Source organism: Pseudomonas sp. FR229a (assembly GCF_030209115.1).
Lineage (GTDB): Bacteria > Pseudomonadota > Gammaproteobacteria > Pseudomonadales > Pseudomonadaceae > Aquipseudomonas > Aquipseudomonas moraviensis_A.
The window spans coordinates 1-57,671 of record NZ_JARVSP010000034.1 but is presented as its reverse complement, the minus strand read 5'-3'; the positions used below and the strand labels follow the sequence as shown (position 1 = coordinate 57,671).

Annotated in this window: 54 protein-coding genes and 1 tRNA gene (1 of these 55 running past the window's edge); 20 read left to right on the top strand and 35 right to left on the bottom strand. The window is 57.9% G+C overall.

The features are described from left to right. Both treC and treP read right to left on the bottom strand, forming a co-directional pair. On the bottom strand, window positions 1-633 hold the 5' portion of the coding sequence (gene treC / locus QRN33_RS24880; RefSeq protein WP_285410722.1) for an alpha,alpha-phosphotrehalase. Its footprint begins 1,014 nt before the window's first position; 633 of the gene's 1,647 nt are visible here — the first part of the coding sequence; the start codon lies at window positions 631-633; its stop codon lies beyond the left edge, outside the window. Window positions 634-712: 79 nt separating this feature from the next. Further along, window positions 713-2,155, bottom strand: a complete 1,443-nt coding sequence (gene treP, locus QRN33_RS24875) for a PTS system trehalose-specific EIIBC component (protein WP_252873324.1) — start codon at window positions 2,153-2,155, stop codon at window positions 713-715. Between the two features lie 235 nt (window positions 2,156-2,390). Between treP and treR the strand changes: the two genes are divergently transcribed. Further along, window positions 2,391-3,095, top strand: a complete 705-nt coding sequence (gene treR / locus QRN33_RS24870; RefSeq protein WP_064364356.1) for a trehalose operon repressor — start codon at window positions 2,391-2,393, stop codon at window positions 3,093-3,095. A 102-nt stretch (window positions 3,096-3,197) separates the two neighbouring features. Continuing rightward, window positions 3,198-6,332 (top strand): membrane-targeted effector domain-containing toxin, encoded by a 3,135-nt coding sequence (locus QRN33_RS24865; protein WP_285410718.1) that lies wholly within the window; start codon window positions 3,198-3,200, stop codon window positions 6,330-6,332. 77 nt (window positions 6,333-6,409) lie between these two features. Here QRN33_RS24865 and guaA read toward each other — a convergent pair whose 3' ends face one another. The 4 genes from guaA to QRN33_RS24845 form a co-directional block, all read right to left on the bottom strand. Further along, window positions 6,410-7,987, bottom strand: a complete 1,578-nt coding sequence (guaA, locus tag QRN33_RS24860) for a glutamine-hydrolyzing GMP synthase (protein ID WP_285410716.1) — start codon at window positions 7,985-7,987, stop codon at window positions 6,410-6,412. A gap of 125 nt (window positions 7,988-8,112) precedes the next feature. Beyond that, the gene (gene guaB, locus QRN33_RS24855) at window positions 8,113-9,582 is read right to left on the bottom strand and encodes an IMP dehydrogenase (RefSeq protein ID WP_016773343.1); all 1,470 of its coding nucleotides are present in this window, start codon (window positions 9,580-9,582) and stop codon (window positions 8,113-8,115) included. 196 nt (window positions 9,583-9,778) lie between these two features. Further along, on the bottom strand, window positions 9,779-10,327 hold the full coding sequence (locus QRN33_RS24850; protein WP_285410713.1) for a sugar ABC transporter ATPase: 549 nt from the start codon (window positions 10,325-10,327) through the stop codon (window positions 9,779-9,781). A 162-nt stretch (window positions 10,328-10,489) separates the two neighbouring features. After that, complete coding sequence (locus QRN33_RS24845; RefSeq protein WP_285410711.1) at window positions 10,490-11,257, bottom strand: sulfite exporter TauE/SafE family protein; 768 nt, start codon at window positions 11,255-11,257, stop codon at window positions 10,490-10,492. Between the two features lie 179 nt (window positions 11,258-11,436). Between QRN33_RS24845 and xseA the strand changes: the two genes are divergently transcribed. The 3 genes from xseA to leuA all read left to right on the top strand — a co-directional run bounded on the left by xseA (window position 11,437) and on the right by leuA (window position 15,786). Further along, window positions 11,437-12,816, top strand: a complete 1,380-nt coding sequence (xseA, locus tag QRN33_RS24840; RefSeq protein ID WP_285410709.1) for an exodeoxyribonuclease VII large subunit — start codon at window positions 11,437-11,439, stop codon at window positions 12,814-12,816. Window positions 12,817-12,819: 3 nt separating this feature from the next. Continuing rightward, entirely contained in the window at window positions 12,820-13,641 is an 822-nt protein-coding gene (locus QRN33_RS24835) for a peptidoglycan DD-metalloendopeptidase family protein (RefSeq protein WP_083353522.1), read from the top strand. 465 nt (window positions 13,642-14,106) lie between these two features. Continuing rightward, window positions 14,107-15,786 carry a 2-isopropylmalate synthase gene (gene leuA, locus QRN33_RS24830; RefSeq protein WP_285410707.1) on the top strand — a complete coding sequence of 560 codons (1,680 nt, stop codon included), beginning with the start codon at window positions 14,107-14,109 and terminating at the stop codon, window positions 15,784-15,786. A gap of 145 nt (window positions 15,787-15,931) precedes the next feature. On the opposite strand, the gene QRN33_RS24825 is transcribed toward leuA, so the two are convergent. The 21 genes from QRN33_RS24825 to trmJ form a co-directional block, all read right to left on the bottom strand. Further along, window positions 15,932-16,723, bottom strand: a complete 792-nt coding sequence (locus QRN33_RS24825; protein ID WP_285410706.1) for an amidohydrolase — start codon at window positions 16,721-16,723, stop codon at window positions 15,932-15,934. Then, window positions 16,711-17,859, bottom strand: a complete 1,149-nt coding sequence (locus QRN33_RS24820) for a pyridoxal phosphate-dependent aminotransferase (protein ID WP_116658669.1) — start codon at window positions 17,857-17,859, stop codon at window positions 16,711-16,713. Before QRN33_RS24820 ends, QRN33_RS24825 begins: the two co-directional genes overlap by 13 nt. A gap of 282 nt (window positions 17,860-18,141) precedes the next feature. Then, a complete protein-coding gene (gene der, locus QRN33_RS24815) occupies window positions 18,142-19,614 on the bottom strand; it encodes a ribosome biogenesis GTPase Der (RefSeq protein ID WP_024014210.1) in 1,473 nt (490 codons plus the stop codon). A gap of 136 nt (window positions 19,615-19,750) precedes the next feature. Continuing rightward, window positions 19,751-20,902 (bottom strand): outer membrane protein assembly factor BamB, encoded by a 1,152-nt coding sequence (bamB, locus tag QRN33_RS24810; protein ID WP_064364339.1) that lies wholly within the window; start codon window positions 20,900-20,902, stop codon window positions 19,751-19,753. Further along, window positions 20,895-21,536: a tetratricopeptide repeat protein gene (locus tag QRN33_RS24805; RefSeq protein ID WP_016773334.1), complete on the bottom strand. Its 642-nt coding sequence runs from the start codon at window positions 21,534-21,536 to the stop codon at window positions 20,895-20,897. Before QRN33_RS24805 ends, bamB begins: the two co-directional genes overlap by 8 nt. 41 nt (window positions 21,537-21,577) lie before the next feature. Beyond that, on the bottom strand, window positions 21,578-22,867 hold the full coding sequence (hisS, locus tag QRN33_RS24800; protein ID WP_042608336.1) for a histidine--tRNA ligase: 1,290 nt from the start codon (window positions 22,865-22,867) through the stop codon (window positions 21,578-21,580). Window positions 22,868-22,889: 22 nt separating this feature from the next. Then, on the bottom strand, window positions 22,890-23,999 hold the full coding sequence (gene ispG / locus QRN33_RS24795; RefSeq protein ID WP_042608337.1) for a flavodoxin-dependent (E)-4-hydroxy-3-methylbut-2-enyl-diphosphate synthase: 1,110 nt from the start codon (window positions 23,997-23,999) through the stop codon (window positions 22,890-22,892). Window positions 24,000-24,002: 3 nt separating this feature from the next. Further along, window positions 24,003-25,022, bottom strand: coding sequence for a RodZ domain-containing protein (locus tag QRN33_RS24790; RefSeq protein ID WP_065616635.1), 1,020 nt, complete (start codon window positions 25,020-25,022; stop codon window positions 24,003-24,005). Next, complete coding sequence (gene pilW, locus QRN33_RS24785; RefSeq protein WP_042608339.1) at window positions 25,022-25,780, bottom strand: type IV pilus biogenesis/stability protein PilW; 759 nt, start codon at window positions 25,778-25,780, stop codon at window positions 25,022-25,024. The genes QRN33_RS24790 and pilW overlap by 1 nt, the downstream gene beginning before the upstream one ends. 12 nt (window positions 25,781-25,792) lie before the next feature. Beyond that, window positions 25,793-26,941 carry a dual-specificity RNA methyltransferase RlmN gene (gene rlmN / locus QRN33_RS24780; RefSeq protein WP_024014215.1) on the bottom strand — a complete coding sequence of 383 codons (1,149 nt, stop codon included), beginning with the start codon at window positions 26,939-26,941 and terminating at the stop codon, window positions 25,793-25,795. A 28-nt stretch (window positions 26,942-26,969) separates the two neighbouring features. Continuing rightward, window positions 26,970-27,395, bottom strand: a complete 426-nt coding sequence (gene ndk, locus QRN33_RS24775; protein ID WP_024014216.1) for a nucleoside-diphosphate kinase — start codon at window positions 27,393-27,395, stop codon at window positions 26,970-26,972. Between the two features lie 87 nt (window positions 27,396-27,482). Then, the gene (iscX, locus tag QRN33_RS24770) at window positions 27,483-27,683 is read right to left on the bottom strand and encodes a Fe-S cluster assembly protein IscX (RefSeq protein WP_285410698.1); all 201 of its coding nucleotides are present in this window, start codon (window positions 27,681-27,683) and stop codon (window positions 27,483-27,485) included. Between the two features lie 14 nt (window positions 27,684-27,697). Further along, window positions 27,698-28,039, bottom strand: coding sequence for an ISC system 2Fe-2S type ferredoxin (gene fdx / locus QRN33_RS24765; RefSeq protein ID WP_016773327.1), 342 nt, complete (start codon window positions 28,037-28,039; stop codon window positions 27,698-27,700). Further along, window positions 28,039-29,904 (bottom strand): Fe-S protein assembly chaperone HscA, encoded by a 1,866-nt coding sequence (hscA, locus tag QRN33_RS24760; RefSeq protein ID WP_065616634.1) that lies wholly within the window; start codon window positions 29,902-29,904, stop codon window positions 28,039-28,041. The genes fdx and hscA overlap by 1 nt, the downstream gene beginning before the upstream one ends. Window positions 29,905-29,954: 50 nt before the next feature. Next, window positions 29,955-30,476 (bottom strand): co-chaperone HscB, encoded by a 522-nt coding sequence (hscB, locus tag QRN33_RS24755; RefSeq protein WP_016773325.1) that lies wholly within the window; start codon window positions 30,474-30,476, stop codon window positions 29,955-29,957. 8 nt (window positions 30,477-30,484) lie between these two features. Then, complete coding sequence (iscA, locus tag QRN33_RS24750) at window positions 30,485-30,808, bottom strand: iron-sulfur cluster assembly protein IscA (protein ID WP_003227904.1); 324 nt, start codon at window positions 30,806-30,808, stop codon at window positions 30,485-30,487. A 34-nt stretch (window positions 30,809-30,842) separates the two neighbouring features. After that, entirely contained in the window at window positions 30,843-31,229 is a 387-nt protein-coding gene (gene iscU / locus QRN33_RS24745) for a Fe-S cluster assembly scaffold IscU (RefSeq protein ID WP_003227907.1), read from the bottom strand. Window positions 31,230-31,330: 101 nt separating this feature from the next. Then, window positions 31,331-32,545, bottom strand: a complete 1,215-nt coding sequence (locus tag QRN33_RS24740; protein ID WP_285410697.1) for an IscS subfamily cysteine desulfurase — start codon at window positions 32,543-32,545, stop codon at window positions 31,331-31,333. 50 nt (window positions 32,546-32,595) lie between these two features. Further along, window positions 32,596-33,087, bottom strand: coding sequence for a Fe-S cluster assembly transcriptional regulator IscR (iscR, locus tag QRN33_RS24735; protein WP_016773323.1), 492 nt, complete (start codon window positions 33,085-33,087; stop codon window positions 32,596-32,598). 240 nt (window positions 33,088-33,327) lie between these two features. Beyond that, a complete protein-coding gene (gene cysE / locus QRN33_RS24730) occupies window positions 33,328-34,104 on the bottom strand; it encodes a serine O-acetyltransferase (protein ID WP_227973019.1) in 777 nt (258 codons plus the stop codon). 3 nt (window positions 34,105-34,107) lie between these two features. Continuing rightward, window positions 34,108-34,878, bottom strand: a complete 771-nt coding sequence (gene trmJ / locus QRN33_RS24725; protein WP_285410694.1) for a tRNA (cytosine(32)/uridine(32)-2'-O)-methyltransferase TrmJ — start codon at window positions 34,876-34,878, stop codon at window positions 34,108-34,110. A gap of 145 nt (window positions 34,879-35,023) precedes the next feature. Between trmJ and suhB the strand changes: the two genes are divergently transcribed. Continuing rightward, a complete protein-coding gene (suhB, locus tag QRN33_RS24720) occupies window positions 35,024-35,842 on the top strand; it encodes a type III secretion system regulator SuhB (protein WP_016773320.1) in 819 nt (272 codons plus the stop codon). A 247-nt stretch (window positions 35,843-36,089) separates the two neighbouring features. Here suhB and QRN33_RS24715 read toward each other — a convergent pair whose 3' ends face one another. The 6 genes from QRN33_RS24715 to queA form a co-directional block, all read right to left on the bottom strand. Continuing rightward, a complete protein-coding gene (locus QRN33_RS24715; protein ID WP_042608344.1) occupies window positions 36,090-36,638 on the bottom strand; it encodes a glycine zipper 2TM domain-containing protein in 549 nt (182 codons plus the stop codon). A gap of 121 nt (window positions 36,639-36,759) precedes the next feature. Continuing rightward, window positions 36,760-37,674, bottom strand: coding sequence for a protein translocase subunit SecF (gene secF, locus QRN33_RS24710; RefSeq protein ID WP_042608345.1), 915 nt, complete (start codon window positions 37,672-37,674; stop codon window positions 36,760-36,762). Between the two features lie 9 nt (window positions 37,675-37,683). Then, window positions 37,684-39,552, bottom strand: coding sequence for a protein translocase subunit SecD (gene secD / locus QRN33_RS24705; RefSeq protein WP_016773318.1), 1,869 nt, complete (start codon window positions 39,550-39,552; stop codon window positions 37,684-37,686). A 65-nt stretch (window positions 39,553-39,617) separates the two neighbouring features. Further along, entirely contained in the window at window positions 39,618-39,956 is a 339-nt protein-coding gene (gene yajC / locus QRN33_RS24700; RefSeq protein ID WP_016773317.1) for a preprotein translocase subunit YajC, read from the bottom strand. A 43-nt stretch (window positions 39,957-39,999) separates the two neighbouring features. Beyond that, window positions 40,000-41,115: a tRNA guanosine(34) transglycosylase Tgt gene (gene tgt, locus QRN33_RS24695; protein WP_160768392.1), complete on the bottom strand. Its 1,116-nt coding sequence runs from the start codon at window positions 41,113-41,115 to the stop codon at window positions 40,000-40,002. 14 nt (window positions 41,116-41,129) lie between these two features. Continuing rightward, entirely contained in the window at window positions 41,130-42,194 is a 1,065-nt protein-coding gene (queA, locus tag QRN33_RS24690; RefSeq protein ID WP_285410691.1) for a tRNA preQ1(34) S-adenosylmethionine ribosyltransferase-isomerase QueA, read from the bottom strand. A 108-nt stretch (window positions 42,195-42,302) separates the two neighbouring features. On the opposite strand from queA, the gene QRN33_RS24685 reads away from it, so the two are divergent. The 12 genes from QRN33_RS24685 (at window position 42,303) to QRN33_RS24630 (ending at window position 52,697) form a co-directional block, all read left to right on the top strand. After that, a tRNA-Leu gene (locus QRN33_RS24685) sits at window positions 42,303-42,387 on the top strand. Between the two features lie 164 nt (window positions 42,388-42,551). Continuing rightward, a complete protein-coding gene (locus tag QRN33_RS24680) occupies window positions 42,552-43,793 on the top strand; it encodes a tyrosine-type recombinase/integrase (RefSeq protein WP_285410690.1) in 1,242 nt (413 codons plus the stop codon). A gap of 280 nt (window positions 43,794-44,073) precedes the next feature. Continuing rightward, window positions 44,074-44,913 (top strand): hypothetical protein, encoded by an 840-nt coding sequence (locus QRN33_RS24675; RefSeq protein ID WP_285410689.1) that lies wholly within the window; start codon window positions 44,074-44,076, stop codon window positions 44,911-44,913. Between the two features lie 98 nt (window positions 44,914-45,011). Next, window positions 45,012-45,293 carry a helix-turn-helix transcriptional regulator gene (locus tag QRN33_RS24670; protein WP_285410688.1) on the top strand — a complete coding sequence of 94 codons (282 nt, stop codon included), beginning with the start codon at window positions 45,012-45,014 and terminating at the stop codon, window positions 45,291-45,293. Next, window positions 45,290-45,595 (top strand): hypothetical protein, encoded by a 306-nt coding sequence (locus tag QRN33_RS24665; RefSeq protein WP_285410687.1) that lies wholly within the window; start codon window positions 45,290-45,292, stop codon window positions 45,593-45,595. Before QRN33_RS24670 ends, QRN33_RS24665 begins: the two co-directional genes overlap by 4 nt. Before the next feature lie 373 nt (window positions 45,596-45,968). Further along, window positions 45,969-46,127 (top strand): hypothetical protein, encoded by a 159-nt coding sequence (locus tag QRN33_RS24660; protein ID WP_285410686.1) that lies wholly within the window; start codon window positions 45,969-45,971, stop codon window positions 46,125-46,127. Continuing rightward, on the top strand, window positions 46,124-46,408 hold the full coding sequence (locus QRN33_RS24655; RefSeq protein WP_285410685.1) for a hypothetical protein: 285 nt from the start codon (window positions 46,124-46,126) through the stop codon (window positions 46,406-46,408). The genes QRN33_RS24660 and QRN33_RS24655 overlap by 4 nt, the downstream gene beginning before the upstream one ends. Continuing rightward, window positions 46,405-46,677, top strand: a complete 273-nt coding sequence (locus QRN33_RS24650) for a DUF3077 domain-containing protein (RefSeq protein ID WP_122603227.1) — start codon at window positions 46,405-46,407, stop codon at window positions 46,675-46,677. Before QRN33_RS24655 ends, QRN33_RS24650 begins: the two co-directional genes overlap by 4 nt. Next, complete coding sequence (locus QRN33_RS24645; protein WP_285410684.1) at window positions 46,674-49,586, top strand: DUF927 domain-containing protein; 2,913 nt, start codon at window positions 46,674-46,676, stop codon at window positions 49,584-49,586. The genes QRN33_RS24650 and QRN33_RS24645 overlap by 4 nt, the downstream gene beginning before the upstream one ends. A gap of 219 nt (window positions 49,587-49,805) precedes the next feature. After that, window positions 49,806-50,648, top strand: coding sequence for a chromosome segregation protein SMC (locus QRN33_RS24640; RefSeq protein WP_285410752.1), 843 nt, complete (start codon window positions 49,806-49,808; stop codon window positions 50,646-50,648). Window positions 50,649-50,961: 313 nt separating this feature from the next. Continuing rightward, a complete protein-coding gene (locus QRN33_RS24635) occupies window positions 50,962-51,327 on the top strand; it encodes a histone-like nucleoid-structuring protein, MvaT/MvaU family (protein ID WP_285410683.1) in 366 nt (121 codons plus the stop codon). A gap of 347 nt (window positions 51,328-51,674) precedes the next feature. Continuing rightward, window positions 51,675-52,697 (top strand): hypothetical protein, encoded by a 1,023-nt coding sequence (locus QRN33_RS24630; RefSeq protein WP_285410682.1) that lies wholly within the window; start codon window positions 51,675-51,677, stop codon window positions 52,695-52,697. Window positions 52,698-52,794: 97 nt separating this feature from the next. Here the strand turns inward: QRN33_RS24630 and QRN33_RS24625 are convergent, their stop codons facing one another. Together QRN33_RS24625 and QRN33_RS24620 are read right to left on the bottom strand one after the other, a co-directional pair. After that, entirely contained in the window at window positions 52,795-55,014 is a 2,220-nt protein-coding gene (locus QRN33_RS24625; RefSeq protein ID WP_285410681.1) for a UvrD-helicase domain-containing protein, read from the bottom strand. Then, on the bottom strand, window positions 55,011-55,841 hold the full coding sequence (locus QRN33_RS24620; protein WP_285410680.1) for a hypothetical protein: 831 nt from the start codon (window positions 55,839-55,841) through the stop codon (window positions 55,011-55,013). The genes QRN33_RS24625 and QRN33_RS24620 overlap by 4 nt, the downstream gene beginning before the upstream one ends. 1,144 nt (window positions 55,842-56,985) lie before the next feature. On the opposite strand from QRN33_RS24620, the gene QRN33_RS24615 reads away from it, so the two are divergent. Both QRN33_RS24615 and QRN33_RS24610 read left to right on the top strand, forming a co-directional pair. Continuing rightward, the gene (locus QRN33_RS24615; protein WP_285410679.1) at window positions 56,986-57,216 is read left to right on the top strand and encodes a hypothetical protein; all 231 of its coding nucleotides are present in this window, start codon (window positions 56,986-56,988) and stop codon (window positions 57,214-57,216) included. Then, window positions 57,200-57,671, top strand: a 472-nt coding sequence (locus tag QRN33_RS24610) for a hypothetical protein (protein WP_285410678.1), incomplete at its 3' end; no start/stop codon positions are given. The genes QRN33_RS24615 and QRN33_RS24610, both read left to right, overlap by 17 nt.

Here is a 57,671-nt window from a genome sequence, read left to right as displayed (position 1 = left end):
CCGACCGTCGCTGTCATCTTCGGGAAAGTCCGCCGGTTTGGAGATCAGGTTGATCACGTCCAGGCGAAAGCCACCGACGCCTTTGTCGCGCCAGAAGCGCATCATCTTGAACACTTCGTCGCGGACTTTGGGGTTGTCCCAATTGAGGTCGGCCTGGGTGTGGTCAAACAGGTGCAGATAGTACTGGCCGGTCTGCGCTTCGTACTCCCAGGCCGATCCGCCGAACTTGGATTCCCAGTTGTTCGGCTGGTCGCGCCAGATATAAAAGTCGCGGTAGGGATTGTCGAGGCTGCTGCGTGCCTGCTGGAACCAGACGTGCTCGATCGAGGTGTGGTTGACCACGATGTCGAGCATCAGCTTGATCCCGCGCTTGCCCGCTTCGGCGATCAGCAGTTCACAGTCGGCCATGCTGCCGTAGCTCGGATCGACCGCGTAGTAGTCGCTGATGTCGTAGCCGTTATCGCGCTGCGGCGACCGCAGAAACGGCGTGATCCACAGGTAGTCGACTCCCAGCCATTGCAGGTAATCGAGCTTGGCAACGATGCCGAGCAGGTCGCCAGTGGCGTTGCCGGCATGGCTGTGAAAGCTTTTCGGGTAGATCTGGTAGATCACCGAACGTTGCCAGTCTTGCATGGCGGATTTTCCTCTTGAATGTCAGGAACCGTGTCGGAGCTGCCGAAGGCTCGGGCCGCGATCGGACGATCTTTTGATTTCAGGCCACCCGGTAACCCGGCCGGACGATCTTCATGCTCAGCACGCAGGTCAGGGCAAACGGCACGAGCATGGCAATGAGCATCCCGATGACGAACATGGGGATGAACTGCGGCATGATCGAAATGAAACCGGGCAGGCCGCCAACACCGATGGCCGAGGCCTGGATCTTGTTCAGCGAGAGGAACATGCAACCCAGCGCCGAACCGGCCAGCGCGGCGTAAAACGGAAACTTGTAGCGCAGATTGACGCCGAACATCGCCGGTTCAGTGATGCCGAAGTAGGCGGAAATCGCCGAGGTCGAGGCCATGCTCTTGTCCCGCGCATTGCGCGTCATCCAGAACACCGCCAGTGCCGCACTGCCTTGCGCCAGATTGGACATGACGATCATCGGCCAGATGAAGGTGCCGCCCTGGCTCGAGATCAATTGCAGATCCACCGCGAGGAACATGTGGTGCATGCCAGTGATCACCAAAGGCGCATACAACAGACCGAAAATCAGACCGCCCACCAGCGGCGCCAGATCGAACAGCATCACCAGCCCTTCGGTGATGTAGATGCCGATATGCCGGGTTACCGGGCCGATGATCGCCAGCGCCAGCACGCCAGTGACAACAATGGTGGTGATCGGCACTACCAGCAATTGCACGGCGTTGGGCACTCGCGCCCGCAGCCATTTTTCAATCACGCTCATCACATAGGCCGCCAGCAGGATCGGCAGAATCTGCCCTTGGTAACCCACCTTTTCCACCTGGAAAAGGCCGAGGATGTCGAAATACGGCAGTTGCTGCCCGTCCAGCCCGGCAACGGCCTTGCCGTAGTTCCAGGCGTTGAGCAGGTCCGGATGCACCAGCATCAGACCGAGGACGATGCCGAGGATTTCGCTGCCGCCAAAACGCTTGGCCGCCGACCAGCCCACCAGTGCCGGCAGAAACACGAAAGAGGTGTTGGCCATCAGGTTGATCAGGCTCCACAAGCCATCGAGGTTGGGATAGGCATCGAGCAGGGTCTGCCCCTCGATGAACATGCCCTTGGCGCCGAGCAGGTTGTTGATGCCCATCAACAGGCCGGCAATGATCAGCGCCGGCAGGATCGGCATGAACACATCGGAAAACACCCGCACCAGCCGCTGCATGGCGTTTATCTTCTCGGCGCTTTTCTGTTTAACGTCGGCGATGGTCGATGCCGCGAGGCCTGTCTGTTTCCTCAGTTCGGCGTAGACCTTTTCAACGTCGCCCGGGCCGATGACCACCTGATACAACCCGCCGGTGAAGAACGAACCCTTGACCAGCTCGACGCCGTTGAGTGCGGCCACATTGACCCGCGCGGGGTCTTTCAACGCCAGGCGCAAACGCGTCACGCAATGCGCCGCCTGCTCGATGTTGTCGCTGCCACCGAGGCTTTCCAGCAGCTCCCTGGCGATGTTCGGATAGTCATGGCTCATGCTTGTTCTTCCGTCGTGGATTGTTGTTATTGGCAGCACGCCGAGAGGAAAAATACTCGTCTGTACGAGTTAATGCAATAACTCGTCTGTACGAGTTTGTGTGAGTAGATGAACGTCAGATCAGCAAGGATTTTTCCTACTCTGACCTAAGCCGTTTTCCGTCCTCCGCATGGACAAAGCCCTACCCTACCCTTAAGGTTCGGGGTTTTGAGCACCGTCGGCACAGAGCCCAGTCATGAGCAAATACAATCAGATCTACAGCGATTTGCTTGCCAGCATCACCACCCAACGCCTGGAGCGCGGCGCCCGGCTGCCTTCGGAAACCGAATTGATGGACACCTATCAGGCCAGCCGTGGCACGGTGCGCAAGGCCATCGATCAACTGCAGGAGCGCGGTTTCGCCCAGAAGATTCACGGCAAAGGCGCGTTCGTGCTGTCGACCAACCCGATCGAGTTCCAGCTCGGCGGCATCGTCAGCTTTCAGGAAACCCACCCGCGCCTGGGCAACGACGTCAGCACTGAAGTGGTGGAGATGTGCCAGGTCCCGCTGGAAGGTACGCTGCTCGAACACATCAATGCCGAGCCCGGCAGCCCGATCACCCGTATCAAACGGGTACGGCGCATCGACGGCAAACGCGTCATTCTCGACATCAACCATTTCGTCAGCACGGTGATTCCCGACCTGTCTGCAGACATCGCCGAACACTCGATCTACGCCCACATCGAACAGACCCTGCAACTGCAGATCGCCTACGCCCAGCGCACCATCGAAGCAGTTGCGTGCAGCAAGGACGATCAACAGCATCTGGACCTCGACGGCCAGAGCCACGTCATCGTGGTCAGCAACCAGACCTTCCTGCAGGACGGACGCCAGTTCGAATACACCGAATCGCGGCATACGCTGGACAAGTTCTATTTTTCGGACGTGGCGCGGCGCTGACGAGAACATCTTTTGTAACGCAACTTGCGATAGCTGGCTAACACACCCCCCTCGGGCCAATCGGTCATGCTCAGTCTTTGTTCCTCAAGGAGGAAAGAACACATGACCGCTCCCGAACGCCGCCTGCTGCCAAACGCAGCGGACAAAAACGCCCTCAAAACCATCGCCACAACGATCGTGAAGACCTGCCCGAGCCTGCTTGATGCGGCCCGGCAAGTGGCCAACGAACTGCTCGCGGACAAAGGTCTGTCCGGCCTTGACCCTGACGAGATCTATTTCCACCGTTTCAAAACGGCGCAGAGCAGCACGCTGACCTTTACCGGTTGGGAACACTTGCTGGAAAAGCCTTACGAAACGCTCACCCTCACGCAGCTGGTCATCCATCGTTTTCGTGCCACCGACCAGGACAATGCAGACCTGCTCGGCCTCTACTGCGGCTTTTATTCGGATGGCCCGCAAGCAGAGAATTTCAATCAGAGCAATGAAGTGCGCTTGCTGGGCAGCGACGTGCTGAAGGTGTTCTGGGATGTCGACTTCAGCGCTCGCTACACCGGTCAATTGACGAAATTCTGGCAAACCGCGTCGGAGGATTTCCGTGCGTTGGCAAAGTGCAATTTCCTCAGCAAGGCCGTGCAGGCGCTGCAACAGGGCGACCTTGATGGGACCGATTTTCAGCGCATCGTCGATTCGGTAGTCGGCCCCGTTACCTGGCCTGTCACCCTGCCAATGCTCCGAGCGACATACCCGGTCGGCGCTGAAGTACGCGCGCTGGATCTCGATGGTCACGTCGCCACCAATGTGCTGCGTCTGGTAGAAACCAATGGTCGACAGACCCTCTATTTGCCCGGCGAGGCCCAAGCCTTTCGCTTGATGGACAACGAAGCCGATCTGCATTGGTGGTTGCTTGAGCAGATGAATGCCGAGTACAAGCGCCCGGCGTTTCTCAAGCACTTCGCGCTGGCCGACAGCAATCACCTGTCCGAAAACCTCACCGATCTGATGAATCGCCTGGTCCACACCTGGGGCCACAGCGATCACCACATGGTCAACCGCAGCAATGTCGCGATCAGCGGTGACGCGTTCACTTGGTTAAGCGAATCGACTCGCACGGCGATGGTTGCCGAAGCGCATCTGGTGCTCACGTCCAACAGTGACCTGCGCAAGAAACTCTGGATGGGTTATCTGACTGCCGGCCTCAAGGTGTTCGGCCCTATGGCGGCCGTAGGCTGGCCGGTGGCGTTGCCCCTGATTGGCGCCAGCATCGTCAACATGGGTTTGAACATCGATCAGGCCATCAACGGCTCGACGGCCACCGAACGCAAAGCCGGTGTCACCGGCGCGGTGCTCAACGCTATCGAAATTGTCTTCAACGTCCCGTTCCTGATCGGCACGGGCGCGCAACTGGAGGTAGGTCCTCAGGTCGAGTTTGCCGAAGCGCAGGAAATGCTCGGGCTGATCGAGTTCACGTCGGCTGACACGCCCTTGCTGCCGCCTGCAGAGCTTCCACCGGCCACGACGATTGAAGCGGCGACGAATGAGTTGACGAACGAAATACCCCGCGAGACGACATCCGTCACCGCCTCTGAGCACCTGAGCATGGCGCCGGCAAGGCAAGGTTCGTCGTTGCCAGGGATTCCCGGTCGTTATCGGTGCAACGAACTGCTCGCACAACGTTCCGCTGAGGCGGTCCCGGGAAAATTCGAAGGCATCTACCGCCTCGACAAAGAGCCGGCCTATGCCATCGAAATGGATGGCGTAGCGTATTACGTGCGCTATTTTGCCGACTCTGAAGGCACTGGCAACTGGGCCATCGTCAATCCCGAGCGCCCCAATCAGTTCGCTTACTCTTTGCCAGTACGTCTGGGCAGTGGCGGCAAATGGGAACGCATGCCAGCGCTGCGTCTGCGTGGAGGCGGCCAATGTATGGGCAAGGCGTGTTTGCCGGAGGACGAACTGACCTCGACGCCGGCTTCGGCAACGCCGTCGGCGGAGCTGCCACTCGTCCAACCGGTTTCGCCGGTTGCGCGTCCGCTGCGTCTGGTGACGCCCCTTGACGACATCGTCGGGATGGACATGGCCAGAATGAGAAGATGGGCAATGAACTTGCCAGAGACTTTCGCCGAGCTCTCCAGTGCAAACCGGGGCAATCGTGCACCCGCCGACACGTATGCAGCCTATTTCAGCGAAAGACGCGCGGCACTGCTCAATGAAGCCAAGGAATATTACTCGGAGCTGAACTGGACCAATCTGCCCGTGCGGCCGGTCATTCCTCAGGTCAGCCCGCAAATGCAGACAACTCAGTTGATCGATCGCATTTTCGCCAATAGTCAGGGACTGGTCGTCGGTGAAACCTTCGATCGTATCGCCAGCATGCGTTTCATGATCGAGAACATGCCCGCGTTCGCGCGGCATATCAAAACCCTGTACGTCCGTGGCTTGCTGAGTGACTTCGCCCAGGCAGATCTCAATGACTTCTACTTGTCGGGAGAGATGTCCGAGGATCTTCGTGTCTACCTGTCCAGCCTGGGTACCGACCCTGAAGGCCGGTTCGACCTCCTCGAACTGGTCAAGACCGCCCAGGCCAATGGCATCAGGACCCACGGCCTCGAGACCGTGCACAGCTACAAACTGAAGATACCGCTCACCTCGATCGAGGAGCAGATGATCCACGCCCGGCTCGCCTCGCAGATCATGTGGGGTGACGAAATCCTCAACGGACCGGGTAAATGGGCAGCTCTGATCGAGGCGACGAACATCAATACGTTCAGAAACCTGCCTGGAATAAGCGAACTCAGGGGCGGCATCGGTTTGCGGATTGAAGAGGTTTCGCCGAGCGAAGTGGCGGAGACAGGCATCGATCCGGGTTTGAAAGTCGCTCGCGGTCCGTTTGATAACGGAGCAACGACGCGCAACTCATCCGACGTGCTTTTCGCTGATCTGCGCTTGCAGATCGAAACACCGGTGCCGCAATGGACTGAGGCATCCCTGGAAAAGCTTCTGCATCGCAACGGTATGTTTCTGATCGAACAGGCACAAAACAACACGTACACGTTGGTGCGTCGCAACAGCGCGAGCAATATTGTCCGGACAGTGGTCAATCGCAGGAGGGATGGCCAGGTATACATCTGGGCCCAGTCACTACCTCGCATCAGCGGCATCATGTTCCGCAACATCGCCGCACTGGCCGAGCGCCTGATAGAAATCGGCCTGACCCTGCAAAGTCGCTTGCCCACCTGACCGATTGGCCAACCCATGAAACGAAAAAACCCTTGGCTTGAGGCCAAGGGTTTTTCGTTAATCGAACCGCAGCAGGATTATTCCCACTCAATCGTCGCCGGTGGCTTGCTCGATACGTCGTAGGTAACGCGCGAGATGCCTTCGATTTCGTTGATGATGCGGCCGGAGACGGTTTCCAGCAGTTCGTAAGGCAGGTGTGCCCAACGTGCGGTCATGAAGTCGATGGTTTCCACGGCACGCAGGGCCACGACCCAGGCGTAACGACGGCCGTCGCCGACCACGCCCACCGATTTCACTGGCTGGAACACTACGAACGCCTGGCTGACCTTGTGGTACCAGTCGGCCTTGCGCAGTTCTTCGATGAAGATGTGGTCGGCGCGACGCAGCAGGTCGGCGTATTCCTTTTTCACTTCACCGAGGATGCGCACGCCCAGGCCCGGGCCCGGGAACGGGTGACGGTAGACCATGTCGTACGGCAGGCCCAGTTCCAGACCCAGACGACGGACTTCGTCCTTGAACAGTTCGCGCAGTGGCTCGACCAGTTTCAGGTTCATCTCTTCCGGCAGGCCGCCCACGTTGTGGTGCGACTTGATCACGTGGGCCTTGCCGCTTTTCGCGCCAGCCGACTCGATTACGTCCGGGTAGATGGTGCCTTGCGCGAGGTACTTGATGTTTTCCAGTTTGTTCGACTGGGCATCGAAGACGTCGATGAAGGTGCGGCCGATGATCTTGCGCTTCTTCTCCGGGTCGGCTTCGCCGGCCAGGTTGTTGAGGAACTGCTCTTCAGCGTTGGCGCGGATCACTTTGACGCCCATGTTCTCGGCAAACATGGCCATCACTTGCTCGCCTTCGTGCAGACGCAGCAGGCCGTTGTCGACGAACACGCAGGTCAACTGGGCGCCGATGGCCTTGTGCAGCAGCGCAGCAACCACCGAGGAGTCGACACCGCCGGACAGGCCCAGCAGGACGTTGTCGGTGCCGACCTGGGCGCGGATGTTGGCGATGGCGTCTTCAGCGATCTTCGACGGCGTCCACAGCGCTTCACAGCCGCAGATGTCGAGCACGAAGCGCGAAAGGATGCGCCCGCCCTGCTTGGTGTGGGTCACTTCCGGGTGGAATTGCACGCCGTAGTAAGCGCGGTCGTCGTTGAACATACCGGCGATCGGGCAGCTCGGGGTGCTGGCGAGGATGTGGAAGTCTTCCGGCATCTTCGTGACTTTGTCACCGTGGCTCATCCACACGTCTAGGCCGAACAGGCCGTCGGCGTCGATGTGGTCTTCGATGCCATCGAGCAAGCGGCTCTTGCCGACCACGTCAACGCGGGCGTAACCGAACTCACGCAGTTCAGAACCTTCAACCTTGCCGCCCAGTTGCTCGGCCATGGTCTGCATGCCGTAGCAGATGCCGAATACCGGAACGCCCAGATCGAACACCGCCTGCGGGCAGCGCGGGCTGTTGGCTTCGTGAACGGACTCGGGGCCGCCGGCGAGGATGACGCCTTTAGGGGCGAATTCGCGGATCGCATCTTCGTCCATGTCGAACGGGTGCAGTTCGCAGTACACGCCGATCTCGCGCACGCGGCGGGCAATCAGCTGGGTGTATTGCGAACCGAAGTCGAGGATCAGGATGCGGTGAGCGTGAATGTCGAGGGCCATGAAAGAAACTCTGAAAAGCAGTTGCAAGCTTCAAGCTGCAAGCTGCAAGTAATCGGAAGCCGAGCGGCACTGCTCTGACGCAGCACCGCTTGCAGCTTGTAACTTGTGGCTTAGAGCTGTCGGCGTCAGCCGACCCGGTAGTTCGGCGCTTCCTTGGTGATCTGCACGTCGTGAACGTGGGATTCGGCCATGCCGGCACCGGTGATCCGCACGAACTCGGGCTTGGTGCGCATTTCTTCGATGTTGGCGCTGCCGGTGTAGCCCATCGAGGAACGCAGGCCGCCCATCAACTGGTGAATGATCGCGCTCAGGGTGCCTTTGTACGGCACACGCCCCTCGATGCCTTCCGGAACCAGTTTCTCGGCGCCTGCCGAGGAGTCCTGGAAGTAACGGTCGGACGAGCCCTGGGCTTGGGACATGGCGCCTAGCGAACCCATGCCGCGATAGGCCTTGTACGAACGGCCCTGGAACAGTTCGATCTCGCCCGGCGCTTCTTCGGTACCGGCAAACATCGAGCCCATCATCACGCAGGACGCACCGGCGACGATGGCCTTGGACAGGTCACCGGAGAACCGGATACCGCCGTCGGCGATCAACGGAACGCCGGTGCCTTCAAGGGCGGCGGCGACGTTGGCGATGGCACTGATTTGCGGCACGCCGACACCGGCGACGATACGGGTGGTGCAGATCGAGCCAGGGCCGATACCGACCTTGACTGCGTCGGCGCCCGCTTCGGCCAGAGCCTTGGCAGCGGCGCCGGTGGCGATGTTGCCGCCGATCACCTGCACTTCAGGGAAGTTCTCTTTGACCCAGCGTACGCGGTCGATCACGCCTTTGGAGTGACCGTGCGCAGTGTCGACCACCACCACGTCCACGCCGGCGTTGACCAGTGCGGTCACGCGATCACCGGTGTCTTTACCGGTGCCGACCGCAGCGCCAACGCGCAGACGACCTTGGTCATCCTTGCTGGCCAGCGGATAGGCTTTGGCTTTTTCGATGTCGTTGACGGTCATCATGCCTTTGAGGGCGAATTTGTCGTCGACGATCAGCACGCGCTCGATGCGGTGCTTGTGCAGCAGTTCGCGTACGTCGTTCTTGTCGGCGCCTTCCTTGACCGTGACCAGACGCTCTTTAGGCGTCATCACTTCGCGGACAGTGGCTTCCAGACGGTTTTCGAAACGTACGTCGCGGGAGGTGACGATGCCGACCAAGTCGCCATCGTGCAGTACCGGAACGCCGGAAATGTTGTGCAGACGGGTCAGTTCGAACAGATCACGCACCGTGGCATCGGCCTCGATGGTGATGGGATCCTTGACCACACCGGCTTCGAACTTCTTGACCTTGCGCACTTCGGCAGCTTGCTGCTCGATGGTCATGTTCTTGTGGATAATGCCGATGCCACCTTCCTGAGCCATGGCAATTGCCAGACGGGCTTCAGTAACGGTGTCCATGGCGGCAGAAACCAGAGGAATATTCAGTTCGATGCCACGGGTAAGACGGGTCTTCAGACTGACTTCGTTGGGAAGCACCTCGGAATAACCGGGCACTAGGAGAATGTCGTCGAATGTCAGAGCTTCTTGGCTGATACGCAGCATCGCGGGGGCTCCCGAGCGGGAAAATGGAAGCGCGCCATTATAGTCAGACACCCCCTGCTGTTCAATGTAAAACTCAGTCTAATTGATAGATGGAAAACCTCGCTTTCCGTAGGAGCTGCCGAAGGCTGCGATCTTTTGACTTTGCTTTTCAAAGGCAAGATCAAAAGATCGCAGCCTTCGGCAGCTCCTACAGAGATCAGAGCTCGACCTTTACCCAACTTACGGTTTGATCGAGCCAGTCGGCGAACTCATCGATAAAGCTCTGCTTGAACCCTGCCTCCAGCCAGTTATTGAAAATGAAGCCAAGGTTGGAAAACGCGCATTCCTGCAAAAACAGGAAACCGTTGATGTCGTCTTCATGCCCGCATTCAGGGCAAGTGAAATTGTCGGTGCGTCCTGGAAACCAGTCTTCGAGGCTTTCGAACAGCGCCTCACCCACTTCGCGTCGACATTCGGCGCAACCGGCCTCTTCGAGAAAGCCCTTGGCCGGGGTGTAGATGCAGCGTTTGGTGACGATCTCCAGGCCATTGATCGGCTCGCCGAACGGCAGCGCTTCGGGGTGCAGAACGACAGCGCGGGCACCCTCGGCGATGGCGTGGGCCATGCGGTTGCCGGTGCGGCCGCAAGTGGTCAGCTGTTCTTCGATGATGTTCTTGCGCACCAGCCAGCGCACGATCGCCCGCGCCCGGGGTTCGTGCACCGGCAGGGTGGAGATTTTCGGGACGATGATGCTTTGCGTGTTCATGGTCGAGCCTGCTGAAAATACCGGGATCCCCCTGCAGGAGTGAGCCTGCTCGCGATAGCGGTGGGTCAGACGCATCAATTTTGATTGATGCACTGCCATCGCGAGCAGGCTCACTCCTACAGGGAAACTGCGGCCGGCAGCTTAATCCCTGAAGAAATCCGGTCAAGTGCTGAAATAGCGCACGATCAAGGCAATCCCGCTGGCCAGCACCAGCCAGGTCACCAGCCGCACAAATGCCTCGCGCGACAACCTCATGGTCAGCCGCCGGCCGGTCCACAAGCCCAGCGCCATGGCCGGTAGCAGACACAGGGCCAGCATCAACAAGGGTAGCTCGGCATATACACCGGCGATGACGAACAGGCTCAGGCGCACCACGGTGCTGCAACTGATCAACGCACTTTGCGTGGCCCGCGCCGCTTCCTTGGGCAGACGACTGTTCAGATAAATGGCATAGAGAAAACCGCCGCTGCCAAACAAAGCGCCGAACAATCCGCCCACCGTGCCCATCGGCAGCGCCCACGCCGCTGACAACTGCGTCGGCCGCGCTTTGACCCACAGGCTGTAAACCGCATAAGCGCTGATGAACAGCCCCATCAACAACAGCAACAGATCGGACTTCAGATTCAGCAGGAAGATCACCCCCAGCGTGCAGCCGATCGCCATGCACGGCAGCAGCCTGAGCAATTCCGGCCTGGCGACGTCCCGCCGCGAGGGCAGCAGATTGCCGAATGCCGCGACGAAATCCAGCAGCACCAGCAGCGGCACGATTTTCGACAACGGCATGAACAGAATCAGAATCGGCCCCGCCACCAGCGCCGTGCCGAAACCGGCGATGCCGAACACGATGTAGGCCAGCGCAATGACCAGCCCGATCACCGCCCAACCGCCAGCGCCCCACGACCATGTGCCCAACAGCTCCATCATGCTCATTGTCCGCATCCCTTATAAGACCGCGCTGACTCTACCATTCCCCTGTAGGAGTGAGCCTGCTCGCGATAGCGGTGTGTCAGTCGACAACAGCTTTGAATGACTCACCGCTATCGCGAGCAGGCTCACTCCTACAGTGGATCGGTGGTGATTGGCGGGCAAATGCCTTTAAACTGCGCCCCATGATTAAAGATCCCTTTGCAAGACTTGGCCTGGACCGTGAAGTCCTGACCGTCAGCCAGCTCAACGGCCGCGCGCGGGTGTTGCTTGAAGACGTGTTCAGCAACATCTGGGTCGAAGGCGAAATCTCCAACCTGGCGCGCCCGGCGTCCGGCCACGTCTACTTCACCCTCAAGGACAGCGGCGCGCAGGTGCGTTGCGCGTTGTTCCGGCAGAACGCCGCGCGCGTGCGCCAGGCACTGAAGGACGGTCTGGCGGTCAAGGTGCGCGGTAAGGTTTCGCTGTTCGAAGGCCGCGGCGACTATCAACTGATCCTCGACACCGTCGAGCCGGCCGGTGACGGTGCGTTGCGTCTGGCCTTCGATGCGCTGAAGGAAAAGCTCAGCGCCGAAGGCCTGTTCAGTGCCGAACGCAAGGTGCCGCTGCCCGCGCATCCGCAACGCATCGGCATCATCAGTTCGCCGACCGGCGCGGTGATTCGCGACATCATCAGCGTATTCCGCCGCCGTGCGCCGCAAGTGCAACTGACCCTGATTCCCACCGCCGTGCAGGGCCGCGAGGCCACCGCGCAGATTGTCCGCGCGCTGAAAATGGCCGATGCCCATGGCTTTGACGCGCTGATCCTGGCCCGTGGCGGCGGCTCGCTGGAGGACCTCTGGTGCTTCAACGAAGAAGCCGTGGCCCGCGCGGTCGATGCCTGTGTCACGCCGATCGTCAGCGCCGTCGGCCATGAAACCGATGTGTCGATCAGCGACTTTGTCGCCGACGTCCGCGCACCGACACCCTCGGCCGCCGCCGAATTGCTCGCCCCGGATTCCAGCCATCTGATCCGTCAGGTCGAGAGCCTGCATCGCCGCCTGGTAATGCGCATGCGTGATCGTTTGATGCGTGATCGCCTGCGTCTGGAAGGCATGGCGCGGCGGCTGCGGCATCCCGGCGAACGTCTGCGCCAGCAGGCCCAGCGTCTGGACGATCTGGACATGCGCATGCGTCGTGCCTTCGAGCGCAGTCTCAATACCCGCCGCGAACGCCTGATCCGTCTGGAAACCCGCCTCGCCGGGCAACATCCGGGGCGCCAACTGGCGATGCTCCGTCAGCGCCTCGAAAGTCTCGCCGAACGTCTGCCCCGCGCCATGCGTGATGGCCTGAAACAGCGCCGACAACAATTGCACAGTCAGATGCAGACCCTGCATGTGGTCAGCCCGTTGGCGACCCTCGGTCGTGGTTACAGCATTTTGCTCGACGAGCGCGGCCACGCGATTCGCAACGCTGCACAGACTCACACCGGCCAGCGTCTGAAAGCCAGGCTGGGCGAAGGCGAACTGCAAGTGCGCGTCGAGGACAATCACCTGACGCCCGTCACCCTTTCTTTACTGGACTGATCCATGCCGCGTTTTCTGGCTCCACTGCTGTTGCTTTGCCTGACCTTCAACGCCCACGCCGACAGTTACATCACTCGGCTGCTGAACAAACCGGTACCAGGCGGCGTCGCCGTGGTGGATCTGGGCACCGCCGCGCAGGCGCCGAAAGCCACCTATCAGGGCAAACCGGTGCTGGTGGTCAAGGAGCAGAACAACTGGCTGGCGATTGTCGGCGTACCGCTGACGGTCAAGCCCGGCGCCCAGCAGATCAGCAGTGGCGGGCGCAATCTGCCCTTCACCGTCGGCAGCAAGAAATACCCGGAACAGCACATCACTCTGAAGAACAAACAGCAGGTCAACCCTAACGCCGACAACCTCAAGCGCATCGAGGGTGAACTGGCGGAACAGATCGCGGCTTACCGCAGTTTCAGCCCGAATACGCCGAGCAATCTGCTGCTGGACAAACCGGTCAACGGGCCGCTGTCGAGCAAGTTCGGTGTGCGCCGCTTCTTCAATGGCGAGGAGCGTAACCCTCATGCCGGACTGGATTTCGCGGTGCCGGCAGGCACGCCGATCAAGACCCCGGCGGCGGGCAAGGTGATTTTGATCGGCAATTATTTCTTCAATGGCAACACGGTGTTCGTCGATCATGGCCAGGGCTTTATCAGCATGTTCTGCCATATGTCGAAGATCGATGTGAAAAACGGCCAGCAACTGGCCCGCGGTGCGGTGGTGGGCAAAGTGGGCGCGACTGGTCGGGCGACCGGGCCGCATATGCACTGGAATGTCAGCCTGAATGATGCGCGGGTGGATCCGGCGATTTTCATTGGTGCTTTCCAACCCTGAATACTGTGTTGAGGCCGCTGGCCTCATCGCGAGCAGGCTCACTCCTACATTGGACTGGTGTTGTGAACACGATCAACTGTAGGAGTGAGCCTGCTCGCGATGGCGGCTTATGCTGTACTCAACCCCCCCCTGACACCCCATCGATCTCAATTGCGCCCCAATCAAACCTCGCGCAAATATCACAACGATCAGCGGAATTCAGCGCAATAAAATCCCGCAAAAACTCTCTTTCCGGGTATTCCTCTCAATTTTTTCCGACTGCTTGCCATCCTTTCCCCTCGCGGTTAGGGTTGAAGCCATGAAAACCTCTCACACCCTCATTCAGCTTCGCCAGCACCGCAGCCTGTGCCTCGTCAGCGCACGACTGCCAGGCTGAATCGCTGCGCCTCGTCCCACGCTTTTCCAAGAACATTCGTTCAACCGGCAGGCCGCCTCTATTCGGCCCAGACAACAAGGAATTTCCCGATGAGCATGCTCAAAGACCCGTCTTCGAAATACCGCGCGTTTCCCGTCATCAACTTGCCGGATCGCACCTGGCCGTCGAAAACCATCGACGCCGCGCCGATCTGGTGCAGTTCCGACCTGCGTGACGGCAACCAGTCGCTGATCGAACCGATGGACGCGACGAAGAAGCTGCGCTTCTGGAAAACCCTGGTGCAGGTGGGGGTGAAGGAAATCGAAGCGTCGTTCCCGGCCGCTTCGCAAACCGACTTCGACTTCGTGCGTACGCTGATCGAGGAAGGCCACATCCCGGACGACACCACCATTCAAGTGCTGACCCAGGGCCGTGAAGACCTGATCGAACGCACCTTCGAATCCCTGCGCGGGGCGAAGAAAGCCATCGTCCACCTGTACAACGCCACCTCGCCTTCTTTCCGGCGCATCGTCTTCAACCAGGACAAGGACGGCATCAAGGCCATCGCGGTCAATGCCGCCAAGCTGTTCGTCAAATACGCAGCCATGCAGCCAGACACCGAGTGGACCTTCGAATACTCGCCGGAAACCTTCAGCGCCACCGAGCTGGAATTCGCCAAGGAAGTCTGTGACGCCGTGATCGAGGTGTGGAACCCGACGCCTGAGCACAAGATGATCCTCAACCTGCCAGCTACCGTTGAATGCGCGACGCCGAACGTTTACGCCGACCAGATCGAGTGGTTCGGCCGTAACATCAACCGTCGTGACAGCGTGATCATCAGCCTGCACACCCACAACGACCGTGGCACCGGCGTCGCCGCCACCGAGCTGGGCCTGATGGCCGGCGCCGACCGGGTCGAAGGCTGCCTGTTCGGCAACGGCGAGCGCACCGGTAACGTCGACCTCGTCACCGTCGCGTTGAACATGTACACCCAGGGCGTCGATCCTGAGCTGGACTTCTCCGACATCGACGGCGTGCGCAAGGTCGTCGAAGAGTGCAACCAGATCCAGGTGCACCCGCGTCATCCGTACGTTGGCGATCTGGTGCATACCGCGTTCTCTGGCTCGCACCAGGACGCGATCCGCAAGGGTTTCGCCCAGCAGAAACCGGACACCCTGTGGGAAGTGCCGTACCTGCCGATCGACCCGGCCGACATCGGCCGCAGCTACGAGGCGGTGATCCGCGTCAACAGCCAGTCGGGCAAGGGCGGTATCGCTTACCTGCTGGAGCAGGAATACGGCATCAGCCTGCCACGTCGCATGCAGATCGAATTCAGCCAGGTCGTGCAGCGTGAAACCGATCGCCTGGGCCTGGAGATGACCGCCAAGCAGATTCACTCGCTGTTGATCAGCGAATACCTGCAAGCCAACACCCCGTACGCGCTGGTCAGCCATCGCCTGCAGGAAGAAAACGGCAACAGCGCCGTCGAAGTCGAAGTGGCCAGCAAAGGTCAGGGCGAAACCAACCTGCACTGGCGCGGCAAGGGCAACGGCGCACTGGAAGCCCTGGTCGCCGGCCTGCCAATTCCGGTGGAAATCATGGACTACAACGAACACGCAATCGGCGCCGGCACCAATGCCAAAGCAGCGGCCTACATCGAGCTGCGTGTGAATGGCGAGCGTGCAGTGCACGGCGTGGGTATCGATGAAAACATCACCACCGCCAGCTTCAAGGCGCTTTTCAGCGCACTGAACCGCTCGTTGAGCCAGCCTGAGGCGAAAGCGGCGTAATCGACCGCTGCAATACGAAAGGCCCCGGAGTGCAAACTCCGGGGCCTTTTTTGTTGTAGATCAAAGGATCGCAGCCTTCGGCAGCTCCTACAGGATGTACGCCGTCCCAATGTAGGAGCTGCCGAAGGCTGCGATCTTTTGCTTTTCAAGTGAACTGGAAGGTATCGGCATCCAGGTTCGCCGGAAAGCGCTCCCGATAGGCCGCCAACGGCGCAGCTTCCAGAATCACTTTGAACACGCCATCCGCCTCCCCCGCCGCCAGCAAAGTCTCGCCCTGGAAATCCAGCACCTGACTGTCACCGGTATACGCGAAGCCCTTGCCATCGCTGCCCACCCGATTCACCGCCGCTACGTAGCAGAGGTTTTCAATCGCACGCGCCGGCAGCAAGCGATTCCAGTGCAGACGCCGTGCGCCCGGCCAGTTCGCGGTGTACAGCAGCAGATCGGTGTCCTGCGCGTCGCGGCTCCACACCGGGAAACGCAGGTCGTAGCAGATCAGCGGACGAATCCGCCAGCCCTTGAGTTCGAACTGCACCTGACGCTCGCCCGGGGTGTAATGGTTCTGCTCGCCGGCCATGCGGAACAGGTGGCGCTTGTCGTAATGCAACACTTCGCCGTCCGGCCGCGCCCACAGCAGGCGGTTACGGTGGCTGCCGTCAGCCGCCTGAATGATCACGCTGCCAGTGATGACCGCATCGAACTTCGCTGCCTGCGTCCGCAGCCATTTGCTGGTCGGCCCGTTTTCCGCCTCGGCGAGGGTTTCCGATTCCATGGAAAACCCGGTGGTGAACATCTCCGGGAGGATGATCAGATCGGCGCCACGGGCCTGCTCCAGCAACAGCTCGAAATGCTCGAGGTTGGCCCGGCGATCATGCCAGGCCAGGCTGGTCTGGATCAGCGCCAGGGTCAGGTCTGGCAATGTACTCAGATCACGCATAGTTTCGCCGCCGCTTCACGCAGCGTCTCCTCGCGTTTGGCAAAGCACAGGCGTATCAGGCGCTGGCCTTGCGGTGGATTCTGGTAGAACACCGACACCGGAATGCTCGCGACACCGTGCTCGCGGGTCATCCACATGGCCATGTCGACATCATTCAGATCAGGACGGATCTGCGAATAATCGACCAACTGGAAATAGGTGCCGCTGACCCGGGTGAAGCTGAATCGCGACGGCGCGAGCAGATCGCAGAACAGATCGCGCTTGGCCTGATAGAAACCCGGCAACTGTTCAACGTGCTCCGGGTGCTCGGCCATGTAGTCGGCCAGCGCGTATTGCAGCGGTGTCACGCCACAGAAACTCACGTACTGATGCACTTTACGCAGCTCGGCCGTCAGCGCTGGCGGCGCGACGACGTAGCCGGTTTTCCAGCCAGTGACGTGGTAAGTCTTGCCGAACGAGCTGACCACGAACGCGCGCTGATACAGCTCTTCATGGGCCAGCACGCTGACATGCGGTACGCCGTCGAACACCAGGTGTTCGTAGACTTCGTCGCTGATCAGATAGATGTCGCGATCACGGATCAACGCCGCCAGTTGATCGAGCTCGTCGCGGCTGATCAATGCGCCGCTCGGGTTATGCGGGGTGTTGATGACGATCATTTTCGTGCGCGGGCTCAGGGCCGCGGCGAGCTGGTCGAAATCGATGGAGAAATCGTCCGGGTTCAGTTGCACATGCACGCAACGACCACCTGCCAACTCCGTGGCCGGTGCATAGCTGTCGTAGCACGGATCGAACACGATGACTTCGTCGCCGCTGTGGATAACTGCCTGAATCGCGCAGAAGATTGCCTGAGTCGCACCGGGCGTCACTGTCACTTCATGATCGGCATCGACATTCACGCCATAACTGCGCGCGATCTTCGCCCCGATCTGCTCACGCAACGCCGGCAATCCGGTCATCGGCGAATACTGGTTATGGCCACTGGCGATATGCCGCCCGACCGCATCACGCAGCGACTGCGGCCCGTCGAAATCCGGGAAACCCTGAGACAGGTTGATCGCGCCGGTCTGCGCCGCGAGCTGAGACATCTGCGTGAAAATAGTGATGCCGACATTCGGCAGCTTGCTGGTGATCATCGGGGGTTCTCTGCTCAACACCCGGCTCTGACGACGGCGCGGGAGAGCCCGAGGATAGCCCATCCGGCGCTCATAAAAAAAGGGCGCCTGAACGGCGCCCTTCTTCTTTGCCAGCACACCGAACTCTGTGGCGAGGGAGCTTGCTCCCGCTCGGCTGCGCAGCAGTCGCAAAGCAGCCCGATGCGTTCTGTCTGAACGACTACGGTTGCAGGCTTCGGGATCGCTTCGCGATCCAGCGGGAGCAAGCTCCCTCGCCACAAAAGTCCCACTCCAGACAGTCAATCACTTCTTGTCGCGGCGCTTCTTGCTGGCTTTCTTGTTGTGCGACATCAAGCGACGCTTCTTGTTGACCTGGCGGTCGGTCAGCGTGTTCTTGTTGCCTTCGTACGGGTTCTCGCCGCCCTTGAACTCGATGCGGATCGGCGTACCGACCAACTTGAGTACACGGCGGTAAGTGTTTTCCAGATAGCGCACGTACGACTTCGGCACTTTCTCGATCTGGTTACCGTGGATCACGATGATCGGCGGGTTCGCGCCACCCAGGTGAGCGTAACGCAGCTTGATCCGGCGGTTGTTGACCATCGGTGGCGCGTGCTCGCCTACCGCATCTTCCAGAATCTGGGTGAGGCGGTTGGTCGGCCAGCGGGTAACCGCGGACTTGAACGAGTTCTGCACCGAGGCGTAGAGGTTGCCCACGCCTGTACCGTGCAGCGCCGAGATGAAGTGGATGTCGGCGTAGTCAACGAAGAACAGCCGGCGCTGCAGCTCGACCTTGACGAAGTCGCGCTCGCTCGGCGTCATGCCGTCCCACTTGTTGATCGCGATGACCAGCGCACGACCGGATTCGATCGCGAAGCCCAGCAGGTTCAAGTCGTGATCGACCACACCCTCGCGGGCGTCCATGACGAAGATCACCACGTTGGCGTCTTTGATCGCCTGCAGGGTTTTGACCACGGAGAATTTTTCGACTTCTTCGTGGATCTTGCCGCGCTTGCGCACACCAGCGGTGTCGATCAGCGTGTACTTCTCTTCATTGCGCTCGAACGGAATGTAGATACTGTCGCGGGTGGTGCCGGGCTGGTCATAAACGATAACCCGGTCTTCACCGAGCATGCGGTTGACCAGGGTCGACTTGCCGACGTTCGGCCGGCCGATGATGGCGATCTTGATCCCGTCTTTTTCGCTCGGGCCAGGAATGCGCTTGGCTTCCTCGCCTTCGGCGACGACTTCTTCCTCTTCACCTTCAGCCGGCTCGTCGTCATCGCGCGGGAATTCGCTCAGGGCGGCTTCCAGCAATTGCGTGATGCCACGGCCGTGGGCGCCAGCGATCGGGATCGCGTGGCCCATGCCCAGCGGGGCGAACTCGGCGCGGGCCATTTCCGGGTCGATGTTGTCGACCTTGTTGGCCACCACGTGGGAGCGCTTGTTACGTTTGCGCAAATGCTCGGCGATCATCTGGTCGGCAGCGGTAAAACCGGCCTTGGCATCTACCAGAAACAGCACCACATCGGCTTCTTCGATGGCCAGCAGCGACTGCTCGGCCATTTTTTCGTCCATACCATGTTCGTCACCGGAGATACCGCCGGTGTCGATCAGAATGTAGGAACGCCCTTGCCACTTGGCCTCACCGTACTGGCGATCACGGGTCAGACCGGACAGGTCGCCGACGATGGCGTCACGAGTCCTGGTCAGGCGGTTGAACAAGGTGGACTTGCCGACGTTCGGTCGGCCCACCAGGGCGATTACGGGAACCATGCGGCTCTCCACTGCGTTATTTCAGAAAATACAAAAGCCGCTGCGAGGCAGCGGCTGGTGCTCGGGGCAACACCCGGGGGCGCTGCAAAACCCTGCTGATGCAGGGCCGCTTGGGGATGAACCCCAAGCATAGTTGTTACTTGATGGTCAGGGCTTCCAGTTTGCCGCTGTTGCCATACACATAAATCGTGTCGCCCACCACCAGCGGACGGGCACGCAGGCCATCGCTGTCGATGCGCTCACGGCCGACGAAACGACCGTCGACCTGACTCAGCAGGTGCAGATAACCTTCCAGGTCACCCACAGCTACGTAGCTGGAGAACACTTCCGGTGCCGACAGTTGACGGCGAGCCAGCGAGTCATTGCTCCACAGTGCAGTGGTCGATCGCTCGTCAACGCCTTCGACGGTGCCCGAGGACAGGCTCACGTAGACGCTGCCGAAACCCTGAGCGATACCGGCGTAGCTCGACGCATCGCGCTGCCACAGTTGGCGACCGCTTTCCAGGTCCAGTGCCGCCACGCGCCCCTGATAGCTGGCGACGTACAGCGTGCCGCCAGACAACAGCAGACCGCCGTCGATGTCGACCACGCGTTCCAGCTCCGAACGACCCTGTGGAATGGCGATACGTTGTTCCCACACCGGCACGCCGTTGGTGATATCCAGAGCGACCACTTTACCGGTCGACAGGCCAGCTACCGCCAGACGATTGGTCACCAGCGGAGCACTGGTGCCACGCAGGGTCAGGACCGCCGGGGTGCTGTCATACACCCAGCGCTGGTTGCCAGTGGCAGCGTCCAGACCGATCAGACGATCGTCCTGAGTTTGTACAACCACCACGTCGCCGTTGTTGGCCGGCGGCGCGAGGACTTCACTGTTGACGCGGGCACGCCACTTCTCTTCACCATTGCTGGTATCGAGCGCGACAACTTCGCCACGCAGGGTACCGATCAGTACCAGACCGTAACCCACGCCAACGGCGCCGGAGACAGGCAGTTCCAGATCCTGGTCCCACTTCACGTCGCCATTGCTGCGATCCAGCGCCATCACCACGCCAGTGACATCAGCGGCGTAGATGGTGTCACCGTCGATCGCCGGCACCAGCATGTTGTAGGTTTCGCCCTGACCGTCACCGATCGAGCGGCTCCACTGCTTGTGCAGAACCACTTCTTCCTTGAAGTCGGTCAGTTCGGCCGGTGGCAATTCTTTCTTGCTGTTGCTGCTGCAACCCGCGGCCAGAAGGGCCAGAGCCAGCAATGCTGCATGCTTCCAACGGATCACGTCACGCATCCCCTTTGGCCAGGTCGTCGAGCTTGATTTGAAGGCCACCGACCGCCGCTTCATCCGACAGTGCCGCCTTGGCTTTTTGATACGCCTTGTTCGCGTCATCGGTACGGCCCAAGCGCACCAGCAGGTCGCCCTTGAGTTCTTCGCGAGTGGCCAGGAACGCTTTGTCGGCATCGCCGTCGAGCAGTTTCAAGGCGTCTTCAGCCTTGTCCTGCGCGCCCAGCACCTGCGCCAGACGCTGACGGGCGATTTCGCCCAGCGCCGGGTTGGCCGGTTTGTCGACAATGGCTTTCAGCTCGGTCGCCGCGTCGTCCAGCTTGCCGCTGTCGACCGCTACTTTGGCGACGAACAGGCTGCCGTACTGCGCGTAGGCCGAACCGCCGTATTCGCTGTTGAGCTTGCCGGCCAGATCCGCAACACGGGCGGCATCAGGCTTGCCGTCAGGCGTCAGGGTGGTTTCCAGCAATTGCTGATAGAGCACCGAAGCGCCTTGCGACTGGTTGCTCTGGTATTTGTGATAAGCCTGCCAGCCGAACACGATGACCAGCGCCAACAGGCCGCCGGTGACCAGAGGTTTGCCGTTGCGTGTCCACCAGTCCTTCAAATCCGCCAACTGTTCGTCTTCGGTACTCGACACCCCAATACTCCTTAATCGCTAAATCGGCTGTTAAGACAGCTTCAACCCTGCACGACGCAGGTGGCCAGGTGAGCGGCGAGCGCATCCCAGGCAATGCTTTGTTGTTCGCCCTGGCCACGCAGGGGTTTGAAACCTACCACTTGCTGGGCCATTTCGTCGTCACCGAGGATCAATGCGTACAGCGCACCGCTCTTGTCGGCCTTCTTGAACTGGCTTTTGAAACTGCCGGCGCCGGCATTGACTTGCAGGCGCAGGTTTGGAAGTTGATCGCGAACCCGTTCGGCCAGGGCCAGACCGGCCAGCTCGGCTTCTTCACCGAAGGCGCAGAGGTAGACGTCGACCTGACGGGAAATTTCTTCCGGGATCTGCTCGAGGGTTTCGAGCATCAGGACCAGGCGCTCGATGCCCATGGCGAAACCCACGCCCGGGGTTGGCTTGCCGCCCATCTGCTCGACCAGACCGTCGTAACGGCCGCCCGCGCACACGGTGCCCTGGGCGCCGAGCTTGTCGGTGACCCATTCGAAAACGGTTTTGCTGTAGTAATCGAGGCCGCGCACCAGTTTCGGGTTGAGCACGTAAGGAATGCCCACGGCATCCAGACGCGCCTTCAGGCCTTCGAAGTGAGCACGGGACTCGTCGTCGAGGTAATCGGCCATTTTCGGCGCATCGACCAGCACCGCCTGAGTGTCGGCATTTTTCGTGTCGAGCACGCGCAGCGGGTTGGTTTTCAGGCGACGCTGGCTGTCTTCGTCGAGCTTGTCGTGGTGCGCCGAGAGGTACTCGACCAGCGCTTCACGATAGCGGCCACGGGATTCGCTGGTGCCGAGGCTGTTGAGTTCGAGCTTGACCGCATCACGGATGCCCAGCTCGCCCCACAGGCGCCAGGTCATGATGATCAGCTCGGCGTCGATGTCCGGACCGTCGAGGTTGAACACCTCCAGACCGATCTGGTGGAACTGGCGATAGCGGCCTTTCTGCGGACGCTCGTGGCGGAACATCGGGCCGATGTACCAGAGCTTCTGCACCTGACCGCCGCCGGTGATGCCGTGTTCGAGCACTGCGCGCACGCAGGCCGCGGTGCCTTCCGGACGCAGGGTCAGGGAGTCGCCATTGCGGTCTTCGAAGGTGTACATCTCTTTTTCGACGATATCGGTGACTTCGCCGATCGAGCGTTTGAACAGCTCGGTGAACTCGACGATCGGCATGCGGATCTGCTTGTAACCGTAGTTATCCAGCAGACGCGCCACAGTGCCTTCGAAATAACGCCACAGCGGGGTCTGTTCGGGCAGGATGTCGTTCATGCCACGAATGGCTTGCAGAGACTTGCTCACAAAATTTCCTTAATTCGTTCGATCAGCCGCGCGCAATAACGGCAGCGTCAGCTTCGACCTTTTCGGCCGCTTTCTGGCGGATCAGCTTTTCCAGCTCGTCCACCAGATTGTCATTCGTCAGCTTCTGCGACGGCTTGCCGTCAATGTAAATCAGGTTCGGCGTGCCGCCGGTCAAGCCGATATGGGCTTCCTTGGCTTCGCCGGGGCCGTTGACCACGCAACCGATGACCGCGACATCCAGCGGCACCAGCAGGTCTTCGAGGCGCCCTTCCAGCTCGTTCATGGTCTTGACCACATCGAAGTTCTGCCGCGAGCAGCTCGGGCAGGCGATGAAGTTGATGCCACGGGAACGCAGATGCAAAGACTTGAGAATGTCGTAACCGACCTTCACTTCCTCGACCGGATCGGCCGCCAGCGAGATGCGGATAGTATCGCCAATCCCTTCGGCGAGCAGCATACCTAGGCCCACGGCGGATTTCACCGTGCCCGAACGCAAACCGCCAGCTTCGGTGATACCCAGGTGCAACGGCTGAACGATTTCTTTCGCCAGCAAACGGTAGGCTTCGACGGCCATGAACACGTCGGAGGCCTTCACGCTTACCTTGAAGTCCTGGAAATTCAGGCGTTCGAGGTGCTCAACGTGGCGCAGCGCGGATTCGACCAATGCGGCCGGGGTCGGCTCGCCGTATTTCTTCTGCAGGTCTTTTTCCAGGGAACCGGCGTTGACGCCGATGCGGATCGGAATGCCGCGATCACGGGCCGCATCGACCACGGCACGCACGCGGTCTTCGCGACCGATGTTGCCCGGGTTGATACGCAGGCAGTCGACACCCAGTTCGGCCACGCGCAAGGCGATCTTGTAGTCGAAGTGAATGTCGGCCACCAACGGCACTTTGACCAGTTGCTTGATCCTGCCGAACGCCTCGGCGGCGTCCATGTCCGGTACCGAGACGCGAACGATGTCGACGCCGGCAGCTTCCAGACGATTGATCTGCGCCACGGTCGCGGCCACGTCATTGGTGTCGCTGTTGGTCATGCTCTGCACAGCGATCGGCGCGTCGCCGCCCACCGGTACGTTGCCGACCCAGATCTTGCGCGATTCGCGACGTTTGATTGGAGATTCGCCGTGCATGACTTATTGACCCAACTTCAGGCGAGCAGTCTCGCCACTGGTGAACGGAGCGATATCGACCGGTTGGCCGTTGTAGCTGACCTGTGCCGCGCGGGCAACGCCCAGACGTACAGCGAGCGGCGGCTTGCCGGAAACACTCACGCTGTCGCCTTTATGCTTCAGGCCGCTGAAAATCACTTTGCCACGGCCATCGGTCACCTGTGCCCAGCAATCGCCGGTGAACTGCAACTGCACCTGGCCTTCGCCGGCAACCGGCGCAGCTGCTTCAGCGCTTGGCGCTTGAGCAACCGGCGCGGTCGGGGCAGGTGTCGCTGGGACATTCGGCGCTGGAGTGGCCGGAGCCGCCACCACTGGCGCAGGCGTCTGTGCCGGTGCGCTTGGCGCAACTGCCGGGGCAGCTGGCTCGGTCGCTGGCGCAGCAGATTCGGCACCGGTGGATTCAGCGCTGGTTTCCGACTGCGGCAAAGCCAGCGAAGTCGAATTGTCGGCCTGATTCTCGGCGACAGCCTGATCTTCCGGCTCGTCGATCGGATGAATCTGCGTGGTGCCGTCAGCGCCTTCGACTTCGACGTGCTCCGGCGCGAGGCTGGTCAGATCGCGGGTGCGCTGCGAGGTCTGATCCTGCCACCAGACGAAACCGCCGCCGATGACCGCGATCAGCAGCAACAGGCTGACGATACGCAAAATGGTGTGGGAAACGCGCACCGGCTCTTCGATCCGACCGAGGGCGTGAACGTTGCTGCCCTGGGAGTCGGTGCCGGTGGACTGGTCGAATTGCTGAACCAGAACGGTCTGGTCCATACCGAGCAATTTGGCATAGGCGCGAATGTAACCGCGAGCGAAGGTATGCCCCGGCAGCTTGTCGAAAGCGCCGGCTTCAAGATTGCTCAGGGACGTCACGGTGAGGTTGAGCTTGAGGGCCACTTCGGCCAGCGACCAGCCATTGCTTTCGCGGGCCTGGCGCAAGGTCTCACCGGGATTAACGCGATTCGCTGCTACAACTTCGGGATGCGCCGCTTTCATCATTGCTCCGACAGGTATTGCTGATATTCCGGCGTACCGGGATAGAGTCGTTTTAATTGCAGACCGTAACTGGCTGCCTTGTCGCGATCTTCAAACACTTTTGCCAGCCGAACGCCGAGCAATAGACTACGTGCATTTTGTTCGGTCAGCTGGCTGAAACGGTCGTAATAGTCACGCGCGGGCACATAATGCCTGTCTTCGAAGGACAACTCAGCCATTTCCAGCAATGCGCGTGGTTGTTGGCGGTTCAGGCGCAGGGCTTTTTCCAGCTGTTGCTGCGCCAGATCACGCTGGCCCAGCTTGGCGGCGGTCATGCCGAGGTTTTCGAAGACCCGCGAACGCTCAGGATACAGGGTATCGGCGGCCGCTTGTTCAAAACGCTCGTAGGCTTCCTTGTAGCGCTGTTGTTCGTAGAGAAAACTGCCGTAGTTGTTGAGGATGCGCGCATCGGCGGGACGGGAAGACAGGGCCTTGCGAAAGTGCTCGTCGGCCAGTGCAGGCTCCATCTCGGCCTGAAACACCAGACCGAGGGCCGCATTGGCGTCAGGGTCGGATCCGTCCAGCTCCAGCGCTTTCTTCAAGGGCACCTTGGCCCGCTCGGTCATGCCCTGCTGCAGGTAGCCCAGCCCCAGCTGCACGTAGGCAGCCCGCGCTTCATCGCGGCCCTTGCTGGTCTTCATCGGGTTGTAGTCACCCGACAGGACACAACCAGCGCACAGGCTGGCCAACAGCAACAGCAGCGCAAAGCGCAGGGACATAGAGATCCTCTCTTAGTTAGTGTTCGCGGCGTTCTGTGCCAGATCGCTGTCGGCGCTCAACTCGCGCACGGCGATGTAACGTTCGCTGCGACGGGTGCGATCCAGCACCTGCCCTACCAATTGACCACATGCGGCATCGATGTCTTCACCACGAGTGGTGCGCACGGTGACGTTGAAGCCGGCCTGATGCAACTGATCCTGGAAGCGGCGGATGGCATTGTTGCTCGGCCGCTCGTACCCGGAGTGCGGGAACGGGTTGAACGGGATCAGGTTGATCTTGCACGGGATGTCTTTGAGCAGCTCGATCATTTCCACCGCGTGCTCAAGCTTGTCGTTGACGTCCTTGAGCAAGGTGTACTCGATGGTCAGCACACGTTTCTCGCCAAGGGCGGACATGTAGCGCTGGCACGACTCGAGCAGCATCTTAAGCGGATATTTCTTGTTGATCGGCACCAATTGGTTACGCAATGCGTCATTTGGTGCATGCAGCGACAACGCCAGGGATACGTCGATGTGCTTGGCCAGCTCATCGATCATCGGCACCACACCCGAGGTGGACAGGGTCACACGGCGCTTGGAGATCCCGTAGCCGAGGTCATCCATCATCAGATGCATGGCGGCGACGACGTTGTCGAAGTTCAGCAACGGCTCGCCCATGCCCATCATCACCACGTTGGTGATGGCGCGGTCGACGGTGGCCGGGACGCTGCCGAAAGATTTGTTGGCAATCCACACCTGACCGATGACTTCGGCGGCGGTGAGGTTGCTGTTGAAGCCTTGCTTGCCGGTGGAGCAGAAACTGCAATCCAGGGCACAGCCTGCCTGGGACGAAACGCACAAGGTGCCGCGTTTGCCCTGGGGAATGTACACGGTCTCGACGCAGCTGCCGGACGCCACGCGCACCACCCATTTACGGGTGCCGTCGCTGGAGATGTCCTCGCTGACCACTTCCGGACCACGTACTTCAGCAATAGCCTTGAGCTTGTCGCGCAAGGCTTTGCTGACGTTCGTCATGGCATCGAAATCATCGACGCCAAAGTGGTGAATCCATTTCATTACCTGACCGGCACGGAAACGCTTCTCCCCGATTGAGTCGAAGAATTTTTCCATTTCCGGCTGGGTCAGACCCAGCAGGTTTGTTTTAACAGTCGATGTAGTCATGGATTCACCTTCACTCTGCAAGCAATGCTTAGCGAGTGGTTACTTCAGTAGCTGCGAAGAAGTAAGCGATTTCGCGAGCGGCAGCAGCTTCGGAGTCCGAACCGTGAACGGCGTTGGCGTCGATCGATTCAGCGAAGTCAGCACGGATGGTGCCGGCAGCAGCTTCTTTAGGGTTGGTAGCGCCCATCAGCTCACGGTTGCGAGCGATAGCGTTTTCGCCTTCCAGAACCTGAACGACAACCGGGCCGGAAGTCATGAAAGCAACCAGGTCACCGAAGAAACCGCGCTCGCTGTGCTCAGCGTAGAAGCCTTCGGCTTCGGCTTTGGACAGTTGCTTCAGTTTCGAAGCTACAACGCGCAGGCCAGCGTCTTCGAAGCGAGTGGTGATCTTGCCGATCACGTTTTTAGCAACGGCGTCAGGCTTGATGATGGAGAAAGTACGTTGAACAGCCATGGTGTAACTCCAGAAACGGTAATTTGCGAAAAATTAAACCCGCGAATTATACGCGGGTTCTTGGGTATTGCCTAACCTGCGAGACGATCAGTCCAATTCTGCGGCCCAAAGCTCCTGAACCGCTTCAAGCACCTTCTCGCCGACCCGGCCAGAAGTAGCATCGAAGTCAGGCAGCTCAAGGATCATCTGCTGCAGACGGACAAAACCTACAGAGTATGGATCGAGCCCCTTGTGGGCCTCGGCCAGCTCTTCGGCAATGCGTTGAACATCATTCCAACCGTAGCTCATGACAGTCTTACCAGTCAGTGCGGCGCTTCGGCCGCATGGTTAAGCGAATATTTCGGAATCTCGACGGTGAGGTCTTCCTCACCGACGATGGCCTGACAGGCCAGACGCGATTGCGCTTCAAGGCCCCAGGCACGATCGAGGAAGTCTTCTTCCAGCTCGTCAGCCTCTTCCAGCGAGTCGAAACCCTCGCGGATGATGCAGTGGCAGGTGGTGCAGGCGCAGACACCGCCGCAGGCGCTTTCCATCTCGATGTGGTGTTCGTGGGCCAGTTCGAGAATCGATGTGCCGGGCGCAGCCTCGACCACCATGCCTTCAGGGCAGAACTTCTCGTGGGGCAGAAAAATGACCTGCGGCATCAGATATCCTCGATTTCATTCAGGTTGCGCCCCGACAGAGCGGCTTTCACCGTCAGATCCATCCGGCGGGCAGCAAAAGCATCGGTGACTTGCGACAGACGCTTGGTCTGCTGCTCGATGGCGTAACCATCGGTACCTTTCATCAGTTCGGCCAGTTCCTGCATCTGCAGTTCGATGACCATGCGCTCTTCGGCGTCGAGCAAACGCTCGCCATCGGTATCCAGCGCACCCTGCACTGCTTCGAGCAGGCGCTGGGCATCGACTTGCTGCTCGCGCAGAACGCGGGCGACCTTGTCGTCATTGGCGTGCTGGAACGAATCCTTGAGCATCTTGGCGATTTCGCCGTCGGTCAGGCCGTAGGACGGCTTGACCTGAATGCTCGCTTCAACGCCCGAGCCCAGCTCACGGGCAGAAACGCTGAGCAGACCGTCGGCGTCGACCTGGAAGGTCACGCGAATCTTCGCCGCACCGGCCACCATCGCCGGAATGCCGCGCAATTCGAAGCGCGCCAGCGAGCGGCAGTCGCTGATCAGCTCGCGCTCGCCCTGCAAGACGTGGATCGCCATGGCCGACTGGCCGTCTTTATAAGTGGTGAAATCCTGAGCGCGGGCGACGGGAATGGTGGTGTTGCGCGGAATCACCTTCTCCATCAGACCGCCCATGGTTTCCAGCCCCAGGGACAGCGGAATCACATCGAGCAGCAGCAGCTCACCACCATCACGCTTGTTGCCAGCCAGGGTATCGGCCTGGATCGCGGCCCCGATGGCCACCACTTGATCCGGATCGATTTCCGTCAACGGCTGACGACCGAAGGCTTCGGCCACGGCCTCACGAACACGCGGGACGCGGGTCGAACCGCCGACCATGACCACGGCGTGGACGTCTTCCAGCTCAATGCCGGAATCGCGAACGGCGCGGCGGCAGGCTTTCAGGCTGCGCGCGACCATCGGCTCGATCAGCGCATCGAATGCTTCACGGGTCAGTTGTGCTTTCCAGTCGCCGTAAGCCACTTCCACACTGGCCGCGTCGGTCAGGGCTTCTTTGGCCGCACAGGCGGTTTGCAGCAGATTACGTTGTGCGCCCGGATCGAGATCGGCGGACAGGCCAGCGCTCTCGATGATCCAGCCGGCAATCGCGTGATCGAAGTCATCGCCGCCCAGCGCGCTGTCGCCGCCAGTGGCCAGCACTTCAAAGACGCCGCCGGTCAGACGCAGAATCGAAATATCGAAAGTACCGCCACCCAGGTCGTAGATCGCCACCAGACCTTCGGCGTGCTGATCCAGACCGTAAGCCACGGCAGCAGCGGTGGGCTCATTGAGCAGACGCAACACGTTCAGACCGGCAAGCTTGGCGGCATCTTTGGTCGCCTGACGCTGAGCATCGTCGAAGTAGGCAGGAACGGTGATCACCGCGCCAACCAGTTCGCCGCCCAAGGTCGCTTCGGCACGCTGACGCAGGACCTTGAGAATATCGGCGGACACTTCGACCGGGCTTTTCGGGCCTTGCACGGTGTCGATGAACGGCATGTGCGATTCGCCACCGACAAAGCGGTACGGCAGCTGTTCGCCCAATTGCTTGACGTCGGACAGTCCACGACCCATCAAGCGCTTGACCGACAGCACGGTATTCAGAGGATCGGAGGATGCAGCGAGCTTGGCCGACTCGCCGACTTCGACCCGGTCGGCGTGATAACGCACGGCGGACGGCAGGATGACCTGCCCGTTGGCGTCGGCCAGCGGTTCGGAGAGACCACTGCGCAGCGCAGCGACCAGCGAATTGGTAGTACCCAAGTCGATCCCCACAGCCAGACGACGCTGGTGCGGTTGAGGACTTTGGCCGGGTTCGGCGATCTGCAGTAGAGCCATGGTGATCAGGTCTTGTCTGTCTGTCAGCGTGCAATCAGGGCAGCGCTGGGTTAATCGTCGAGGCGCTCTTCCAGCTGGCGCACTTCGTAGGTGAGCTTGTCGAGGAACTGCATGCGCCGCATCAGGCGTTCGGCCTGCTCGCGTTGCGCTGCATCATCCCAACAGGCTGCGAAGCTTTCGTTGAGCTGCTCCTGAGCTGCCTTCAAGCGACGCTTGAATACCGCGACACCGTCGAGGTCGGCACTGTCCTGCAGATCTTCGAGCTCTTCGCGCCATTGCATCTGCTGCAAAAGAAACTCGGGATCGTGGACGGTGACTTCCATCGGCACTTCATGCCCGCTGATTTTCAACAGGTAGCGTGCACGCTGGGCCGGGCTCTTGAGCGTCTGGTAGGCGTCGTTGAGCCGCGCCGATTGCTCGAGCGCCGAGCGCTGCTCGCGCTCCGAAGCGTCGGCAAAACGGTCGGGATGGACGCCGCGCGCCAACTCACGGTAGCGCGTGGCCAACTGCTCGAGATCCAGGCGGAAGCTCGGCTGCAGCTCGAATAAAGCGAAATGACAAGGAATACCCACGACCAGCCTCAGATGTTGAAGCTTTCGCCGCAGCCACACTCACCGCGCACGTTGGGGTTGTTGAACTTGAAGCCTTCGTTCAACCCTTCCTTGACGAAATCGAGCTCGGTGCCGTCCAGGTAGGCCAGGCTTTTCGGGTCGATGATCACTTTTTCGCCGTGACTCTCGAACACCTGATCCTCCGCCACTACCTCGTCGACGAACTCCAGCACGTAGGCAAGGCCGGAACAGCCTGTGGTGCGAACACCCAGACGAATCCCTTCACCTTTGCCGCGCCCGTCGAGGGAGCGCCGCACGTGTCGAGCAGCCGCTTCTGTCATGCTGATAGCCATCGGTGACTCCTTACTCGTCGCCAAATCTTGAAAGTCAGATCAAGCCTTTCTTCTGCTTGTAATCGCGAACTGCCGCTTTGATAGCGTCTTCTGCGAGCACGGAGCAGTGGATTTTCACTGGCGGCAGGGCCAGTTCTTCGGCCAGCTGAGTGTTCTTGATGGTTTCGGCTTCGTCCAGGGTCTTGCCTTTCATCCACTCGGTGGCGAGGGAACTGGAGGCGATCGCCGAACCGCAGCCGTAGGTCTTGAACTTGGCGTCTTCGATAACGCCCTGATCGTTGACCTTGATCTGCAGGCGCATCACGTCGCCGCACGCCGGAGCGCCGACCATGCCGGTGCCGACATCAGGATCTTCCGCGTTCATCTTGCCGACGTTGCGCGGGTTTTCGTAGTGGTCGATGACCTTTTCGCTGTAAGCCATGATTCTCAATCCTCACTCATCAGGGCCGCTCTTGAGACCCTGCAACTGCGCTGCGTAAACCGCCGCGTCGCTACAGGATCTGTATCCGGCGGCTTCTATAGTTAGTGTGCCGCCCACTCGATTTTCGAGATATCGACGCCGTCTTTGTACATGTCCCACAGCGGCGACAAAGCGCGCAGCTTGGTAACGGCCTCGCAGACTTTCTGCGCGGCGTAGTCGATTTCTTCTTCGGTGGTGAAACGGCCGAAGGTAAAGCGGATCGAGCTGTGTGCCAGTTCGTCGTTGCGGCCCAGGGCGCGCAGTACATACGAAGGCTCCAGGGACGCCGAGGTGCAGGCCGAACCGGACGACACCGCCAGATCCTTGAGCGCCATGATCAGCGACTCGCCTTCAACGTAGTTGAAGCTCAGGTTCAGGTTGTGCGGAACGCGGGCGGTCAGGCTGCCGTTGACGTACAGCTCTTCCAGATGCTCGACCTGCTGGTAGAAACGGTCGCTCAAGGCTTTGATGCGCACGTTTTCAGCGGCCATGTCTTCCTTGGCTACGCGGAACGCTTCACCCATGCCGACAATCTGGTGGGTCGCCAGGGTGCCCGAACGCATGCCACGCTCGTGACCACCACCGTGCATGGTCGCTTCGATGCGCACACGCGGTTTGCGGCTGACGTACAGCGCGCCGATGCCTTTAGGGCCATAAGTCTTGTGAGCGGAGAACGACATCATGTCGACTTTCAGCTTCTGCAGGTCGATTTCGACCTTGCCAGTGGACTGAGCAGCGTCGACGTGGAACAGCACACCCTTGGAGCGCAGCATCTCGCCGATGGCGGCGATGTCGTTGATGGTGCCGATTTCGTTGTTGACGTGCATCACCGACACCAGAATGGTGTCTTCGCGCAGGGCCGCGTCGATCATTGCCGGCGTGATCAGACCGTCTTCGGTCGGCTCGAGGTAGGTCACTTCGAAACCTTCACGCTCCAGTTGGCGCATGGTGTCGAGGACAGCCTTGTGCTCGATCTTGCTGGTGATCAGGTGCTTGCCCTTGGAGGCGTAGAAATGTGCCGCGCCCTTGATCGCCAGGTTGTCGGATTCGGTGGCACCGGAGGTCCAGACGATTTCACGCGGGTCGGCATTGACCAGATCGGCCACCTGACGACGGGCGTTTTCGACGGACTCTTCAGCCTTCCAGCCGAACACGTGGGAACGGGACGCCGGGTTACCGAAGTTTCCGTCGACCAGCAGGCATTCACTCATTTTCTGCGCAACGCGCGGATCAACCGGGGTGGTTGCAGAGTAATCAAGGTAAATCGGCAATTTCATGGACTATCTCCTAAATCAGGGCTGGCGTGCCGCGGGTAGCTCTACGGCTGTCATTCGACGGCGGACGCTTCAATCTTGTCCAGGCGTGGCGCCTTGCTGCTGCAACGGCGCTGGTCCTGACGCTGGGCCACTTCTTGTACCTCACGGCGAGTCACAAGGTCGGCCAAGCTGATACCGCTCAGAAATTCGTGAATCTGCAGGCTCAAGTCGCACCACAGATGGTGGGTCAGGCAGGTATCACCGGAATGGCAATCGCCCTGGCCCTGGCACTTGGTGGCATCGACCGATTCGTTCACTGCATCGATCACCTGGGCGACCTGGATGCCCTGCATATCGCGGGACAACTGGTAGCCACCACCCGGACCGCGAACGCTGGAAACCAGGTTGCTGCGGCGCAGCTTGGCAAACAGCTGTTCGAGGTAGGACAGGGAGATGCCTTGGCGCTCGGAGATATCGGCCAGAGACACCGGCCCGTGCTGCGCGTGCAACGCCAGGTCAAGCATGGCGGTCACGGCGTATCGGCCTTTTGTAGTCAGTCGCATGGACAGTTACCACGGAGTTCGGAATGGGCGGGAGTATGCAATTCCCGAGCATTTAAGTCAACTATAAGACCTAGTGCTTTAGTCGGGTTTACCCGCAAAAGAGCGCGCGCATGATAGCAAAGGCCTGCGGCGTACAGCCAGCGGAACCGCGTTATCGTTATTCGCGAGCAGGCTCGCTCCCACTATTGGAATGCATTCATCTGTGGGAGCGAGCCTGCTCGCGAAAAGCAGCGCTGCGGTTCAGCCGGCTTTGGATTCATCCTTGCCTTGCACACTGGCGAAGTCTTCTTCGCGCAGCGAAGGCAGATCTTTCGCACAGTAATTGCTGCCCAGATCCTTCAGCGCGCCGCACATGCCTTCCAGACGCCCGTCCACCGCCTGCAGATGGTCGAGCAACTGGCCGATGGCGCGGGCCACCGGGTCGGGCATGTCTTCGCTGACACCATAGGCATCAAAGCCGATCTTTTCTGCCATCGCCTTGCGCTTGGCGTCCTGCTCTTCGTCGGTCTTGACGATGATCCGCCCCGGAATCCCAACCACCGTGGCGCCCGGCGGCACTTCTTTGGTGACCACGGCATTCGAGCCGACTTTGGCGCCGGCACCCACCGTGAACGGACCGAGCACTTTGGCTCCCGCACCGACCACCACGCCATCACCCAGCGTCGGGTGGCGCTTGCCTTTGTTCCAACTGGTGCCGCCAAGGGTCACACCTTGATAGATGGTCACGTCGTCGCCGATTTCGGCGGTTTCACCAATGACGATGCCCATGCCGTGATCAATGAAGAAACGCCGACCGACCTTGGCGCCCGGATGAATTTCGATTCCGGTCAGCCAGCGACCGAAGTTCGACACCAGTCGCGCCAGCCATTTCAGTTCGTTACGCCAGAGCATGCCGGCCAGACGATGAATCCAGATCGCATGCATGCCGGGGTAGCAGGTCAGGACTTCAAAAGCGTTACGTGCCGCCGGGTCTCGATGGAATACGCTCTGGATATCTTCACGCAAACGCTCAAACATCATTCAATCCTTCCGCTTTAGAAGCTCGCCACGGGCCGCTTTCTGGGTTTCCGTGAGGATGCCACGCAAAATATTCATTTCCGCCCGGCTGACCGAGCTGCGTCCGTACAACCGACGCAGGCGCGCCATCAAGTGCCGTGGCTTTTCCGGGTCGAGGAATTCGATGGCGACCAGCGTCTGCTCAAGGTGCTCATAGAATCGCTCCAGCTCATCCATGGTCGCCAGCTCGGCGCTTTTCACCGAGGCCACTTCTTCTTTCTCGACCTTGCTCGGCTGACCCTGTGCGGCCAGCCAGGCCATGCGCACTTCATAACTCAACACCTGCACCGCCGCCCCGAGGTTCAGCGAACTGAACGTCGGGTCGGAAGGGATGTGCACGTGAAAGTGACATCGCTGCAGCTCTTCATTGGTCAGGCCGGAATCTTCGCGACCGAACACCAGAGCGATCTCGGCGCCCTGCCCGGCCTCCTCGACCACTTTGTTGCCGCATTCGCGCGGATCCAGCAGCGGCCAGGGAATACGGCGGTCGCGAGCGCTGGTGCCGAGCACCAGATTGCAGCCAATCAAGGCGTCTTCCAGAGTGGCGACGACTTGCGCGTTTCCAAGGATGTCACCGGCACCGGAGGCGCGGGCGTCGGCCTCGTGATGCGGGAAGACCCGCGGCTCGACCAGCACCAGTCGCGACAGACCCATGTTTTTCATGGCGCGCGCGGCCCCGCCGATGTTGCCGGGGTGGCTGGTGTTGACCAGGACGACACGAATGTTCTGCAGCAAGGGAGGCGCTCTCGGACACAGGAAAGGGGGGCAAATCTTACAGAACAGCCTACCGTTAAGCTATGAAAGCGAACAGCGTCCTTCACCTGAAGAAAAGTTCTGATAGAATGCGCGGCTTTCTTTAACAACCTTAGGTGACACATCCATGCAGCCCATGCTGAATATCGCGCTGCGCGCCGCCCGCAGCGCCAGTGAACTGATCTTCCGCTCCATCGAGCGCCTGGATACCATCAAGGTCGACGAAAAAGACGCCAAGGATTACGTATCCGAGGTCGATCGCGCCGCTGAACAGAAAATCATCGATGCCCTGCGCAAGGCTTACCCGAACCACTCGATCCAGGGTGAAGAAACCGGCCTGCACGCCGGCACCGGCATCGAAGGCGAAGAGTACCTGTGGATCATCGATCCGCTGGACGGCACCACCAACTTCCTGCGTGGCATCCCGCACTTTGCAGTGAGCATTGCCTGCAAATATCGTGGCCGCCTGGAACACGCAGTGGTGCTGGACCCGGTTCGCCAGGAAGAATTCACCGCCAGCCGTGGCCGCGGCGCCCAACTGAACGGTCGTCGTCTGCGCGTCAGCGGTCGCACCAGCCTCGACGGCGCCCTGCTCGGCACTGGCTTCCCGTTCCGTGACGATCAGATGGACAACCTCGACAACTACCTGGGCATGTTCCGCGCCCTGGTTGGCCAGACTGCCGGCATCCGCCGCGCCGGCTCGGCGAGCCTGGACCTGGCCTACGTGGCTGCCGGTCGTTTCGACGCGTTCTGGGAGTCGGGCCTGTCCGAGTGGGACATGGCTGCAGGCGCCCTGCTGATCCAGGAAGCTGGCGGTCTGGTGAGCGATTTCACCGGCGGTCACGACTTCCTCGAGAAAGGCCACATCGTTGCCGGCAACACCAAATGCTTCAAGGCAGTACTGACGGCGATCCAGCCGCACCTGCCGGCTTCGCTGAAGCGCTAAGCTTTCGGCGGAACAGAAAAGCACCCTTCGGGGTGCTTTTTTTATGCCTGCAATTTGCCTCCCTGACACACCACAAACCATGTAGGAGTGAGCCTGCTCGCGATAGCGTCGTATCAGTCACCACCCGCCTTGAATGATGAATCGCTATCGCGAGCAGGCTCACTCCTACAAGGGAATGCGGTGCAGCCAAAAAACGCGGGTATAAAAAAGCACCCCGCAGGGTGCTTCTTTTCAAAACGCTGAAACCTTACTGACCCGGCTCATTCTGCGACAGGATCAGCTTGCCTTCCTTGTCGACCGGAATCTGGTTGCCCGGATCACGATCCATCCGCACTTTGCCTTCCTTGCCATCGAGCGAGTAACGCACGTCGTAGCCGACGACCTTGTCGCTGATGTCATTGACCGTGTTGCAGCGGGTTTGCGTGGTGGTGTAGGTATCGCGGTTCTGCATACCTTCCTGCACCTTGTTACCGGCATAACCGCCGCCGACTGCACCGGCCACAGTGGCAATCTTCTTGCCGTTACCGCCGCCCACCTGATTACCCAACAACCCACCGGCTACGGCACCGATCGCCGTGCCGAGAATCTGGTGTTGATCCTTGACCGGCGCCTGCCGGGTCACGGTTACATCCTTGCATACTTCACGTGGAGTCTTGATCTGTGTCTTGACCGGCTCAACGGCTAATACTTGCGCATACTCAGGGCCGCTTTTAACCAGGCTGTAGGTGGCAACAGCACCCCCGGCTGTGACACCGACAGCACCCAATACCGCACCAACCAGCAACGACTTGTTCACATGAACCTCCTGACCATCACATGCGGGACGCGCCCGCGCTTCTCCCAGCCTTGGAGCACAAAAAAAGGCGCGAGTTCAACTCGCGCCTTTTGTCGACTGACAGCCGGGAAATCGCTGGCCGTTATGGACGGTCGTCGACTTCCTTCTCGGTGTTGGCCGGAGGAATCAGATCCTCGGTGGTCAGGTTCAGCCAGATCAGCACCACGTTGGCAATGTAGATCGACGAGTAGGTACCCGCCAATACACCGATGAACAGCGCGATGGAGAAGCCGAACAGGTTGTCGCCGCCGAAGAACAGCAGCGCCGCGATCGCCAGCAGCGTGGAGATCGACGTCGCCATGGTGCGCAGCAGGGTCTGGGTGGTCGAGATGTTGATGTTCTCGATCAGCGTCGCCTTGCGCAGCACGCGGAAGTTCTCACGGACCCGGTCGAAAACGACGATGGTGTCGTTCAGCGAGTAACCGATGATCGCCAGCACCGCCGCCAGCACCGTCAGATCGAAGGTGATCTGGAAGTACGAGAGGATACCCACGGTCACGATCACGTCGTGGATCAGCGAGACAATCGCGCCGACCGCGAACTTCCACTGAAAGCGGAACGCCAGGTAGATCAGGATGCCGCCGAGCGCCAGCAACATGCCGAGGCCGCCCTGGTCGCGCAGCTCTTCACCGACCTGCGGGCCGACGAACTCGACACGCTTGACCGTCGCCGGGTTATCGCCGCCGATCTTCTGCAGCGCTTCGGCAACCTGATGGCCCAGCTGCGGGTCTTCACCCGGCATGCGCACCAGCAGGTCAGTCGTGGCGCCGAAATTCTGCACCACGGCTTCGTGATAACCGGAGGTCGCCAGTTGCTCGCGCACCTTGGTGACGTCGGCCGGACGCTCGTAGGTCAGCTCGATGAGCGTACCGCCGGTGAAGTCCAGACCCCAGTTCATGCCTTTGTGGAACACGCTGAACAGGGCAATGACCGTGAGCAGCACTGTGACGCCGAACGCTACGTTGCGAACGCCCATGAAGTTGATTGTACGTAACATGGCAGCCCCTTAAATCCACAACTTCTTGAAGTCACGTCCGCCAAAGATCAGGTTGACCATTGCGCGGGTCACCATGATGGCCGTGAACATCGAGGTAAAGATCCCGAGGGACATGGTCACTGCGAAACCCTTCACCGGGCCGGTGCCCATGGCGAAGAGAATGCCGCCGACCAGCAAGGTGGTCAGGTTGGCGTCGAGAATCGCAGTGAATGCCCGGCCGAAGCCTTCGTTGATTGCCCGCTGCACTGTCATGCCAGCGGCGATCTCTTCACGAATCCGCGAGAAGATCAGTACGTTGGCGTCGACCGCCATACCCATGGTCAAGACGATACCGGCGATACCCGGCAGGGTCAGCGTAGCGCCCAGCAACGACATCAGCGCCAGCAGCAGCACCATGTTCACCGCCAGCGCGACGGTGGCGATGACGCCGAAGAAGCGGTAGATGGCGATGATGAACAGCGACACGAACAGCATGCCCCACAGCGATGCATCGATACCTTTGGTGATGTTGTCAGCACCCAGGCTCGGACCGATTGTGCGCTCTTCAGCGAAGTACATCGGCGCAGCCAGACCACCGGCACGCAGCAGCAGCGCCAGTTCGGACGACTCGCCCTGACCGTTCAGGCCAGTGATGCGGAACTGCGCACCCAGCGGCGACTGGATGGTCGCCAGGCTGATGATCTTCTTCTCTTCCTTGAACGTCTGCACCGCGACGTCTTTCTCGACGCCATCCACCACTTGCTTGGTGTAAGTGGTGACCGGACGCTGCTCGATGAAGATCACCGCCATGCTGCGACCGACGTTGGAACGGGTCGCGCGGCTCATCAGCTCGCCGCCGTGACCATCCAGACGGATGTTCACTTCAGGCGTGCCGTGCTCGCCGAAACCGGCCTTGGCGTCGGTGACCTGGTCACCGGTGATGATCAGACCACGCTCGATCTGCGCTGGCGGACGGTTGCCTTCACGGAACTCGAACGATTCGGAAGTGGCTTTCGACGCACCCGGCTCAGCGGCCAGACGGAACTCGAGGTTGGCCGTCTTGCCGAGAATTCGCTTGGCTTCGGCAGTGTCCTGCACGCCCGGCAGCTCAACCACGATGCGGTTGGCGCCCTGACGCTGCACGATCGGTTCGGCAACACCCAGCTCGTTGACGCGGTTACGTACCGTGGTCAGGTTCTGCTTGATGGAGTATTCACGGATTTCCGCCAGCTTGGCCGGGGTCATCGCCAGACGCAGCACCGGTTGACCGTTGAGGTCGGCCGGAACAATGTCGAAATCGTTGAAGTTCTTGCGGATCAGCGCACGGGCCTGTTCGCGGGAGTCTTCATCGCTGAAGCCCAACTGAATGGCACCGCCCAGTTGCGGCAGGCTGCGATAGCGCAGCTTCTCTTTACGCAGCAGGCTCTTGACGTCGCCTTCGTAGACTTTCAGGCGCGCGTCGAGGGCTTTGTCCATGTCCACTTCGAGCAGGAAGTGCACACCACCGGACAAGTCCAGACCCAGCTTCATCGGGTGCGCACCGAGGTTGCGCAGCCATTGCGGGGTGGTCTGTGCCAGGTTCAGCGCGACGACGTAGTCATCACCCAGTGCCTTGCGTACAACGTCCTTGGCCGGCAGCTGATCTTCAGCCTTGCTCAGACGGATCAGACCGCCCTTGCCACCTGCGGTCAGAGTGGCCGCCTTGACGTTGATGCCGGACTCTTTCAGCGCTGTGCTGACGCGAGCCAGATCGGCGTCATTGACCTGCAGAGCCGTGCTGGCGCCGCTGATCTGAATGGCCGGGTCATCGGGGTAAAGATTGGGAGCGGAATAAATCAGACCGATCGCCAGCACCGCCAGGATCAGAATGTATTTCCACAGAGGGTATTTGTTCAGCATCACGCCGCCCGTTATGAACGCGGGGCGCCTTGCGCGCCCCGTCGATTGAGTAGAAGTTGTTGCTCTTAGATCGCTTTCAGCGTGCCTTTTGGCAGCGTGGCGGCGATAGCGCCTTTCTGGAACTTCATTTCCACTGTGTCGGAGACTTCCAGGACGACGAAGTCATCGGCAACTTTGGTGATCTTGCCGGCGATGCCGCCAGTGGTCACGACTTCGTCACCCTTTTGCAGGCTGCTCAGCAGGTTCTTCTGCTCTTTGGCGCGCTTGGCCTGTGGACGCCAGATCATCAGGTAGAAGATGACCAGGAAGCCGACCAGGAAAATCCACTCGAAGCCGCCGCCCATTGGGCTTGCAGCAGCCGGTGCAGCTGCGTCAGCCATGGCGTTAGAGATAAAAAAGCTCATTTAGCACTCCAGTTGCAAATGTTGAATCTTGGGGTCAGAAAACTCAGTCCAAAGGCGGGACGGGAAGTCCGCGTTTGGCGTAGAAGGCATCGACAAAGGCGGCCAATGTACCCTGTTGAATAGCCTCGCGCAAACCAGCCATCAGCACCTGATAATGGCGCAAGTTATGGATGGTATTGAGCATGCTGCCGAGCATTTCGCCGCACTTGTCCAGGTGATGCAGATAAGCGCGCGAGAAGTTCTGGCAGGTGTAGCAATCGCAGGTCGGATCCAGCGGCGATTCATCATGGCGATGGAACGCGTTACGGATCTTCAGCACACCGGTATCGATGAACAGATGCCCATTGCGGGCATTACGGGTTGGCATCACGCAATCGAACATGTCCACACCGCGGCGCACACCCTCAACCAGATCTTCCGGTTTGCCAACGCCCATAAGGTAACGAGGTTTGTCAGCGGGCATCTGGCCCGGCAGATAATCCAGCACCTTGATCATTTCGTGCTTCGGTTCGCCCACCGACAGACCGCCGATGGCGAGGCCGTCGAAGCCGATCTTGTCGAGGCCTTCGAGCGAACGCATGCGCAGGTTTTCATGCATGCCGCCCTGGACGATGCCGAACAGCGCTGCGGTGTTGTCACCGTGAGCATTCTTCGAACGCTGCGCCCAACGCAACGACAACTCCATCGATACGCGCGCGACGTCTTCGTCAGCCGGGTACGGCGTGCATTCGTCGAAGATCATCACGATGTCGGAACCGAGATCGCGCTGCACCTGCATCGACTCTTCCGGGCCCATGAACACTTTGGCGCCATCGACCGGAGAAGCGAAGGTCACGCCCTCCTCCTTGATCTTGCGCATCGCGCCAAGGCTGAACACCTGGAAGCCGCCGGAGTCGGTGAGAATCGGGCCTTTCCACTGCATGAAATCGTGCAGGTCGCCGTGTTCCTTGATCACTTGAGTGCCAGGACGCAACCACAGGTGAAAGGTGTTGCCCAGAATGATTTCCGCGCCAGTGGCGACGATGTCGCGCGGCAGCATGCCCTTGACCGTGCCGTAGGTGCCGACCGGCATGAACGCCGGGGTTTCGACGGTGCCACGGGGGAAGGTCAGGCGACCACGGCGAGCCTTGCCATCGGTGGCCAGCAGCTCAAAGGACATTCGACATTCGCGACTCATTCTGTTTCCTCTGGGCCCGACTGTTCAGGGGCAGTTGGAGCGGGATTGCGGGTGATGAACATCGCATCCCCGTAGCTGAAAAAGCGGTAACCGTTTTCAACGGCGGCCTTGTAGGCGGCCATGGTTTCGGGATAACCGGCAAACGCAGAAACCAGCATCAATAGCGTGGATTCCGGCAAATGGAAATTGGTCACCAGGGCATCGACCACATGAAACGGCCGGCCTGGGTAGATAAAGATGTCGGTGTCGCCACTGAACGGCTTGAGCACACCATCGCGCGCCGCACTTTCCAGCGAACGCACACTGGTGGTGCCGACCGCGATCACCCGACCGCCACGCGCGCGGCATGCCGCCACGGCATCGACCACGTCCTGGGCGACTTCCAGCCACTCGCTGTGCATGTGGTGATCTTCGATCTTCTCGACGCGCACCGGCTGAAACGTCCCCGCGCCGACGTGCAAGGTAACGAACGCCGTCTCGACGCCCTTGGCAGCAATCGCCTGCATCAGCGGCTCATCGAAATGCAGCCCCGCCGTCGGTGCCGCCACCGCGCCCAGACGCTGGGCATACACGGTCTGATAACGCTCGCGGTCCGAGCCTTCATCCGGGCGGTCTATATAAGGAGGCAACGGCATGTGCCCGACGCGGTCGAGCAGCGGCAACACTTCCTCGGCAAAACCCAGCTCGAACAACGCGTCATGACGCGCGAGCATCTCGGCTTCGCCACCACCGTCGATAAGGATCTTCGAACCCGGCTTGGGCGACTTGCTGGAGCGCACATGAGCCAGCACGCGGTGCGCGTCGAGCACGCGCTCGACAAGAATCTCCAGCTTGCCGCCGGACGCTTTCTGCCCGAAAAGCCGCGCCGGAATCACCCGGGTATTGTTGAACACCATCAAATCGCCCGGGCGCAAATGCTCAAGCAAATCAGTGAATTGACGGTGTGCCAGGGCGCCGCTCGGCCCATCGAGGGTCAGCAGGCGACTACCGCGACGCTCGGCCAACGGATGGCGGGCGATCAGCGAATCAGGAAGCTCGAAAGTAAAGTCAGCAACGCGCATGATGGGGTTCGTCTAGCAGGGCCGGAAAGTCTAGCGGAAATATCAAAAATTGACCATGAAACGTGATTGACCAACGGTAATCACCTCTCTATACTTCGCCGCCATTGAGCCCTGATGGCGGAATTGGTAGACGCGGCGGATTCAAAATCCGTTTTCGAAAGGAGTGGGAGTTCGAGTCTCCCTCGGGGCACCACATAGCAGTATCTGAGAGTCTCTACCAGCCTCTCAGACCCAGAGAAACCGGCCACTTGGCCGGTTTTTTTGTGCTTGTCTGTCTACCCCTGTCTCCCCTTATCCGTTGTATCCCTGTATCCCTACTTGTATCCTGAGAAAAATACCGAACTTTGGGATACAAGGATGAAGCGCGCAGACATCAAGCGCCGCCCTCTCGCTGACACGACACTTGCGGGATTGGAGCCGGAATCAAAGGAATACAGGGAGCTGGACGGAAACGGCCTCTACTTCAGGGTTAAACCTGATGGTGGTAAATCCTGGCAGCTCCGCTACAAACGTCCGGCGGGCAATTGGGCTTGGATGGGGCTCGGGGGTTACCCGGAAGTTAGCGGCGCGCTGGCAAGGGACAAAGCTGCCGATCTACGCAAAGTAGTGAGTAGCGGTGCCGACCCCCTTGAACAAAAGCGATCCGCGAAAGCTGCTATCGATGCGGCCAAGACCCGAACCTTTCGAGCTGCCGCTGATGCCTGGCTGAAGGCAAAAGAGGAAAAGGGTCTCGCACCCTCCACTCTCAACAAAATCCGCACCTACCTCGACAAAGACATACTCCCGGCACTGGGAGATAAGCCTCTAGACGAAATCACCCGTACCGACTGCGCGGAGCTCCAAGCATCCATCGAAGCCCGGGACGCACACAACGTGGCGGAAAAGTGTCGCACTTGGATCAATCAGATATTCGGGCGAGCCATCGGTTTGGGCCTCACGGAAAACGATCCGGGCAGTCGACTACGCGATATTGCAGCTCAAGCTCCGAAGACTCAGCAGCATCCCCATTTACTTGAGCCTGAGTTGGCAGAGTTCCTCCAAGCACTCAAAAACACTCCCAGCAGGCTGACGGCCCGGACTGCAGCATGGCTCTGTATCTGGACCGCATCTAGACCGGGCATGGTTCGGTTAGCTGAATGGAAAGAGTTCGACCTTGATAAAGCGTTATGGACCACGCCTGCCGCCAAGATGAAGATGCGCAGGGACTTTGTATGCCCACTCCCTAAGCAAGCGCTTTCCGCTCTCAAAGAACTTCACTGCCTCACTGGTCGTAGCCGCTGGCTGTTCCCCGGAGTGGGCGCGAAGAATCCAACGATTAGTGAAAACACAATCAATAAAGTCTTCGCGACGGTTGGTTACAAAGGCCGCTTGGTTGGGCATGGGACTCGTCACACCGCCAGCACTTTGCTCAGGGAACACGGCTGGCCGAAAGAGCATGTCGAAGCGCAGCTTGCTCACAAAGAAGAGGGAATATCCGGGGTATACAACAAGGCTCAATACCTAGAGCACAGGGTGAAGATGATGCAGTGGTATGCAGATCACCTTGATGCGTTGGCAAGCGACCAGGTGACCAAGGGACAATTTGGAAAAGCGGTATGAATGCACTTATCCATACCACCTCCAAAATCCATGTTACGAGTGTTACTCGTGTAACGGTGCCTGCCAAACACCCGGATTCATTGGCTTTGAACCCCGTTACACTCCAGCACGCCATTCCGTATACTCAATGTAACGCACGCCTATTGTGTAACGCTACAACAGGCCCCTTGCCTGCTGCGGGCCGACACTCCCTCACACTTGGCCATAGCGCAATGCCCGCTGGCTACGCTTGCAACTCGCAGGGCGCGGGACAGCGCGTTGCCCGTCGAGAGCCGTTCGCATGATTGATACCCACCCGATCTTGCACTCTGCGCTAACCGCTGGCCTGATCCAATATCTCTCAGAGCAGCCACTCTACGAGTTCTGCAATGAACAGATCACTGACCTGTGCGAGCTGATCAACCAGTGCTGCACTCGTATCCAGACCGGCGACATCAGCAGCGATATCAGCAGCATGTGCATCCAAACAACAATGCATGAAGAGGCTATTTTTCAGTACGCCTCAACCGACAAAAAAAATCGTCTCGCTCATTGGGTTCGCCAATACAGCAAGTGTCATTCAGCATCGGAACGCGAGGCATATGCAGCCTACATCATGGCCTGCGCAGTAAAAGCGCTGAGCGCCTTGGCTGACTGGATGCGCTCCACCGAACAAGAGGCTTGGTCGCATGTTGCCGAGCCTCCGACGGATTGGCCGTGGGACCTCTATTGCCAGGTTGTGGAAAGACAGGTCGATCCTAACGAACGTATTGAGGCATTGGACCAGTACGTGCTGTTTTTGGAGCCCATAACATCCCTACCCTGCTTGATCAGTGACGAGCTGACACCAATCGCTTACAGGGCAATCGAGAACTCTATCCGCACTAAGGGCGGCATCATCAGCGGAATGGAGCGTAACGAAGAAATCGGCGCACGGGATACAGCAATCATTAGGCAAGGTCGACACTACGTGGCTAGCGGAATGTCACGGCGAAACGTGACCACGGCGGTTCACGCCTGGCTAGAGCGGGAGGTGTCCAAACCATCCAAGCAGCGTGCTGAGTGGGTAACATTGGAAACCGAAAAAGCGCTAACTCGCAAAAGCGTCGAGGCGATTCTCAAACGTAATTTTGTGGTGTGACCGAAATTTCAATGTCATTTCAAAAGGAAGTGAACTGCTCACAGCAGAGTCGTTTCTAGATCATTGCTCTCAGTCCTAACCTGTTGAGAGCAAGACCTATGAAAGCTTCCAAGACCGATCTTTTCCGCGATAACACCACAACTCAAAGCCCACTTTTCGACGCCACTTCGACCTTGATCCGCATGCCCGAAGTTGAGGGCATCGTGGGCATGAAACGTTCAACCATCTACAAACTGATGCAGCGCATCGACTGCGGCTTCCCGCAGCCCGTCAAACTGAGCAACAGCAACGCTCGCGGCGCCCCTGTCGCTTGGGTCCTTTCCGAAGTTCAAGCGTGGGCGCGCAGCCGCATAAAGGCGCGTGATCAGGTGGCCGCATGAATATCAAGGTCGCCAGCAAAGCGCTTATGCACCCATTTTCGGTTCTTCGCCGCGTTGGTTTCACCTCCCAAACCATGCAGCGCTTTGAGCGCTTTCGCAGTCGAGAAGAAAAGAAAGGCCGCGTCGTTAGCGTACTCAAGTGGGCCGATGGGACCTGGTGCATTCTCGCCCTCCACTGCGAAAAGTTTGGCGTAGTGATCGTCGATGAAGGCCAGCAGATTGACGCTTACGAAGACGCCCACTCTCTGATCGAGGATGGATATCTGCCCCTTATCTCCCTGCGCTGGGAAGCCCACGCCTGAAACGAAAACGCCTCCGGGAGCGATCCGGAGGCGTTGAGGTGAATCTACATGCACGAACAATCTATGCCGCACCTGAAAAAACCGCAAGCCATCAGCGCAGTTGCACTTTGGAAAAACGGACGTTACTCTCTGACCGTTGCTGCAAATTCAGCGACCGGGTTTGGCGACCCGAGATACTTGGCGCACAGGCGCCCCAACCGACAGCAGGCGCTTTTTTTGTGCCCGCCGTTTCGTGTTATGGCAGCTGTGCGTGGGAGACCTTCGGGTCTGCCGGGTTCCAAGTTCCCGGTTCGCCAACCTGCGCACAGCTGCCACCTTAAATCGTTTGGCGACGATCAGCGGCAGCTCCATCCTCAAACTTGGAGCGTCACCTATGCCTGCACTCAATCCGTCCAAAATCCGCGCCGCTGCACACCGTGCAATGGCTCTCGCCGCTTTGCACGCCAACTCCAGCCTCGCTACACGTCTCTCCCGTTACAACGCTCACATGGCCAAAGCCCGCGCACTCGAAATCGCAGGTGGCGCCCAATGAACAACGCCTTGAGTTTCTCGCTGCCTGAAGACCTGCTTTGCGTGAATCCAAAAGCTGATGCCGGTGTACCCATCGACGCCATTACCTGCGCCATCGATCGTGCCGACTCAGTGCTGACGCTGCTTGAGGATCACTTCGAAAACGAATCCTCGCGCCTTGCCAACCATGTCATTGCCGCCGTGCTTTGGGATGTGCGCGGCACCCTCGGCCTAATCAAGACACTCGCCATGCACGGCGATAACACCTCGACGCCTGCTGTGCAGAAAGGCGGTGCGTTATGAGCGCTTCCACCACACCGGGCCACGCTACTTTTTCTCGCGTCAATGCCACCGACCTGAAGCTGTTTCGCGTCAATGCCGGAGTGCCAGTCGAGGACGCACTTGAGATGGTTTCGCTGCTTCAGCATCACGCGAATCAACTCAATTTCGACGCCGCCATGAGTGACAACGGCGAGCGTTTCAGTTGGCCCGCCCTATACCTGGGCGAGATGGCCAAAGCGCTGATCGACGACATCAACGACGCGCTGTTTCTGCAGAGGGCTGACGCATGAGCCAACGCCAGAACAACTCCGCAAAGCGCCCGAGCTTTGCCGACGTAAAAGCCGCCGCGCTGATAGACATTGATCGCGTCTTGTCGCATTGGCTGCCCAACGGCAAGCGCGTCGACGGCGGTAAGGAATACACCGCACCGAATCCGACCCGCAGCGACAAGCGCGCAGGCTCGCTCAAGATCAATTTGAGCAAGGGCACCTGGGCCGACTTCGCCACCGGAGATAAGGGCGGCGACCTGATCGATCTGGTGCGCTATCTGGACGGCGGCACCGACGTCGAAGCGTGCAACAAGCTGGCTGATTGGCTAAACGTTGCGCCCGGCGACGCCAAGACGAAGACCGCACCGATCAAACCCAAGGCGACGACATGGAACGCCATTCTGCCGATCCCGACCGAGGCCATGAACAAGTGCCCGGCCAAGCATCGTGATCACGGTGCACCGTCCAAGGTGTGGATTTATCGTGACGTGCAGGGTCACCCCCTCATGGCGCTTTACCGCTTCGACCTCGGCCCGAATGAAGACGGCAAGCCGAAGAAGGTCTTTGCGCCCCTGACGTGGTGTCAGCGTGCCGATAGCCAAACCAAGCAATGGCGCTGGCAAGGTCTGCCGGATCCGCGTCCGCTGCTGCGCCTTGATGAACTGGCCCAGCGAGCTGACGCACCGGTGGTTCTGTGCGAAGGCGAGAAAGCTGCCGATGCCGCCGCCAAGTTGCTGCCGGACTACGTGGCCTCCTGCTGGCCGAACGGCTCCAACTCCTGGCACAAAGCACAACTGACGCCGCTCAAGGGACGCGACGTTTTGTTGTGGCCGGACAACGACGACAGCGGTAAAGCCTGCATGGGCACTGTCGCCGAGAAGCTGCGGGAAATCGGCGCCGCTTCTGTCCGAGTCATCGCACTGGAGGTGTTCAAACGCAAGCCGACGCTCAAAAACGACCGTGCCGCGTTTGCCAAAGGTGGTAAATGGGATGACGGCGACGATGCCGCCGATGCACTCGGCAAAGGCTGGACTGCCGGCCACTTCGCCGAACTGGAAAGCAGCGGCGAGCTATTCGGAGTAATCGAAGAAAAACCAGTAGTTACCCAGGTGGAATCCAAGCCGGAACCGGAAGCGAAACCCAAAGCAGCGGCCAAGCGACCGGCAAAATCGAAAAACGACCTGATGCCGGCAGGCTTTCGCCTGACGCCCGAAGGTGTGTTTTATGCCGGCGACGACGGCGAAGCACGCCCGGTGTGTTCGCCACTGGCAATCCTTGCGCGTACCCGTGACGAGAAGGGCCACAACTGGGGTTTGTTGGTCGAGTTCGACGACCCCGACGGGACCAAGAAACGCTGGAACATTCCGGCGCGCACTATGACCGGCGACTTCGGTAAGGACGTGTTCGGCCCGTTGGTGGACATGGGGTTGCGTCTGGCGGGCAGCCGCTCGGGACGAAACGCACGCAACGATCTGCAGAGTTACCTGGGCGGCTTCGACAGTACTCAACGTGCGCGACTGGTCACCCGTTTGGGCTGGCATGACAACGCCTTTCTGTTGCCCGAGCAGCAGGTCGGCATACACGCGGAACACCTCCACTTCTACGAGGCCGGCGCGCAACTCCCGCCGATCAGCGAAGCGGGCACGCTCGAACAATGGCAACAGCAGATCGGCGCGCTATGTATCGGCAACCATCGCTTGGCGTTTGTCGTCGGTGTGGCCTTCGCCGGTCCGCTGCTGCACATGCTCGGCCATGAGTCAGGCGGCTTTCACCTTTACGGCGACAGCTCCGGCGGCAAGACCACCCACCTGCAAGTTGCCGCCTCAATCTATGGAGGCCCGCGTCTGGTGCGCTCGTGGCGCTCGACCGACAACGCGCTGGAGTCGATCGCTGCTGCGCATTCCGACGGGCTTCTGGTGCTCGATGAAATCGGCATGTGTGATGCTCGCATCATCGGCGAGACCGTGTACATGCTCGGCAACGGCACCGGCAAGGCCCGCGCCAATGATAGAGGCCAAGCGGGCCGACAGGTGCAGGAATGGCGCCTGCTGTTTCTCTCCACCGGTGAGAAGACTTTGGCCCAGCACATGGCCGAGGCCAACAAGGAGCTGAAAGCCGGCATGGAGGTACGCATGCTCGCCGTTCCGGCGGATGCCAGTAAAGGTCTTGGCATGTTCGACACGCTCAACGGTTTCGAAGATGCCGCCGCCCTGTCTGACACACTCAAGGCTCGCGTAGCGAACTATTACGGCACACCGCTCACAGCATTCCTGACTGCGCTGTGCGAACCTGGCAAGCGCCACGGCTGGGCGGCAATCCTACGCCGCACGCTGGAAGGCTTTATTGCCCAAGCGCTCCCCGCCTCTGCCAGTGGACAAGCACACCGTGCCGCCGCGCGCTTCGGTCTCGCGGCTGCTGCGGGCGAGCTGGCCACCGCGATGGGCATTACCGGCTGGCCGGACGGCACGGCCATCACAGCAGCTCGGGTGTGCTTGAACGCGTGGCTCCACGAGCGCGGTGGCGCCGGTAACTTCGAAGGCGATGCCATCTTGGCGCGGTTGCGCCAGGTCATCGAGCGCTTCGGCGAAAGCCGCTTCACCCGCTGGGAATCGGCGGCAGCGAAGATCGACGAACACGGCCCGCGCACCATCGACCGCCTCGGCTTTCGCAAGACACTGGAGCACGGCATGGGCGACACCATGCACACCACCAACACCTACTACGTGCTGCCCGAGGCTTGGCGCTCCGAAATCTTTCGGGGCATGAACATCAACGCCGTGAACAAGGAGCTGTTGCAGCGCGGCGTGCTGGAGCCGGCCAGCGATGGCAAGGCATCGAGTCTGGTCCGATTGCCCGGACTTGGGCCCCAGCGCTGCTACATCGTGAAGAGGATTCCAGGAACGGATGAGAGCGAGGCTCGGGCTACCTGAAGGCACGTCCGCTGATTGAGGTAGCGCCGGCTTATTCCCGGCCTCGCCAGCCGCTCATTCAACCCAAACCCAATTTTTGAAGGAACAAGACAGATGAACGAATTCCAAGCTTCTACCGAACAACACGAACTGCTGGCCGGCCGAGAGACCGCCGGGCTAGCACAGCCGGTTTCGGACATCACTGCCGCGACCGGTCATTGCGACAAGAAGCAACGGTTGATCGATGAGATCAACCAACTGACCGCCCAACGCGATAAATACCTGAGCGACGCTGAACAGCACTACGCCAAGATGGCGCCGTTGGAGGCGCTATTGGAAGGCGATGGGGTCATCGAGGACGACCGGTTGACCGAAATCCGCAAGGAGCACAGCAGCCTGAAACTCCCATACGACTCCAATAAGCACTATGCCTGGCTGCTCGATGCGAAGATCAATCGCCGCGAGAAACTACTCAATTATGAAACCCTGATGGCGGGTTACACCGAGTCGATGGCGAACTGGAAAGCCGATGAGCTAGAGCTCAACGAAAAACGCGACAGTCTCAGCACCCGCTTGGCGCAGATCCAGCAGCAAGCGGAAGAGGACATGACCAAGGCCCGGCAAGCCGAAACCGATGCCGCCACCGCTTATGCGCAGGCAGTGGCCTGGGGCGATACTGAGGGCGAAAAGAACGCCAATGCCGATGCGCAGAAGGCCGCGAAAAACCTTGCGACGGCAACCGAACACAATCGTCGCCAACACCTGATCATCACTGCGTTGGAACAGGAGCTGGCAATCGTTGACCAGCACATTGCCGAAGCGCAAAGGGAATACAGTTCGACCCAAGAAACCGCGATGTACCTTGCCCGCACTGTGCTTGAAGAACAGTGGAACGAACAAGCGCAAGCGCTGATGGAGCTGGGCGGCAAGCTGTGGGCTACCGAAGGGATGCTTGGAGGCGAACACCTCAGCCTGATGAAGCTGGTACTTCCAAAAGAAGGCGAAGACTTCCACAGCTGGAACTGGCGCGAACTGTTTGAGCGATCCCGCCAGTACAGCGTGCAAGACATCCTTTCACTGTAACTCGCTGAGCCACCGATACAGCCTACGCAGGTAGGCTGTTTAAACCTCCATAGGCTACAAAATGATCATTCAAATAGACCTCAGAAATTATCCCAACTGGAAAGACCTACTTAAAGCACGAATAGACGCCTTGAAGTAAATTCTGGAATTCGTGGACAAACCCCGCATAAAAACGAAAGTCGAGATTCTCACCGTAAAATTGATCAAGGCGGAGATCATCAGCATCCGAGAGTATCTGAAACCGTTAGAATAGCGCTGAACTTTGAACCACAGGAACATTCAAACAGTCGCCAAACAAATATAGGAAATAAGCATGTCCAAACTTGTCGAATACCGTCAGCTGGAAAGACACCTCGCTGAGCAGCTCCAAGCACTGGAGTCGATGAAGAGCGACGGCGCGCTGAAAAAAGAGATCGAGTTCGAGACCAAGCTTCGCGAGCTGCTGAATCAGTACGGTTTCAGCCTCAAGCACATCATCAACCTGCTGAATCCACAAAGCACGAAGCGCGCTCCAACGCCGACGGCGTCACCTGGCAAGCGCAAGCCTCGCGAACTCAAGGTCTACAAGAACCCACACACCGGCGAAGTGGTTGAAACCAAAGGTGGCAATCACAAAACGCTTAAAGCGTGGAAAATCAAGCATGGCGCAGACGAGGTTGGGAGCTGGTTAGCCCAGTAAAATTTGATTTAATGAAAAAGGACCCTATGAGGTCCTTTTTTTTGGGGGGAATTCAACCTAAATTAGAGATATTCGTAAGAATTATGGAGAAACCAATTTTCTCCAATCCAATCAAGCAAGGGAGATGGAACAGACAGATAGAGAAACTCGATGAAGAACAACAAACCTATAAATATTTCAGGGTCAGGCAACAGCGAATTGGGAGCAGACGAATAACCATGGTAATTTTTCTTTCCGACTGGCCATTTCATGAAAAACATCTCTCATAATTAATTCTTAGAGAAGGCCCATCGTATAAAAATCCTACTTTCCTCATCTATAGCACCATCACCCAGGAATTACGAACCATGGGACGAGATGTTACATTGTACCCAAAGAAGGCATCTAGAAGGGAGCTAAGAGAATACTTAGAGAGTCTTGGCTTTCAAAAATGTGGTCACTTTTGGGACTGGCCTAAGGGCACTCTAAATTACTCATGGTTCGAACGCCAAGACTTCAAGTCTATCGATGGCGTTTCCGCCGACATTTTCCCGACATCTGCGGACGAAAAAAAAATTACAGGAAATGATTGGGCCTTACACGTGCGCAACTTATATAGCGCGAGCTGGCACGATGTAGAAATGCTGAACAACGTCCTAAGAGGTGCGAGAAAAAAATTTGGTGGAACTATAAAGGGCGACTATGGAACAAATAAGTATGCCCCACTATGGGAAGACGACAGCACACCAATAAGCCGAGGAATATCAGGAATTTACGAACATGTCACCCAACAAATATCCTCCGTTAAATTCTCTCTTCCGCCACCATCGATAGACCACAAAAATTTGTCCGGAAACAAAATTGACGATTTCTTAGAGTTTGCAAACACCTTAGATCCCAGCCGAGTAATTTACAACGGACTCGTGCCTTTTGCAGTTGCGATGTTTGAGTACTTTTTCTCGCAATCATTTCAGATATTAATTGCCTATGATAAACAAGCACTTGAAAAAAGAAAGACCCATAAAGCTAAAATAGACTTCTCCACAATGCTTAATGTCCAGCAAAAAAGACAAACAATAGAAAGCATAATAGCCGAAGGCTACACCTTCCAAAATCTAGACCAGCTTAACAAAGCTTACAAAGACTGGCTGGATATCGATGTTAGAAAAATTCTATATAAAAAAAGACGCATTGGCCAATCTATAACTTTTTTAGAAAACAAAATCTCAGAAATAATCCAATATCGCCACGGTATAGTGCATCACTTCGCAATAGACAGGAGCCTGAGCAAAGAAGCGTACATACATATACTTGACGCCATCTCACTGACTATAAAAGAATTTATCTCCCATATCGAATTAAAATACAACATAAAAATCAATAATTACTAGATAAGAGCTCACCACATCACACACTACAACCGCCGACAATAAAGAACTTAAACATCCAGCATCGAAAGAAAAACGATGCTGGACGCCACCATCAAGTTCAATGACCCGACAAAGTTCCATTTGCCAGCGGCGTGGTCAAAACACTACTAACTCCACCTCTCTCAAGCGATGATGCAATGGTAAGATTTTTCTTAGTTCGACTTGCACCAACGTATATTCGTGAAATATATCTTCTCTTCGCCCCCTCGCTAAGATACTCGCTAGTCAAGTCCGCCTCATCCGCATGAATCAAAAATACGTGTTCAAATTGTAATCCAGAAACATACTCTGGCATGCTGAATATACACTTTTTCTTAGCATATCTCAGCTCTTTCAAATCTTCCCTAGATTTAATTGGAATATGATACTTCTTTATCCTTCCAACCTCTAAATAGCGCTCATAAAGTTCGGTATTCAAACAAAGCACAGCTACTTGCTGCCCTCCCTCCGAGTTACTAGCAGCAAGTCGCTGAGCGGTTTCAAAGATCGTATCAATCAGTTCGATATCAGTCCTGAATACATCGAGCTTCGGTACAGGCCCCTGCTCTAAACTTGAAGTAGCTGTGTAGTTTATAAACTCCCCCTCAAGATCCATCGCAGGAAATGCACCGTCGATATCTGACAGAAAACTAGTAATTTGAGGCGTATATCGGAATACCTGATTCAGCTCCATCGCCACCGACGCACCAACACCAGGGTTCACAAACCGAGCAATTCCACCGGACAAAGGCGCATCAGTGGTACTCTGTTTCAAGTCGTAAGCCATTATGATTGGCCATCTCCCTTCAGTAGCAGAGCGGGGCTTGAAAAGAGGCTGGAATGTCATAGCCTCTATTTTTGTAAAAAAATGGTATTCATCTACATAAATTTGATCAAATCCGTCACGATCACGAAGCTGGTCCCATTCATAGGTATTCAAGTATCTGCAAAAATCTGCAATCATCTGGTCTAGGCTGAAAAACTTTTCCTGCTTCAACTTGATGCGATACATTTCATATATTTCAAGAATTACACGCCGCTCCGACGGAGTGTACAATTGCATCTGCCACCTATCACGCTGAGAGGATATATATTGCTCAGCCTCTTTCGATCCCTTTCTGATATTTTCCGCATCTAGCGTGCAGGCAAATTCGTTCACGATCTCGTCAATAAGCTCTGGATGATATCTATCCTCATGAATCCTGACCTTTAGCATCTCACAGCTGTCAAGCAGCTCGATATTTATATAGGCATCATTCTTAATCGCTATGATAATCTCTTTAATTATATCCCTCTGAAGCTCCCTACCTTCAGTTCCATCTATAGAGATTGGCCTAAGTCCCTTTTTCTGATAATCCAATTTTGCTTGGGCGAGTTCATATAGCGTACCTATCAAAAGCTTTTTCTCACCGTCCCTAGTAAGAAGCTCACTCCACCTGCCGCTTGGATCCAGCGCATAGAGCATACCTCGTACTACTTCCTGAGCCAGGGCAGAACTATGAGTCAGAAATAAAAAGGTTTTATCTCCTCCAATATCAGCGTCATGGTATAACTCTTTTAGGCATTTTATTACCATGGCTTGAGTTTTGCCGGTCCCCGCAGCTCCACGCAGCCTAATAGGAGATTTAGTATCACTATTGACGAACGCTAATTGTTCATCTGTTAAAATTCTTTCTACCCACTCTGAAATATCCCCCGGTCTAGCAAGAAAGCTACCCAACGGTTTGCTGAGCACCAAACCATAGTTCCCAGCGGCCAGTGGCTTCGGCAGGGGGTCTTCAGTCAAAATAGCATCTAGGTATCCGTCTACAGCTTTTTTGTAAACTTCTATGTTTGAAGGGGCTTCAGTTAGTATTTTTGGGCCATCAGTTATCGCATAAGCATATATATTATTTGACTCATCAGGAGACCTATTAAAATAAACCCTGACATTGCTCTTTCTCGAAAGATTCGTTGCAAATATACTAAATAAAGATCCATCATTAAATGGCGACCACTGAACGGGTATCGATATACCTCGATCAAACTGACGTAGCGCCACCCTAATAATCCTTTCAAAAATCTGGAGTGGATTTATCGTCGAACTGAAAACCCCATCAGACCTTGTATTAACAACTAAAAGGCCACTTTTCTCATCAGCGTCTCCAGTAAAAATATACGCGATATTATTATGCACGACGCGCCTCAGCTCCCCTCCCTGAGGAGGAACCCCGAACTCTGCAAACCAATCCTCTTCAATGATTGCAGAATCAAGAATAGATAAAGCCGATTGTTCAATTACAATTGCATCCAGGCTCATACAACCTCCTTAAATATATTGTTAGCACTGAAACTTGCGCTGGAAGATGTAGCAGTTTCGAATTCGGCAGTCATACCGATTCGAGAAAAAAGAAAAGTGGTTTTTTGAACGACAGAATATTTTACTCGATCTGCCAACCTGCACATCCTGAAAAACGAATATGGTTTACCCTCTATTCGTGCATTTGCTTCAGAAGTAAAAATATTCTCATCATGAACTGAGTATATATGCCTCAACAGAGCAACACACCCATTAGCCAATTCATCAGGTAGGCGAGGTATAAAAAAATAATCTGGAAACCCATCATCTTTTGTTAAATGCTTTCGCGCATCTTCAGCTAACTTCTCCATTCCAAGATTGAATAGCCGTGCAGTTTTCTGGATTTTCTCCAGAGCGCTACTCTCAGCACTTGAAGAAATTACAAACAACCCTTCAATCTTATTCCTAATGTCGCCTGGACACTCATCAGTAACCAGCTTTGATAAAAATGACTCAAACCCAACTTCGCCAATCCAAGCCAGCAATTTTTGCTCTGTTATCTGAGACAATCCTTTGTCTTTAAGTTTTTTATTTACAAATTCCAAAACAGGCTTTGCCTGCCTTGTTTGAATCCTTTCAATCTCTTCAAGAGCCCACCTCGTATCCATGTAAACTTGAGTTGGTACAACCTCAATCCAAGTGTAGTGATTCTTGTGTTTACTCTTGGCGATATCGCAGTCAGCAGTAATAACTAAACCGTAAGTATCACCCAATTTGCTTTTTTTCTTTATTATATCGCCCTGCCGTATTGGCAAGTCATCAGATATAGCAGTATAAATTATATCCATATAAATTCCCCATACACACTTAAGCTTTCACAATCGACGTTTTGAGACAACACGAACAGGGATAGCTATCGATTGTATACATACAAAAAATCACCATCCCTGTTGTCTGGCGGAGCTCAGATTTTTACGGCGAAGCCAGAATGCCACTACGGATCTTCGAGCGCAACTTAACGCATATTTTGTATTCGGATCCATCAGACGTTAGCCGTAGCGCCAAAGAGATGAGATAAATTTTCATTTAGCCATCTTTACTACATCTGCATCCGCCGCTTTGGTAAACCAAGCGGCTCAATCAAAATTAAACCGACCGGGAAAGGTGTAGAAGCCACAAAAATTTCTTTTTCTCAAGCTAATAATGTGAGCCTAACCTTTTTCTATTGAGCAGGTGCGCCTCCACATAATTCGTTCTGTAGCGACGATGAATCTTAGTCGCCGCCCCCCTTTTGTCTTTCGAATTTGGCGCGAAGACCGTTACACCGTTGGTCGTTGTTACACACAACACTCGAGAGGAGCAGGTAAGGTGTAACTCATGATTTATCCTTGAAATTCATATAGTTATCTTAAACCGTCACACCTGTAACACTAGTAACACGATTTTTGAGTGGGCCGCCCCACTCCCCCTACGCAGAGACTCCAACAGCGGACAGAATAGGATCTCTATAGCGATATTCACATTCTGGGAACCCATGGGATTTTGTGAGTGAGAGACAGCCCAGCTTTGAGCAGGTGAACCGGGAGATCTAACTGTTCACCAGTGCAAGTGTCGCGGAAATTCGCCCGGCCCAGAGCAAACCTGAAAGATACCGGGCGTAAAACCTGCGTGAGCTTGGTAGTGGTTGATGTTTGCCTTGGTTGACAGGTTGACGGCTCGAGACGTGAAAAATCATCGACACGAAAGACCATCGTTACCAATGCGGTAATGACCGTCTTTTTTCAACTAAATCCTTTCGATTTCAATGACTGAAATTTCAGTAAGCTGGAGGGCATGCGACTACCAAGATCCCGCGGGTTTCCGACCCCGTATAGAAGGAATACTCCCAGGGTCCCCAGCGGTGTTGAGACCTGCTCGAGCATCACAGCACCAGCACACGGTCCGTCAGTTCAAACGTATACTCGCTGCGGGCCAGAAAGGTTGGAGTGAATCATGGAAGACAAAGTCTTATTGGTTTCAGTACTTAAACGTATCAACGAGAACCAGCTTGCGTTAGGTGCAGCCGTAGAGGAGCTTTCAAAATGGGTAGAGCAGCGAGGCTCAGTAGACGTGGCCGATAACGTTCGAGGCGCCTTAGCCGCACTGGATAGGAATGAAGGGTTTCTGACTCTCGCACTCATCTCACTTTCTGCTGAGGCCGGCTCTGATGGAAAATTCGAGTAACCAGGACGTTACGTCCAGAAATCCACCCTCGACGCTGTTCAAATACTTGCATCCCGACCGGATCGATGTGCTGGAGGCGTGCAAAATTTGCTTTGCCTCTCCACTCAACCTCAACGACCCATTTGAGTTAAAACCACCTATCCGCCTGTATGAGTCAGAAGAGACGATGTGGGCAACACTCGACCTATTAATCCCCAAAATGGTCGAAGAAACGTTTGCAGGACTGCCACCAGCCGCAAGAGCCTTGATAACCAAAGAGCAAATCGAGTCCCAAGCGCGCTCTCAAATGCTGTCTAAAAATGATGGAATCGTCAGCATCCTCAGGGACCTAACACCTTCCCTCCACTCTCGATTCAAAGAAGAAATGGAAAAGAAGGTCGGCATACTCTGTCTGACGGAGTGTTCTGGTCAAACGATACTGGACACGGTTATAGGGTTTAGGTCATTTCTCATGC

Bases quoted from the DNA above. Each gene is read 5' to 3' on its own strand.
- treP (WP_252873324.1), bottom strand. From the start codon at position 2,155: ATGAGCCATGACTATCCGAACATCGCCAGGGAGCTGCTGGAAAGCCTC.
- treR (WP_064364356.1), top strand. From the start codon at position 2,391: ATGAGCAAATACAATCAGATCTACAGCGATTTGCTTGCCAGCATCACC.
- QRN33_RS24865 (WP_285410718.1), top strand. From the start codon at position 3,198: ATGACCGCTCCCGAACGCCGCCTGCTGCCAAACGCAGCGGACAAAAAC.
- guaA (WP_285410716.1), bottom strand. From the start codon at position 7,987: ATGGCCCTCGACATTCACGCTCACCGCATCCTGATCCTCGACTTCGGT.
- guaB (WP_016773343.1), bottom strand. From the start codon at position 9,582: ATGCTGCGTATCAGCCAAGAAGCTCTGACATTCGACGACATTCTCCTA.
- QRN33_RS24850 (WP_285410713.1), bottom strand. From the start codon at position 10,327: ATGAACACGCAAAGCATCATCGTCCCGAAAATCTCCACCCTGCCGGTG.
- QRN33_RS24845 (WP_285410711.1), bottom strand. From the start codon at position 11,257: ATGAGCATGATGGAGCTGTTGGGCACATGGTCGTGGGGCGCTGGCGGT.
- xseA (WP_285410709.1), top strand. From the start codon at position 11,437: ATGATTAAAGATCCCTTTGCAAGACTTGGCCTGGACCGTGAAGTCCTG.
- QRN33_RS24835 (WP_083353522.1), top strand. From the start codon at position 12,820: ATGCCGCGTTTTCTGGCTCCACTGCTGTTGCTTTGCCTGACCTTCAAC.
- leuA (WP_285410707.1), top strand. From the start codon at position 14,107: ATGAGCATGCTCAAAGACCCGTCTTCGAAATACCGCGCGTTTCCCGTC.
- QRN33_RS24825 (WP_285410706.1), bottom strand. From the start codon at position 16,723: ATGCGTGATCTGAGTACATTGCCAGACCTGACCCTGGCGCTGATCCAG.
- QRN33_RS24820 (WP_116658669.1), bottom strand. From the start codon at position 17,859: ATGATCACCAGCAAGCTGCCGAATGTCGGCATCACTATTTTCACGCAG.
- der (WP_024014210.1), bottom strand. From the start codon at position 19,614: ATGGTTCCCGTAATCGCCCTGGTGGGCCGACCGAACGTCGGCAAGTCC.
- bamB (WP_064364339.1), bottom strand. From the start codon at position 20,902: ATGCGTGACGTGATCCGTTGGAAGCATGCAGCATTGCTGGCTCTGGCC.
- ispG (WP_042608337.1), bottom strand. From the start codon at position 23,999: ATGCACGGCGAATCTCCAATCAAACGTCGCGAATCGCGCAAGATCTGG.
- QRN33_RS24790 (WP_065616635.1), bottom strand. From the start codon at position 25,022: ATGAAAGCGGCGCATCCCGAAGTTGTAGCAGCGAATCGCGTTAATCCC.
- pilW (WP_042608339.1), bottom strand. From the start codon at position 25,780: ATGTCCCTGCGCTTTGCGCTGCTGTTGCTGTTGGCCAGCCTGTGCGCT.
- rlmN (WP_024014215.1), bottom strand. From the start codon at position 26,941: ATGACTACATCGACTGTTAAAACAAACCTGCTGGGTCTGACCCAGCCG.
- ndk (WP_024014216.1), bottom strand. From the start codon at position 27,395: ATGGCTGTTCAACGTACTTTCTCCATCATCAAGCCTGACGCCGTTGCT.
- iscX (WP_285410698.1), bottom strand. From the start codon at position 27,683: ATGAGCTACGGTTGGAATGATGTTCAACGCATTGCCGAAGAGCTGGCC.
- fdx (WP_016773327.1), bottom strand. From the start codon at position 28,039: ATGCCGCAGGTCATTTTTCTGCCCCACGAGAAGTTCTGCCCTGAAGGC.
- hscA (WP_065616634.1), bottom strand. From the start codon at position 29,904: ATGGCTCTACTGCAGATCGCCGAACCCGGCCAAAGTCCTCAACCGCAC.
- iscA (WP_003227904.1), bottom strand. From the start codon at position 30,808: ATGGCTATCAGCATGACAGAAGCGGCTGCTCGACACGTGCGGCGCTCC.
- iscU (WP_003227907.1), bottom strand. From the start codon at position 31,229: ATGGCTTACAGCGAAAAGGTCATCGACCACTACGAAAACCCGCGCAAC.
- QRN33_RS24740 (WP_285410697.1), bottom strand. From the start codon at position 32,545: ATGAAATTGCCGATTTACCTTGATTACTCTGCAACCACCCCGGTTGAT.
- iscR (WP_016773323.1), bottom strand. From the start codon at position 33,087: ATGCGACTGACTACAAAAGGCCGATACGCCGTGACCGCCATGCTTGAC.
- cysE (WP_227973019.1), bottom strand. From the start codon at position 34,104: ATGTTTGAGCGTTTGCGTGAAGATATCCAGAGCGTATTCCATCGAGAC.
- suhB (WP_016773320.1), top strand. From the start codon at position 35,024: ATGCAGCCCATGCTGAATATCGCGCTGCGCGCCGCCCGCAGCGCCAGT.
- secF (WP_042608345.1), bottom strand. From the start codon at position 37,674: ATGTTACGTACAATCAACTTCATGGGCGTTCGCAACGTAGCGTTCGGC.
- secD (WP_016773318.1), bottom strand. From the start codon at position 39,552: ATGCTGAACAAATACCCTCTGTGGAAATACATTCTGATCCTGGCGGTG.
- yajC (WP_016773317.1), bottom strand. From the start codon at position 39,956: ATGAGCTTTTTTATCTCTAACGCCATGGCTGACGCAGCTGCACCGGCT.
- tgt (WP_160768392.1), bottom strand. From the start codon at position 41,115: ATGTCCTTTGAGCTGCTGGCCACCGATGGCAAGGCTCGCCGTGGTCGC.
- queA (WP_285410691.1), bottom strand. From the start codon at position 42,194: ATGCGCGTTGCTGACTTTACTTTCGAGCTTCCTGATTCGCTGATCGCC.
- QRN33_RS24680 (WP_285410690.1), top strand. From the start codon at position 42,552: ATGAAGCGCGCAGACATCAAGCGCCGCCCTCTCGCTGACACGACACTT.
- QRN33_RS24675 (WP_285410689.1), top strand. From the start codon at position 44,074: ATGATTGATACCCACCCGATCTTGCACTCTGCGCTAACCGCTGGCCTG.
- QRN33_RS24670 (WP_285410688.1), top strand. From the start codon at position 45,012: ATGAAAGCTTCCAAGACCGATCTTTTCCGCGATAACACCACAACTCAA.
- QRN33_RS24665 (WP_285410687.1), top strand. From the start codon at position 45,290: ATGAATATCAAGGTCGCCAGCAAAGCGCTTATGCACCCATTTTCGGTT.
- QRN33_RS24660 (WP_285410686.1), top strand. From the start codon at position 45,969: ATGCCTGCACTCAATCCGTCCAAAATCCGCGCCGCTGCACACCGTGCA.
- QRN33_RS24655 (WP_285410685.1), top strand. From the start codon at position 46,124: ATGAACAACGCCTTGAGTTTCTCGCTGCCTGAAGACCTGCTTTGCGTG.
- QRN33_RS24650 (WP_122603227.1), top strand. From the start codon at position 46,405: ATGAGCGCTTCCACCACACCGGGCCACGCTACTTTTTCTCGCGTCAAT.
- QRN33_RS24645 (WP_285410684.1), top strand. From the start codon at position 46,674: ATGAGCCAACGCCAGAACAACTCCGCAAAGCGCCCGAGCTTTGCCGAC.
- QRN33_RS24635 (WP_285410683.1), top strand. From the start codon at position 50,962: ATGTCCAAACTTGTCGAATACCGTCAGCTGGAAAGACACCTCGCTGAG.
- QRN33_RS24630 (WP_285410682.1), top strand. From the start codon at position 51,675: ATGGGACGAGATGTTACATTGTACCCAAAGAAGGCATCTAGAAGGGAG.
- QRN33_RS24625 (WP_285410681.1), bottom strand. From the start codon at position 55,014: ATGAGCCTGGATGCAATTGTAATTGAACAATCGGCTTTATCTATTCTT.
- QRN33_RS24620 (WP_285410680.1), bottom strand. From the start codon at position 55,841: ATGGATATAATTTATACTGCTATATCTGATGACTTGCCAATACGGCAG.
- QRN33_RS24615 (WP_285410679.1), top strand. From the start codon at position 56,986: ATGGAAGACAAAGTCTTATTGGTTTCAGTACTTAAACGTATCAACGAG.